The 52,104-nt window shown below is 67.3% G+C and carries 47 protein-coding genes and 1 tRNA gene; 22 read left to right on the top strand and 26 right to left on the bottom strand.

Annotated features, from left to right (window positions below):
- Positions 1 to 221: 221 nt before the first annotated feature.
- The 3 genes from ACFW3F_RS19155 to ACFW3F_RS19145 all read right to left on the bottom strand — a co-directional run bounded on the left by ACFW3F_RS19155 (position 222) and on the right by ACFW3F_RS19145 (position 2,110).
- Positions 222 to 941, bottom strand: coding sequence for a type 1 glutamine amidotransferase domain-containing protein (locus tag ACFW3F_RS19155; RefSeq protein WP_388060161.1), 720 nt, complete (start codon positions 939 to 941; stop codon positions 222 to 224).
- 87 nt (positions 942 to 1,028) lie between these two features.
- Positions 1,029 to 1,862, bottom strand: a complete 834-nt coding sequence (locus ACFW3F_RS19150) for an SDR family NAD(P)-dependent oxidoreductase (protein ID WP_388060159.1) — start codon at positions 1,860 to 1,862, stop codon at positions 1,029 to 1,031.
- Positions 1,862 to 2,110 (bottom strand): hypothetical protein, encoded by a 249-nt coding sequence (locus ACFW3F_RS19145; RefSeq protein WP_388060157.1) that lies wholly within the window; start codon positions 2,108 to 2,110, stop codon positions 1,862 to 1,864. Before ACFW3F_RS19145 ends, ACFW3F_RS19150 begins: the two co-directional genes overlap by 1 nt.
- A 77-nt stretch (positions 2,111 to 2,187) precedes the next feature.
- Between ACFW3F_RS19145 and ACFW3F_RS19140 the strand changes: the two genes are divergently transcribed.
- Positions 2,188 to 3,672 carry a DHA2 family efflux MFS transporter permease subunit gene (locus tag ACFW3F_RS19140; RefSeq protein ID WP_388060155.1) on the top strand — a complete coding sequence of 495 codons (1,485 nt, stop codon included), beginning with the start codon at positions 2,188 to 2,190 and terminating at the stop codon, positions 3,670 to 3,672.
- A gap of 33 nt (positions 3,673 to 3,705) precedes the next feature.
- Here ACFW3F_RS19140 and ACFW3F_RS19135 read toward each other — a convergent pair whose 3' ends face one another.
- From ACFW3F_RS19135 to ACFW3F_RS19120, 4 genes are read right to left on the bottom strand one after another with little or no spacing between them, the layout of a single operon-like run.
- On the bottom strand, positions 3,706 to 5,388 hold the full coding sequence (locus ACFW3F_RS19135; RefSeq protein ID WP_388060150.1) for a dipeptide ABC transporter ATP-binding protein: 1,683 nt from the start codon (positions 5,386 to 5,388) through the stop codon (positions 3,706 to 3,708).
- Positions 5,385 to 6,296, bottom strand: a complete 912-nt coding sequence (locus ACFW3F_RS19130) for an ABC transporter permease (RefSeq protein ID WP_388060149.1) — start codon at positions 6,294 to 6,296, stop codon at positions 5,385 to 5,387. Before ACFW3F_RS19130 ends, ACFW3F_RS19135 begins: the two co-directional genes overlap by 4 nt.
- Positions 6,293 to 7,288, bottom strand: a complete 996-nt coding sequence (locus tag ACFW3F_RS19125) for an ABC transporter permease (protein WP_388060147.1) — start codon at positions 7,286 to 7,288, stop codon at positions 6,293 to 6,295. Before ACFW3F_RS19125 ends, ACFW3F_RS19130 begins: the two co-directional genes overlap by 4 nt.
- Positions 7,285 to 8,967, bottom strand: coding sequence for an ABC transporter substrate-binding protein (locus ACFW3F_RS19120; RefSeq protein ID WP_388060145.1), 1,683 nt, complete (start codon positions 8,965 to 8,967; stop codon positions 7,285 to 7,287). The genes ACFW3F_RS19125 and ACFW3F_RS19120 overlap by 4 nt, the downstream gene beginning before the upstream one ends.
- Positions 8,968 to 9,190: 223 nt before the next feature.
- Here ACFW3F_RS19120 and ACFW3F_RS19115 point away from each other — a divergent pair, with 223 nt between their 5' ends.
- The gene (locus tag ACFW3F_RS19115) at positions 9,191 to 10,561 is read left to right on the top strand and encodes an LLM class flavin-dependent oxidoreductase (RefSeq protein WP_388060143.1); all 1,371 of its coding nucleotides are present in this window, start codon (positions 9,191 to 9,193) and stop codon (positions 10,559 to 10,561) included.
- Entirely contained in the window at positions 10,558 to 11,760 is a 1,203-nt protein-coding gene (locus tag ACFW3F_RS19110; protein WP_388060141.1) for an acyl-CoA dehydrogenase family protein, read from the top strand. Before ACFW3F_RS19115 ends, ACFW3F_RS19110 begins: the two co-directional genes overlap by 4 nt.
- 189 nt (positions 11,761 to 11,949) lie before the next feature.
- Here the strand turns inward: ACFW3F_RS19110 and ACFW3F_RS19105 are convergent, their stop codons facing one another.
- On the bottom strand, positions 11,950 to 12,384 hold the full coding sequence (locus ACFW3F_RS19105; protein WP_388060139.1) for a DUF4190 domain-containing protein: 435 nt from the start codon (positions 12,382 to 12,384) through the stop codon (positions 11,950 to 11,952).
- 713 nt (positions 12,385 to 13,097) lie between these two features.
- Complete coding sequence (locus ACFW3F_RS19100; protein ID WP_388060137.1) at positions 13,098 to 13,277, bottom strand: hypothetical protein; 180 nt, start codon at positions 13,275 to 13,277, stop codon at positions 13,098 to 13,100.
- Between the two features lie 111 nt (positions 13,278 to 13,388).
- On the opposite strand from ACFW3F_RS19100, the gene ACFW3F_RS19095 reads away from it, so the two are divergent.
- Positions 13,389 to 13,910: a peptidylprolyl isomerase gene (locus tag ACFW3F_RS19095; RefSeq protein ID WP_388060135.1), complete on the top strand. Its 522-nt coding sequence runs from the start codon at positions 13,389 to 13,391 to the stop codon at positions 13,908 to 13,910.
- Positions 13,911 to 14,119: 209 nt separating this feature from the next.
- Positions 14,120 to 14,833 carry a rhomboid family intramembrane serine protease gene (locus ACFW3F_RS19090; RefSeq protein ID WP_388060163.1) on the top strand — a complete coding sequence of 238 codons (714 nt, stop codon included), beginning with the start codon at positions 14,120 to 14,122 and terminating at the stop codon, positions 14,831 to 14,833.
- Between the two features lie 441 nt (positions 14,834 to 15,274).
- Here the strand turns inward: ACFW3F_RS19090 and ACFW3F_RS19085 are convergent, their stop codons facing one another.
- Together ACFW3F_RS19085 and crgA are read right to left on the bottom strand one after the other, a co-directional pair.
- Positions 15,275 to 15,775, bottom strand: coding sequence for a PH domain-containing protein (locus ACFW3F_RS19085; protein WP_388060133.1), 501 nt, complete (start codon positions 15,773 to 15,775; stop codon positions 15,275 to 15,277).
- A 115-nt stretch (positions 15,776 to 15,890) separates the two neighbouring features.
- Entirely contained in the window at positions 15,891 to 16,181 is a 291-nt protein-coding gene (crgA, locus tag ACFW3F_RS19080) for a cell division protein CrgA (RefSeq protein WP_004023313.1), read from the bottom strand.
- Positions 16,182 to 16,330: 149 nt separating this feature from the next.
- Here crgA and ACFW3F_RS19075 point away from each other — a divergent pair, with 149 nt between their 5' ends.
- Complete coding sequence (locus ACFW3F_RS19075; RefSeq protein WP_388060131.1) at positions 16,331 to 16,990, top strand: aminodeoxychorismate/anthranilate synthase component II; 660 nt, start codon at positions 16,331 to 16,333, stop codon at positions 16,988 to 16,990.
- A 24-nt stretch (positions 16,991 to 17,014) separates the two neighbouring features.
- Here the strand turns inward: ACFW3F_RS19075 and pknB are convergent, their stop codons facing one another.
- The 7 genes from pknB to ACFW3F_RS19040 form a co-directional block, all read right to left on the bottom strand.
- Positions 17,015 to 18,961: a Stk1 family PASTA domain-containing Ser/Thr kinase gene (gene pknB / locus ACFW3F_RS19070; protein WP_388060129.1), complete on the bottom strand. Its 1,947-nt coding sequence runs from the start codon at positions 18,959 to 18,961 to the stop codon at positions 17,015 to 17,017.
- A gap of 107 nt (positions 18,962 to 19,068) precedes the next feature.
- Complete coding sequence (locus tag ACFW3F_RS19065; RefSeq protein WP_388060127.1) at positions 19,069 to 20,439, bottom strand: protein kinase; 1,371 nt, start codon at positions 20,437 to 20,439, stop codon at positions 19,069 to 19,071.
- Positions 20,436 to 21,935 (bottom strand): peptidoglycan D,D-transpeptidase FtsI family protein, encoded by a 1,500-nt coding sequence (locus ACFW3F_RS19060; RefSeq protein ID WP_388060125.1) that lies wholly within the window; start codon positions 21,933 to 21,935, stop codon positions 20,436 to 20,438. The genes ACFW3F_RS19065 and ACFW3F_RS19060 overlap by 4 nt, the downstream gene beginning before the upstream one ends.
- The gene (locus ACFW3F_RS19055) at positions 21,932 to 23,365 is read right to left on the bottom strand and encodes an FtsW/RodA/SpoVE family cell cycle protein (protein ID WP_388060123.1); all 1,434 of its coding nucleotides are present in this window, start codon (positions 23,363 to 23,365) and stop codon (positions 21,932 to 21,934) included. Before ACFW3F_RS19055 ends, ACFW3F_RS19060 begins: the two co-directional genes overlap by 4 nt.
- Positions 23,362 to 24,879: a PP2C family protein-serine/threonine phosphatase gene (locus ACFW3F_RS19050; RefSeq protein ID WP_388060121.1), complete on the bottom strand. Its 1,518-nt coding sequence runs from the start codon at positions 24,877 to 24,879 to the stop codon at positions 23,362 to 23,364. The genes ACFW3F_RS19055 and ACFW3F_RS19050 overlap by 4 nt, the downstream gene beginning before the upstream one ends.
- Positions 24,876 to 25,340: an FHA domain-containing protein gene (locus tag ACFW3F_RS19045; protein WP_388060119.1), complete on the bottom strand. Its 465-nt coding sequence runs from the start codon at positions 25,338 to 25,340 to the stop codon at positions 24,876 to 24,878. The genes ACFW3F_RS19050 and ACFW3F_RS19045 overlap by 4 nt, the downstream gene beginning before the upstream one ends.
- Positions 25,341 to 25,563: 223 nt before the next feature.
- Positions 25,564 to 26,928 (bottom strand): FhaA domain-containing protein, encoded by a 1,365-nt coding sequence (locus ACFW3F_RS19040; RefSeq protein WP_388060117.1) that lies wholly within the window; start codon positions 26,926 to 26,928, stop codon positions 25,564 to 25,566.
- Between the two features lie 276 nt (positions 26,929 to 27,204).
- Between ACFW3F_RS19040 and ACFW3F_RS19035 the strand changes: the two genes are divergently transcribed.
- Together ACFW3F_RS19035 and ACFW3F_RS19030 are read left to right on the top strand one after the other, a co-directional pair.
- A tRNA-Leu gene (locus ACFW3F_RS19035) sits at positions 27,205 to 27,287 on the top strand.
- Between the two features lie 166 nt (positions 27,288 to 27,453).
- Positions 27,454 to 27,888 carry a DUF309 domain-containing protein gene (locus ACFW3F_RS19030; RefSeq protein WP_388060115.1) on the top strand — a complete coding sequence of 145 codons (435 nt, stop codon included), beginning with the start codon at positions 27,454 to 27,456 and terminating at the stop codon, positions 27,886 to 27,888.
- Positions 27,889 to 27,895: 7 nt separating this feature from the next.
- On the opposite strand, the gene ACFW3F_RS19025 is transcribed toward ACFW3F_RS19030, so the two are convergent.
- The 4 genes from ACFW3F_RS19025 to wrbA form a co-directional block, all read right to left on the bottom strand.
- Positions 27,896 to 28,444, bottom strand: coding sequence for a dihydrofolate reductase family protein (locus tag ACFW3F_RS19025; RefSeq protein WP_388060113.1), 549 nt, complete (start codon positions 28,442 to 28,444; stop codon positions 27,896 to 27,898).
- A 78-nt stretch (positions 28,445 to 28,522) separates the two neighbouring features.
- Positions 28,523 to 28,951, bottom strand: coding sequence for a nitroreductase family deazaflavin-dependent oxidoreductase (locus ACFW3F_RS19020; RefSeq protein ID WP_388060111.1), 429 nt, complete (start codon positions 28,949 to 28,951; stop codon positions 28,523 to 28,525).
- Positions 28,952 to 29,187: 236 nt separating this feature from the next.
- Positions 29,188 to 29,682 (bottom strand): FBP domain-containing protein, encoded by a 495-nt coding sequence (locus tag ACFW3F_RS19015; RefSeq protein WP_388060109.1) that lies wholly within the window; start codon positions 29,680 to 29,682, stop codon positions 29,188 to 29,190.
- A 284-nt stretch (positions 29,683 to 29,966) separates the two neighbouring features.
- Positions 29,967 to 30,566, bottom strand: coding sequence for an NAD(P)H:quinone oxidoreductase (gene wrbA / locus ACFW3F_RS19010; protein ID WP_388060107.1), 600 nt, complete (start codon positions 30,564 to 30,566; stop codon positions 29,967 to 29,969).
- Positions 30,567 to 30,700: 134 nt separating this feature from the next.
- Between wrbA and ACFW3F_RS19005 the strand changes: the two genes are divergently transcribed.
- The 4 genes from ACFW3F_RS19005 to ACFW3F_RS18990 all read left to right on the top strand — a co-directional run bounded on the left by ACFW3F_RS19005 (position 30,701) and on the right by ACFW3F_RS18990 (position 33,291).
- Positions 30,701 to 31,453, top strand: coding sequence for a DUF72 domain-containing protein (locus tag ACFW3F_RS19005; protein ID WP_388060105.1), 753 nt, complete (start codon positions 30,701 to 30,703; stop codon positions 31,451 to 31,453).
- Between the two features lie 129 nt (positions 31,454 to 31,582).
- Positions 31,583 to 31,837 (top strand): DUF2510 domain-containing protein, encoded by a 255-nt coding sequence (locus ACFW3F_RS19000; RefSeq protein ID WP_388060103.1) that lies wholly within the window; start codon positions 31,583 to 31,585, stop codon positions 31,835 to 31,837.
- Positions 31,838 to 31,880: 43 nt separating this feature from the next.
- The gene (locus tag ACFW3F_RS18995; RefSeq protein WP_388060101.1) at positions 31,881 to 32,315 is read left to right on the top strand and encodes a hypothetical protein; all 435 of its coding nucleotides are present in this window, start codon (positions 31,881 to 31,883) and stop codon (positions 32,313 to 32,315) included.
- A gap of 250 nt (positions 32,316 to 32,565) precedes the next feature.
- Positions 32,566 to 33,291, top strand: coding sequence for a FadR/GntR family transcriptional regulator (locus ACFW3F_RS18990; protein ID WP_388060099.1), 726 nt, complete (start codon positions 32,566 to 32,568; stop codon positions 33,289 to 33,291).
- A 6-nt stretch (positions 33,292 to 33,297) separates the two neighbouring features.
- On the opposite strand, the gene ACFW3F_RS18985 is transcribed toward ACFW3F_RS18990, so the two are convergent.
- From ACFW3F_RS18985 to ACFW3F_RS18975, 3 genes are all read right to left on the bottom strand, one after another.
- Complete coding sequence (locus tag ACFW3F_RS18985) at positions 33,298 to 34,509, bottom strand: amidase (protein ID WP_388060097.1); 1,212 nt, start codon at positions 34,507 to 34,509, stop codon at positions 33,298 to 33,300.
- A 128-nt stretch (positions 34,510 to 34,637) separates the two neighbouring features.
- Positions 34,638 to 36,458: a hydantoinase B/oxoprolinase family protein gene (locus ACFW3F_RS18980; protein WP_388060095.1), complete on the bottom strand. Its 1,821-nt coding sequence runs from the start codon at positions 36,456 to 36,458 to the stop codon at positions 34,638 to 34,640.
- Between the two features lies 1 nt (position 36,459).
- Complete coding sequence (locus ACFW3F_RS18975) at positions 36,460 to 38,538, bottom strand: hydantoinase/oxoprolinase family protein (RefSeq protein WP_388060093.1); 2,079 nt, start codon at positions 38,536 to 38,538, stop codon at positions 36,460 to 36,462.
- Between the two features lie 259 nt (positions 38,539 to 38,797).
- Here ACFW3F_RS18975 and ACFW3F_RS18970 point away from each other — a divergent pair, with 259 nt between their 5' ends.
- The 10 genes from ACFW3F_RS18970 (at position 38,798) to ACFW3F_RS18925 (ending at position 51,083) form a co-directional block, all read left to right on the top strand.
- Positions 38,798 to 39,355 (top strand): MaoC family dehydratase, encoded by a 558-nt coding sequence (locus ACFW3F_RS18970; RefSeq protein WP_388060091.1) that lies wholly within the window; start codon positions 38,798 to 38,800, stop codon positions 39,353 to 39,355.
- Positions 39,352 to 40,593, top strand: a complete 1,242-nt coding sequence (locus ACFW3F_RS18965; protein WP_388060089.1) for a CaiB/BaiF CoA transferase family protein — start codon at positions 39,352 to 39,354, stop codon at positions 40,591 to 40,593. Before ACFW3F_RS18970 ends, ACFW3F_RS18965 begins: the two co-directional genes overlap by 4 nt.
- Entirely contained in the window at positions 40,590 to 41,987 is a 1,398-nt protein-coding gene (locus ACFW3F_RS18960) for an MmgE/PrpD family protein (protein ID WP_388060087.1), read from the top strand. The genes ACFW3F_RS18965 and ACFW3F_RS18960 overlap by 4 nt, the downstream gene beginning before the upstream one ends.
- 80 nt (positions 41,988 to 42,067) lie before the next feature.
- Positions 42,068 to 43,231, top strand: coding sequence for an acyl-CoA dehydrogenase family protein (locus ACFW3F_RS18955; protein ID WP_388060085.1), 1,164 nt, complete (start codon positions 42,068 to 42,070; stop codon positions 43,229 to 43,231).
- A complete protein-coding gene (locus tag ACFW3F_RS18950) occupies positions 43,228 to 44,067 on the top strand; it encodes an HpcH/HpaI aldolase/citrate lyase family protein (protein ID WP_388060083.1) in 840 nt (279 codons plus the stop codon). Before ACFW3F_RS18955 ends, ACFW3F_RS18950 begins: the two co-directional genes overlap by 4 nt.
- 421 nt (positions 44,068 to 44,488) lie before the next feature.
- Positions 44,489 to 45,574: an MCE family protein gene (locus tag ACFW3F_RS18945; RefSeq protein ID WP_388060082.1), complete on the top strand. Its 1,086-nt coding sequence runs from the start codon at positions 44,489 to 44,491 to the stop codon at positions 45,572 to 45,574.
- 198 nt (positions 45,575 to 45,772) lie between these two features.
- Positions 45,773 to 47,344, top strand: a complete 1,572-nt coding sequence (locus tag ACFW3F_RS18940) for a hypothetical protein (RefSeq protein ID WP_388060080.1) — start codon at positions 45,773 to 45,775, stop codon at positions 47,342 to 47,344.
- On the top strand, positions 47,341 to 48,297 hold the full coding sequence (locus ACFW3F_RS18935) for an alpha/beta hydrolase family protein (protein ID WP_388060078.1): 957 nt from the start codon (positions 47,341 to 47,343) through the stop codon (positions 48,295 to 48,297). Before ACFW3F_RS18940 ends, ACFW3F_RS18935 begins: the two co-directional genes overlap by 4 nt.
- 236 nt (positions 48,298 to 48,533) lie before the next feature.
- On the top strand, positions 48,534 to 49,976 hold the full coding sequence (locus tag ACFW3F_RS18930) for a cytosine permease (protein ID WP_388060076.1): 1,443 nt from the start codon (positions 48,534 to 48,536) through the stop codon (positions 49,974 to 49,976).
- A 147-nt stretch (positions 49,977 to 50,123) separates the two neighbouring features.
- A complete protein-coding gene (locus ACFW3F_RS18925) occupies positions 50,124 to 51,083 on the top strand; it encodes a phosphotriesterase (RefSeq protein ID WP_388060074.1) in 960 nt (319 codons plus the stop codon).
- A 45-nt stretch (positions 51,084 to 51,128) separates the two neighbouring features.
- Here the strand turns inward: ACFW3F_RS18925 and ACFW3F_RS18920 are convergent, their stop codons facing one another.
- Positions 51,129 to 51,926 carry an SDR family oxidoreductase gene (locus tag ACFW3F_RS18920; protein ID WP_388060072.1) on the bottom strand — a complete coding sequence of 266 codons (798 nt, stop codon included), beginning with the start codon at positions 51,924 to 51,926 and terminating at the stop codon, positions 51,129 to 51,131.
- Positions 51,927 to 52,104: the final 178 nt, after the last annotated feature.

The following is a 52,104-nucleotide window of genomic DNA, read 5'->3' as shown; positions in this document are numbered from 1 at the left end:
CTCCCTCTGGTGCGCGCCACGCCACCCACGAAGGGCATGGTGAGGTGCCTCGCCAGCCCTTCGTGGCTCGACGCTTGCGCTCCTCGCACCTCAGGGAGCGGGAGGGGGCGTCGCTAACGCTCCTCGCACCTTTGGGAGCAGGGGTTATGCGGTTCTTTCGGATCAGGGAGCGGGAGGGAGCGTCGCTTGCGCTCCCCGTTCCTTTGGGAGCAGGAAGCTCGCTACTTGGAGCCCTGCGGAACGTTCTCGAGCCGATCGAGAAGTGTGCGAGCCAGCGATTCCGACGACGCGGGGTTCTGCCCGGTCAGCAGGTTGCCGTCGGTCTCGATGTGCACTGTCCACGGCTCGGCGAGGGTGACCTTGAACCCCGCCTGGGTGAGCCGGTCCTGCAGGAGCCAGGGTGCCTTGTCGGCGAGTCCGGCCTGCTCCTCCTCCGCATTGCTGAATCCGGTCACCGTGCGGCCGGCGAACGCGTTGACGCCGTCGGCATTGGTGGCGGCGAGCAGGATCGCCGGCCCATGACAGACGATCCCGACCGGCAGTTTCGCGTCGTCGGCAGCGATCAGGAGTGCGCCGGCGTCCGCGTCGACAGCCAGGTCTTCCATCGGTCCGTGTCCGCCCGGGACGAACACGGCGTCGTAGTCGGCGACGCTGACCTCCGTGAGCGGGATCGGCTTCTTCAGTTCGGGTGCGGTCTCGACGACGTGACGGATCTCGGCCGCACGCTCGGCGGTGCCGATGCTCTCGACCGCGAGACTGTTGTCGTCGACCGGAGGCTGTACGCCGTTCGGGGTGGCGACCGTCACCTTGTAACCGGCCGCGCGGAACACCTCAAGCGGCGCGACGGCCTCTTCGGCCCAGAACCCGGTGTTGTGACTCGAGCCGTCGTTCAGCGTCCAGCTGCCGGCGCCGGTCATGATGAAAAGGATGTTTCGTGTCATCTGAACCTCCTGTGCACAGGTAGACGGTGTTGATACCCGTCCGCCAACGTAGAGAACAACCGCGGCATCGGCCACGGCGCAGGTCAGTCAGGCCAGGCCGGTGAGCTCGGCGGATCGCTGCCACAGACCGTCGATCAATTTCTGGTCGTGGGCCTGACGGTTCTCCCGACCGTTGGCCTTGTGGCGATCGAAGTACACGCCGTTGACCGTCGGGTCGGCGCCGCGCTCGGCCAAGGCGATGAGCGGGGCGGCTCCCTGCTCGGGGGTGATGGTCACCAGGCGCGTCAGCGGGGACCGGTAGGCGAGCCCGACGAACCGCGAGTCGCGGCCGAAGCTCGTTGCCGCCGGGCCGGGATGCACTGCGGCGGAATAGATCTTGTCACCGGTCCAGCGCTGCGCGATCCCGCGCGTGAACAGGATGTTCATCAGTTTGGCCGTGCCGTACGGGCGCATCGCCAGTGTCCGGCGTTTCTCGAAGTCCAGGTCGTCGAGGTCGACCTTCCCGAACAGGTTGCCCACGCTGGATGTGTTCAGGACGAGCGATTGCGGGGCCGCGGCCAGGCGATCCCGCACCAGGTGCGTCAGCAGGAACGGCGCGAGGTGATTGATCTGGAAGTTGAGCTCGTGCCCGTCCGCGGTGCGTTGCGAGGAGTCGAACGTTCCGCCCGCGTTGTTCATCAAGACGTCGATCGTCCCCACCGCGGAGTTGATCTCGGCGGCCAGATCGCGCACCTCCGACAGCTTGGAGAAATCGGCGGTGAACTGGGTGGCACCCGTCTCCGCCGCGATCGGCGCGAGTTTCCGGGGCGAGCGCCCCACGAGGACGAGGTTGGTATCGGGTCCGGCCAGGGATCGTGCCGCGATCGCACCGATCCCGTCGCTGGCGCCGGTGAGGACGATCGTGCGGGTCTGCTCGGCCATCACTGTCCCTCCGCCGTGCCCTCGGAACCGCCCAGGGCGTGGCCCTGATCGGAGTGACCTGTGTGCGGAGCGGCGTCGTAGGCGGCCTTCTCCTCCTCGGTCCGCTTCGTCTGCCCGATCGGGGTGTCACCCGAACCCGGCAGGACCGAGTCGGGACCGTTCTGCTCGTCCGGATCGTCGCGCAGGTCAGGATCCGTCTTCACTTCGTCGTCGGTCGATGTCCAGGTGGGCTTGTCGTTGTCCGGCATCTCTCCACCTTGCCCGAAGACGCGCGTTTTCACACCGGCCTTGACTTCACCTTCACTTGAGGTTGTCTGCTCTCATCGTGACCTCACTCGACCCGGCAAGCCGGCGAATCGGCCTCATCCTCGTCGTCCCCACCCTGATGGTGATGCTCGACGTCACGGTGGTGACCGTCGCGCTCCCGCAACTGACAACCGAATTCGACGCCCCGCTGTCCAGCGTCCAATGGGTGGCCACGGCCTATGCGCTGGCCCTCGTCGCGGTGATGCCCCTGTCCGCCTACGCCAGTAATCGGTTCGGCGGTCGACGTGTCTACTGCGCGGCCCTCCTGGTCTTCGTCCTCGGCTCGCTGCTCACCGCAACATCGTGGAACATCGGCAGCCTCATCGCCTTCCGAGCGCTCCAGGGACTCGGCGGCGGGATGCTGCAACCGGTCGGCATGGCCATCGCGCTTCAGGCGGTGCCGGAAGCACTGCGCGGTCGGATGATGGCCATCCTCGGACTGCCCACCCTCGTCGGTCCCGTCCTCGGTCCGGTGCTGGGCGGGGTACTGGTGGACCACGGCAGCTGGCGGGTCATCTTCGCGGTCAACGTTCCCCTCGGACTCGTTGCGGCGGCGTTGGCCTGGCGGTTCTTCCCCCGAACCGGGGCTCGCCGGATGCCGCGTATCGACCTGCGTGCGGTTGCGGCCCTGTCCCCGGGCGGGGTGTTCCTGGTTCTCGGCCTGTCCCGCGCCGGGGACACCGGATCTGTCCTCACGGCGTCGATCCTGGTTCCGGTGGGCATCGGCCTGGTCCTGCTGGGCTACTTCATCCGCCGGTCGTTGCGTGGGAAGTATCCGGTGCTCGATCTCCGACTGTTGGCACATGCGCGTCTGCGCGGCGGCGTCGTGGTGATGATCTTCTTCGCCGGAGCCTACTTCGGGTCGATGACGATCCTGCCCATCTACGTCCAGGCCGTCCGGTCCGACTCGGCCACCACCGCCGGCATGCTCTTCGTCGTGCCCGCGTTGCTGAGTGGCATCACGCTCCAGATCGCCACGCGGATAGCCGATTCCGTGGACCCACGGAGAGTCGCGATCTGCGGGATCCTGATGTCGACCGCGGCGATGGTCCTGATGGCGTCGCTCCTCGACGACGCGACACCGTACCCGGTCATCATCGCGATCCTCGCACTCATGGGAATCGGTGTCGGAGCTACGATGCTGCCCACGATGACCGCCGCCACCCGTGACCTCGAAGGTCCGGACACCCCCGGTGGCACGACCATCCTCACGACCTCGAACCAGTTCGCCGTTGCGCTGGCATCGGCCGCGGTGACGTCGATGATTGCGGCACTGATGAACTCGCGTAGCACGATGGTCGACGGTCGGGGTGTGGAAGGCGCGATGTCGCTGAACCCGGCCCAACGTATCGACGCCATGCCGGCATTGGCCTCGGCGATCGCCGACACCTACTTCCTCACCGCCGGGCTTCTCCTGTGCGCCCTCCTCGCGGCGGTGTTCGTCATGCCGGCGCGGCGGACCCTTCGAGACGCTCGCAAGCTCGCTCCTCAGCGGGCCGGGTAGAGGGGTGGTCGCTGCAACCCGTGTCGGGGGTTATCAGGCCACCTCGATCCGCGGCACGGCAGCCAGCAGCTCGCGGGTGTAAGGGTGCTGCGGATCGTCGAAAACGGCGTCGGCCGAGCCATATTCGACGACCTCGCCGGCACGCATCACGGCGATGTCGTCGCTGACGTGGTGGATGACGCCCAGATCGTGGGAGATGAACACAAGCGCGACGCCGGTTTCGGCCTGCAGGCGGGCCAGTAGGTCGAGAATCCGTGCCTGGATGGATACGTCAAGGGCCGACACCGGCTCGTCGCACACGATGACGGCGGGTCGCGGTGCGAGCGCCCGCGCGATCGCGACGCGCTGGCGTTGTCCGCCCGACAGTCGTGACGGGTGCCGGTGCCGGTACTCCGCGGGCAACCCGACCTGGTCGAGGAGCTCGGTGATCCGATGGTCGAGGTCGGAACCGCGGACGCCGGTCAAGCGGAGGGCGTCGGCCAGGATGCGGTCGACGCTCCAGCGTAGGTCGAAGGAACTGAGTGGATCCTGGTAGATGACCGAGATCAGGTGGCGCGACTCGCGACGTTGCGCTTCGGTGAGTCCCGACCACGACCTCCCGTTCAGTTCGACCGTGCCGGAATCGGGCTCGGTGAGCCCCAGGATGATCCGCGCGGTCGTCGTCTTGCCCGACCCCGATTCACCGACGATGCCGAGGGTACGGCCGGCCGGCAGGTCGAAGCTCACCCCGGCCACGGCCGGTCTGGCGGTGATCGCTTTGCCGCGGAACGCCTTGTGTAGGTCGCGAACCCGCAGGGCGAGTGGCTGTTCCGATGTCAGTGGTGCCGGGGCGTCGAGCTGCTCGCCACTGACGAGCAGCGTGCCCTTGGACGCGCGGGACGGGATCGCATCGATGAGACCTCTGGTGTATTCGTGCTGCGGGTCGGACAGCACCTCGCGCGCGTTGCCGTACTCGACGATCTCACCGTCGCGCATCACGGCCACCCGGTCGGCCAGTCGCGACACCACGGCAAGGTCGTGCGAGATCAGGATGATGCCGTTGCCACGCGTCTTCGCCTCGGCGAGCACATCCAGGATCTGCGCCTGGACGGTGGCGTCGAGCGCCGTCGTCGGCTCGTCGGCGATGAGGAGCTTGGGATCCTGGGCGATGGCCGAAGCGATGAGGGCGCGCTGGCGGAGTCCGCCGGACAGTTCGTGTGGACGCTGGCGCGCGCGTACCCGGGGCTCGGGAACCCCGACGAGATCGAGCAGTTCGACGACACGTTCCTCGTGAAGGGCACGTCCGAGCCGCCTAGGGGTCCGCCGGCCGCCGGCGCGGTGCGCGGTCAGCGATTCGGCGATCTCGGTGCCCACGGTGCGCAGTTGATCGAGCGACACCAGGGCGTCCTGAAGGACGAAACCTATCTCGCGACCTCGGATCGTGCGCCACTCGCGATCGTCCAGTCCGCGCAGATCACGGCCATCGAAGGTGGTTGTGGTGGAGCTGATCTCGGCACCGGGCCCGGTGAGTCCGATGAGGGTGCGCGCGGTGACGGACTTGCCGGAACCGGATTCGCCGACGATCGCCAGGCACTGGCCGGCCTCGACCTTGAACGACACGCCCTTCACGACCTCGCGCCCGGCGAACGAGACGCGTAGGTCGCGCACCTCGGCCAACGGTGTGTCGGTCCGGTGTATCGGGGCGGAGGTCGCTGCCTCTCGGGTGACGACAGTCATCGACGGTCTCCTTCCAGGCGTGCGCCGAGGTATCGGCCCACGGTCGTGAATGCCAGTGCCACCGCCACGATCACGAGACCGGGGAAGATCTCGAGCCACCAGGCGACGGTGATGAACGTACGTCCCGCATCGAGAAGGGCACCCCACTCCGGCGCGGGCGGCGGCACCCCGAGTCCGAGGTAGGCCAGTCCCGAGGCCCAGATGATGGCCTGCCCGACACCGAGGGTGACGGTCACGATCATCGGGCGGAGGGCGTTGGGTGCAAGGTGCTGCAGAAGGATTCGACTGCGAGTGTGACCCAGGGCGGTCGCCGCCTCGATGTACGGCGCATTCCGGACGGCCAGCACCTGGCCGCGGACGATGCGGGCGTATCCGGGCGCGATCCCGATGCCGATCGCGAGGATGAGGGTCCATTGGCCCGGCCCGAACACCGACGTCAGAAGCAGGCCGAGAAGCACGGTGGGGAAGGCGAACATCACCTCGATCCACCGGTTGGCGAGTGCCTGGGCGATCCGGCCCGACAGACCTGCGGCGATGCCGAGCAACACCGCCAGGACCGACGCGAGTACGACGGCGCCGAGCCCGATGATCAGCGACTGCCGGGTGCCGGCGATGATCCGACTCAACAGATCTCGGCCCGACAGATCGGTTCCGAACGGATGTGCCCAACTGGGGGGTTGGAGTGTGGCGTCCAGGTCGACGGCCAGCGGATCATAGGGTGCCAGCAGGCCGGGTGCCACCGCAGCCAGGAGCAGCAGTGCGAGAACTACGAGCGCACCGATGACCGTCAGGGGCGGCCACGACCGACGTGCGTGGTCGTGGTGCTCGGGTGGAGTGCCGGTGGTGGACCTGCGCACCGCGGACAACGCGTTCGTCAGAGCGGGCCGCACCGGATTGGTGAGGGTCATGGGACCTCGATCCTGGGGTCGATGACGGTGTAGAGGAAGTCCACTGCGAGATTGGCGATCGTGTAGACGAAGGCGACGAACAGAACGATCCCGCTGACAAGCGGAACGTCACGTGAACTGGCCGCCGCGACCAATGTCTGCCCGATACCCGCGCGCGCGAAGACGGTTTCGGCGATCACCGCGCCGGACAGGAGCGCACCCATGGCCCAGCCGGAGACCGTGACGGCGGGAAGAACGGAGTGCCGCAGCACATGTCGATACCGGACCGACAGATCGCCGAGTCCGCGACTGCGTGCGGTGAGGACGAAGGGCTGGTCCAGCGCGCGGGCGAACTCGTCCCGGGCGATCTGACCGAGAAAACCGGACAACGGGATGGCCAGCGTGAGCACCGGCAGGACGAGTCCCCACAGGCCGGTTCCGCTCTCGACGGGGAACCAGCCGAGGTTGATCGCGAACACGACCAGCAGGATCGAACCCACCCAGTACTGCGGGAGGCCGGCACTGACCGTCTCGATCAGGGAGCCGGCTGCGCCCCAGGGTCCGCGGCGGCCCGCCGTGAGGGTGGTCAGCACGAGCACGAAGGACCACGCGACGACAAGCGCGGTGAGAGTGAGGACGAGGGTCGGCCCGATCTGGTCGGCGATGATCTCGGTCACCGGCTGCTGGAGCTGGTACGAGACGCCGAGGTCACCGTGCAGGAGGCCACCGAGGTAGTCCAGATACTGCGACCACACCGAATCGAGAAAGCCATACTCCTCGTTGACCGGAGCGAGTTCGTCCGGGGTACGTTCCCGGCTCTCACCCGACGAGAGGTTGAGCAACAGGGTCGCGCGGTCCCCGGGTGCGAGCACCTGGAGCAGGAAGGTAATGGAGGCCGCAGCCCACAGGACGAACACGGCGGAGCCGATCTTGCCCGCCCAGCGGGTCAGGCCACGCGGTGGTCGGACCTGCCGGCCGGCCGTGGTCACGGCCGGATCATCGACCAGGGTCATCGCACAAACCTCGCATCCGCGAACACCGGCTCGCCTTGGGACTTCTCCACCCACACCCCGTGCAGGCGTGGGGACACCGCCAGAGACGTTGTCTGTGTGTACAACCCGATCGACAGGGCCTTGTCGCCGATCAGGCGCTGGGCATCGCGGTAGAACACCTTGGCCTGCGACGGGTCCGATGCCGAGTTGCCCTGTTCGATGAGGCTCTGCAGATGCGGGTCGTTGTAGTACGCGGTGTTGTGCGGGTTCGGGCTGTCCGGAAGACGCTGCCGCCAGTTGATGTACAGCAGACCCGGGGTGGGACTGGTCCAATAGCCGACGTAGGCGTCGTAGGTGGGGGCCTTGGCGTACTGGCCGCCGAAGTACGCACTCTGCGTCGCCGGGACGAGCTCGATGTCGAAGCCCACATCGCGTGCCTGCCGGGCCACCGCCTGCAGGATCGCCGCACCCTCGGGCCCGACGATCGCGTCCGCGGCGTATACGACCCGAGCGGTCAGGCGTCGTCCGTCCTTGGTGCGGATGCCATCGTCGTCGCGTCCGGTCCATCCGGCCTCGTCGAGCAGGGCCGCCGCTGCCGCCGGATCATGCTGGTAGTTACCGGCTTCCGGGTCGTAGTCCGGGGTGCTTTGACTGAGCGCTCCGTTGGCGTTGTAGGGGACCACGCCGAGGAAGGCCGTCTCGACCGCTTTGCGGCGGTCAGCCGAGTAGGCGAACGCCTGGCGAACCCGGACGTCGTCGAACGGAGCGTGATCGACATTGAGGGTGATGGCGTTCGGCCGTCCCGGGGTCACGTATCGACTCACCTGGTAGCGGCTGGTCGCGTCCGCCCAGTTGATGGCCGGCACGTTGTAGATGACGTCGGAGGAGTCGCTGCGCAGCGAGCCGTAGCGCAGCACCGGATCCTTCAGGAACTTCCAGATCAGCTTGTCCACGTGGGCCGGACCCTGGTTCTTCGCGTTCGCCGGCGGCGACGTGTAGTTCGGGTTACGGACAAAGGTGATGCTGCGGTTGCGATCCCAGCGCTCGATGATGAACGGGCCGGAACCGACCGGGCTCGTGCAGTTGGCTTTCGGCCCGCGCGCGAGCGCGGTCGGTGACTGGATTCCGAAGTAGCCCTGCGTCAGCACGGTGAGCAGCGGGGTGTACGGCGACGTCAGGTTCATTCGGTACGTGAGCGGCCCGACGACCTCGTCGGACTCGAAGTACTTGCCGATGTAGGACACCACCGTGCCGTTGGGTTTGTCCGGGTTCAGGTACGACGCGAAAGTGGCGCGGACCGCCTCCGCGTCGAGCGGTGTGCCGTCACTGAACTCGACGCCGGGCTTGAGATGGAAGGTGTACGAGCGGCCGTCGGGTGAGACCTCCCAGCGGGTGGCCAGCCAGGGCACCACTTTGCCCGAGCCATCCAACGACACCAGGTTGTCGAGATATTGCCGTGCCAGATAGGCGTTCTGGACCCACCCGCCGTGGACGCACGGCGGTTCCTGCTCATGGCCGTAGGAGATGGTCCCGCCGGACACGTATTGACCCGGAGTGGCGGGAACCCCCGTCGACTCACCGTCACCGGTGCGCGGTTGGGCGCATCCCGCGAGCAACGCCGCACAGGTCAGAGCGATTCCGGCCGCGGGCAGCAGGCGGGATCGCCGCGGTCGTCGCAGGACAGGACTTCGTCGCAGCACAGAATTACTCCTCGGGCAGCACAGATCACGGCAGAATCTCCGGACGTCCGTCGACGTGGCCACGCGCCAGCGCGAGCCCACCGTCGGGACGCGAATCACCACAACCTAGGGGCACCGGATGGTCTCGGGCACCACTTGAGGCCACCCTGATCCGAAGTCGTCGCGTCCGCGTCCTCGTCCGTAACGTCGCGCTGAGTCCGACGCCTCGTGATCAGGAGCACCCATGTCCGCGCCCCCCTTGAACTTCGCCGCCTTCGTGATGAACACGACGTCGCACATCCTGCACGGAGCGTGGCGGGCACCGGAGGCGCGGCAGCACCACTTCAACGATCTGGACCATTGGATCGGACTGGCAAAACTGTTGGAGGAGTCGAGGTTCGATTTCATCTTCTTCGCGGACGTGGTCGGACTCTACGATGACTACCAGGGGGACTGGAAGAAGTTCGTCGACTCCGGGTTGCAGATCCCCAGTAATGACCCGCTCGTTCTGGCGTCCGCGATCGCATCGCACACAGAACATCTGGGCATTGCGATCACGAGCTCGATTCTGCAGGAGCACCCGTTCGACTTCGCCCGCAAGATCTCCACCCTCGATCATCTGAGCAAGGGCCGGATCGCGTGGAACATCGTCACGAGTCTGTCCGACAACGCCTGGCGCAACTTCGGATACGACGGGATCACCAAACACGACGACCGGTATGCCTGGGCCGACGAGTATGTCGACGTCGCCTACAAGTTGTGGGAGGGGTCGTGGGACGAGGGCGCGCTCATCCAGGACAAGGCGGGCGGTCTCCACGGGGACTACGACCGCGTTCACAAGATCAATCACATCGGCGAGCACTACCGCGTCGAGGGCCCACATCTCGTGTCGCCGTCACCCCAGCGAACCCCGGTGCTCTTCCAGGCCGGATCCTCGCCCGCCGGACGACGATTCGCCGCCCGCAATGCCGAGGCCCAGTTCATCCTCTCGCCGTCGCCCGACGCCGCGCGCACGCTGATCGCCGACACCCGGCGCCTCGCGGCCGAAGCCGGCCGGGACCCGCTCGATCTGCAGTTCTTCCAGGGCCTGTCGTTCGTGATCGGGAGCACCGAGGAGGAAGCGGCGCGCAAGTCCCGTGAACTCGACGAACTCATCGATCCGAGCACGATCATCGCCCACTCGGCGGGTGGCATCGGCGTCGACCTCGGACACTATGACCTCGACACCCCCATCGGAGCGATCCACACCGAGGGCTCGCAGAGCTTCCTGCTGTGGTTGCGTGAGGCCGTGCCGGACCGTGAGCCCACGGTTCGCGATCTCGCCCAGTTGCGCAGCCGGACCGGGAGGGTCGTCGGAACACCGGAGCAGATCGCCGACCGTCTCGACCAGTGGCGTGACGCCGGGGTCGGCGGGATCAACGTCATCAATGCGACCATCCCCGGTAGCTACGTCGAGTTCGCCGAGCACGTGCTGCCTGTTCTGCGTGAGCGCGGCCTGGCCAAGCGGGACTATTCCGCGGGAACCTCGCGCGCCAAACTCACCGGCCGGGAACGTCTTCCGGAGTCGCACCCCGCGGCACGCTACCGTGGCGCCTTCGCCGGGGTCCCCGCATGACCGCACCTGCGCGGGTCGTGCCGGACCGAGACGGGATCCTCGCCGAGATCGCCGCCGGCTCGGCAGAACGAGAGAGGCAGGGCCGGGACCCGCGGGAGGCAGTGGCACTGCTCAGACGATCGAGGTTGACCGCGCTGTCCCTCGACACCCAATCGGGGGGCGCCGGAGCCGGAAGCGTCGAGCTCTTCGAATTCATCATCGACCTCGCCCGCGCCGACCCGATCGCCGCGCACATCTTGCGCGCCCACTACTGGTTCGTCGAGCAGATCGAACGCCTACCGGTTGGTCCGGTTCGTCGCCGTTGGAGCGAGCGAATCGCCGCGGGGGCCATCGTCGGCAACGCGTCGAGCGAACGCGGTGTCGCCGCCGGGTCACGCCAGTACGCGACACAACTCGTCGCCGACGGTGCCGGCTGGCGCCTCCGGGGAGAGAAGTTCTACAGCACCGGAACGGCTTTCGCGGATTACGTCACGGTGCTCGCGATCGCCCCGGACGCATTGCGATCACGCCTGGTGAAAGTGGTGGTCCCGGTCGACCGCGATGGTGTGCGTGTCGTCGACGACTGGGACGGGATCGGGCAGCACCGGACGGGCACCGGTTCCACGCTGTTCGACGACGTCCGAGTGACCTCGGACGACGTCCTGGAGTTCGTCGAACTCGACGACTCCACGCCACCTGCCGCCAACGACGGCCCGTTCCTGCAGCTGTTCCTTCAGGCACTGATCGCTGGGATCCTGCTGTCGGCGTCCGATGATGCCGTGGCACTGCTGAATTCGCGGTCGCGGACCTTCGAGCACGCGCCCTCGCCGGAGCCGAGTCAGGATCCTTTACTGCTGGAACGGATCGGCGAGATCGATGCCGCCGCCCACGTGGCACGTGACGCCGTCCTGAGCGCGGCACGACAGGTCGAGACCGCGAACGCACTGGCACGACGCGGGGTCATCGACGTCGAACAGTTCGCTCAGGCGTCGCTCGCCGCGGCGCGGGTCAAGGTGCACGTCGATCGCATCGCACTCCCGGCGGCGGCGGCGGTCTTCGACGTCGGCGGTGCGTCGTCGGCCAGTCGCAGCCGCAACCTGGATCGGCACTGGCGCAACATCCGGACCATCACCCTGCACAACCCGACGTCGTACAAGGCCGTTGCCATCGGAGATCTACGGGTGAACGACACCCCGTTGCCGGCAAACGGGTACTTCTGATCGCAGAGAACCGCAAACCCTGCATCCTGTGTGCGCCGGCGAGGTAGGTCACGAGCCCTTCGTGGCTCGTCGCTTGCGCTCCTCGCACCTCAGGGAGCAGGGGTTATGCGGTTCTTTCGGATTAGGGGGCAGCGGGGTTGCTCGCTCGCACCTCAGGGAGCAGCGGGGTTGCTTCGTTCGCAGCCCGCGTCAGGCGATGAACAGAATCCATCCGTAGACGAGCAACCCGAAGACGAAGACGCCCAGGTACGCCCAGCCGACCCAGATCGCGGCCGTGGCGAACGGGAGACCCACTTCACGGCGTTGCCGGATCTGCGTGCGTGCGCGGTATCCGAGGACGAGTCCCACGATGAAGGTGATGCCGAGGATGGACAACGCCAACGCCCACAACGCCATCCGATTGACACGCGGACCGGCACCGGACTGGGGAGCCACGCTGTCCTCCGAACTTCTGGTGGGTTCGACTGCTGAATAGGCCTGGGTGGCGGGGGAGACGGGTCCCGCGGCGTCGGTGTCCGAGAGGTCGGTCGCACGGGGGGTGCTCCCCGCGCCGGGACTGTCCACCACACGGGTGTCGGAGGCCGGATCACCGGACTGTCCGACGAGCAGTCCACCCGCGCCCACCACCTGCGTCGAGCGGTCGTCCCGGTCCGAGTCCGAACCGGGAACATCGGGCCGTTCTCCCGGCGCTGCGCCGGGACGAGGCCCCGGGAACGGAGGGCGCGACGCCTCAGGGGGTCGATTGCCTTGTGGCGGAACGCTCTTGCCCAGCGGCGGGCCACCCGGACCAGGACGCTGACCGGGTGGGGGTCGGCGCCCGGGGCGACCCGGAGGCATGGGCGGTCGCGGCCCCGGTCCACCGGGGACCGGATTGCCACCCGGTCGCTGCGTCGTCGACGGGGTGAACCCGCTGCCCGCTCGCTGGGGTCCCGGCGCGGGCGGGCGTGGCCCGGAAGGACTTGCCGTCGGCCCGAGCGTGTCGCTGCGTGGCGGGGCCGGTCGTGGGCCCGGTGGCGGGCCGGGTCTGGTCTGGGGTCGGCCGCTCGGCGGTGGTCGCAGTCCGCCGCGCGGTGCAGTGGGGCCGGCGTCGGGACGGTCGGGAGCACTCGCCCCTCGCGGCGGTGTCGGCGCGCTGACCGGCCCTCCGGGAGTCCGTTCCCAGGGCGCCGGAGTACTCGTCGGCGCGGAGCTCTCGGGCGTCGACCAGGACTCCCGGGTCCGGTCGTCAGCGCGGCCGGACCCCGGCGGCGGGTTCGGGGAGCGCTCGTCGTCTGAGGTCACGAATCCAAATTACCCGTGTGCGGCCCGGGGCCCGGTGCCGAGGCGGAGGCGGCGGGTCACGAAGCCTGCGTCTCGGTGCTCTCGGCGAGGGCCTCGCGAACCTCTTCGATCCGCGGGACGGTCGGGGACACCGGGGCCACCACCCGTCGTGCACGACGCAGGGAGCCGACGGCGATGGCAGCGGTGACGGACGCGGCGACCACACCCAGAGCGGCGAAGAGGTAATTCTTGGACATGGCCTCAAGACTGCCAGTCGGTGTCCGGTGCTGCCACCTCGCCCGGGGCATCTGTGCACCTCGGAGCCATCTACCGACCATCCAACCCGCCACAAGTGGTTGGATGGAGGAGTGACTACACAGAAAACCTCCGCAGTCATCCACACCAATCGCGGTGACATCAAGGTCGACCTGTTTCCGAACCACGCACCGAAGACGGTCGAGAACTTCGTCGGGCTGGCCGACGGCAGCAAGGAATACAGCAAGCCCAACGCCTCCGGCGGCAACTCCGGCCCGTTCTTCGACGGCTCCGTCTTCCACCGGGTCATCTCCGGATTCATGATCCAGGGCGGCGACCCCACCGGAACCGGCATGGGCGGCCCCGGCTACCAGTTTGGTGACGAATTCCACCCGGAACTGCAGTTCGACCGTCCGTACCTGCTCGCGATGGCCAACGCCGGACCGGGCACCAACGGCTCGCAGTTCTTCATCACCGTCGGCCCGACCCCGCACCTAAACCGTCGCCACACCATCTTCGGTGAGGTCACCGACCCGGCATCGCAGCAGGTCGTCGACGCGATCGCCACCACCTCGGTCGATCGCAGCGACCGCCCGCTCGACGAGGTCGTCATCGAGAAGATCGAGGCCAACTGACTTCTCCGGAGCACACCGCCCCACAGCGGGCGGTGTGTTACCGGCATCCCGACCGTCCCACCGGCCTCTCGTGCAGCCGGTGCGGGCGTCCGGCATGTCCCGAGTGCCTGCGGCCGGCGTCGGTCGGCCAGCACTGCCTGGACTGTCTTCGCAACGACGGAGTGCAGCGGTCGCCGTCCCTCGGCGGCCCACGCCGCGGCGTCGGCGCGATGGCGCCCACTCGTACCGCTGCCACGCAGCCGTACGCCACCTACGCCCTCATCGCCCTCAACCTGCTGATCTTCGCGCTGTGTGCGCTCCAGGCCGGAGTCGGCGACCCCGGCGGGGCGTCGATCTTCAGTGCCGGCGACCTCCTGAAGAGCGACGTCGCATCCGGTGAGTACTGGCGACTCCTCACCGCGGGCTTCCTGCACTTCAGCGTCATGCACGTGGCCGTCAACATGCTCTCGCTCTACATCCTCGGTCGCGACCTCGAACTCGCTCTCGGCATCGGCCGATACCTGGCCGTGTACGGAATCGCTCTCCTCGGCGGCAGCGCTGCGGTCATGCTCTTCGAGAACGACCGCGCCCTGACCGCCGGCGCCTCCGGCGCAATCTATGGACTCATGGGCGCGATGCTCGTGATCATCCTCAAAGCCCGGGTGTCCCCGGTCCCGGTGCTGCTCATCATCGGGTTCAACGTGGTGCTGTCGTTCTCGCTCCCCGGAATCTCGGTGTTGGGGCACCTGGGCGGCCTCGCCTTCGGAGCCGCTGCGACCGCGGCCATCGTGTACCTCCCCGACGCGGTTCTGCCCGCGGGGCGTCGAAACCCTCAGGCCGCGAGCCGCGTCGGCTGGATCGCGCTCGCCGCGTTGTTCGTCCTCGCCCTGGGTCTGGGTATCGGCGCAGGCGTCGCCTATGACGGGCTCATCTACATCCGCTGAGGCGCTGCTCCGGCAAGCGACGCGGGCCTTCTGCTGCTCCCTGAGGTGTGAGCGACGCGTCTTTTCCCGCTCCCTGAGGTGTGAGCGACGCGTCTTTTCCCGCTCCCTGAGGTGTGAGCGACGCGAGCCACGAAGGGTGTAGCAACGTGTCTCGCCGAGCCCTTCGAGGCTCGTCGCTTGCGCTCCTCGCACCTCAGGGAGCAGGGGTTATGCGGTTCTCTCGGATTAGGGACCAGGGGTTATGCGGTTCTTTCGGATAAGGGACCAGGGGTTATGCGGTTCTTTCGGATTAGGGAGCAGGACGGTGGCCGCTGTCGTTCCCTCGCATCTCAGAGAGCAGTGACCCAGCAGCCCTCGCGGGCTCGGGAGCAGGGGTTTTGTGGTTCCTTCGGATCAGGGATGAGTAGTTGTGCAGCTCGCCGGAAGGGGGGGAGCCGACGCTCACCCCTCGTCGACGACGAACCCCGCGTCGCGCAACGCGTCGATGACCGTGGGCAGGTCGGTGCCGAGGTCCCAGCGGCTGAGCACGACGAGCCGCGTGTCGTCGCGCGGTCCGGAGGCGCGGTCATCCGTCGAAGTGGCCGCGTCGTCGTTGAGGACGTCGATCTCCAGTTGACCGACGCGGCGACCGACACGGCGGATCGACAGCACGCGAATCCGCTCGATGCGTTCCCGGGGATACGCCTGTGCTCCGCGCAGGCTTCGGATGACCAGAGACGGCTCCGGCCCGGCCGAGATGGCCAAGCGAGGACGCACCAGCAGGGTGTACGCGCCGAGAGCGACGAGGAGAATTCCGGCGACGCCCATCAGGACCGATCCGGCGGGATCGCCGGCGACGACAACTGCCGCCCCGATGAGCACGACGCCACCGAGGCACCCCGCGAGGCCGGCGCCAACGGGGGTCGCCCAGGCCTGTGTGTAGGAGTCGTCAGAGTTATCCACAGCGGTTACTCACAGTGGGGATGACTTACACACATGTGATTTCCACAGTGTGGATAACTTACACGCGTGTGTTTCGGCAGTTCAGCGCCTTCGACACGCGAACGACCGTCGGCGATTACCGCCAACGCATCGTCATCAACAGGCCCGCGACCATCAGAGAGAAGCCGATCAGGAAGTTCCAGGAGTTCAGTTCGGCCATCCAGTGCAGAACCTGGCCCTCGCCGCCGTACGCGGTGGGAGTGGCGGCCAGGTAGTAGACGACGAGCCAGGCGAGGCCGAGCACCATCAGGCCGAGCATGACGCTTACGTAGATGGTGCTCGAAGGGCCGGCCTTGACCTTGACCGGCGTCCGGCTGGCCGGGTTGATCGTGTAATCGGTCTTCTTCCGGACTTTTGACTTCGGCATGACTTCCTCTGTTGTGCGGCACCGCCGGAGCGGTCGTACGCGAGCGGGAGGCGACAACACTCGTCCCCGCCACTGGCAAACACTCGAGATCTACGGTATCTCACCAGGTCGCCGACGCCGACCACCCGCTTCGGCGGTAGCCTTTTTGCGTGAGTCGCATCCTGGTAGTCGACAACTACGACAGCTTCGTCTACAACCTGGTCCAGTACCTGGGCCAGCTCGGTGTCGAGGCCGTCGTGTGGCGCAACGACGACCCGCAACTCTCCCCGGCCGATCCCGACCAGCTGCGTGAGGCCGTCGCAGGATTCGACGGCGTGCTCCTCAGTCCCGGACCCGGCACCCCCCAGCGCGCCGGCGCGACGATGCCGATGGTCAGCGTCGCCGCTGCCGAGGAGCTGCCGCTGCTGGGAGTGTGCCTGGGCCATCAGGCGATCGGCGCAGCCTTCGGTGGCACCGTCGACCGGGCACCCGAACTCCTACACGGCAAGACCTCATTGGTCTTCCACGACGATGCCGGCGTCCTCGAGGGGCTTCCCGATCCGTTCACGGCCACCCGCTACCACTCGCTGACTGTGCTGCCCGAGACCATCCCTGACGAACTCGTCGTCACCGGACGTACCGAGTCGGGCATCGTGATGGCGATGGCCCACCGCGAGCTGCCCATCCACGGTGTGCAGTTCCACCCGGAGAGCGTCCTGACCCAGGGCGGCCACCGGATGCTCGCCAACTGGCTCAAGACCTGCGGGATCGAGATCGACGAGACCCGGGTGGCTGCGCTCGAAGCGGAGATGGCGACCGCCATCGGCTGACACCGCCGGGGCGGTCACCGAGGCTCAGTTGGGCAGCAGGCTCGCCTGACCGACGATGATCGTGATCGAGCCGCTCTTGCGGGCCTGCGACCCGGGATTCGGTTCCTGTCCGACGACCCGGCCGTCGTCGGGACTGCCGAGCGGCACGTTGCGGGTCTGGCGCGTCAGGGTCGACCGTTCCCAGCCGGCCCGGGCGAGATCGGCCTGTGCCTCGGCGGGAGTCTTGCCTCGCAGGTTCGGGACGGTGAAGAGATTGCCGCGCGAGACACTGATCTGCACGGTGCTGCCCTGTTCGGCGGTGGAGCCGGGCCCCGGCGAGGTGCTGATGACCTCTCCGGACGGACGGTCGGAATCGGCGGCGACGACGACGACCATCATGCCGAGCTCCTCGAGCACCGACCGCGCCCGGTCCTCGGACATGCCGACGACATCGCGCACGGTGACCTCACGCGGACCGTTGCCCACGTTGACGACGACCGCACCGTTGACCGGGACCTCGGTGCCGACCGCAGGGGCGGTCGAGACCACCTTGTCCTTCATCTCGGCCGACGAGTCGACCCGGTCGGTTCGCACGTTGGTGAACCCCAGCACCTTGAGCTGGTCCAGGGCCTCGGCCGGTGATTTGCCGACGAGATCGGACGGCAGCCGCAGCCGCTGCGGACCAGTCGACACGTACAACGCGATCTCGGAACCCTCGGCCGCCATCACTCCCTCGCCCGGAGTCGACCGGGTGGCGAGACCCGCCGCGACGTCGAGGCTCGGTTCCTCGAGCACGCGGACGTCGAAGCCGGCTCGCTCCAGCGAGGCCTGCGCGTCGTCGGAGCTGAGACCCGAGACGGCCGGGACCGATACCTCGGGGGCGGACCCCGAACTCCACGGCGACCACAGGAACAGGGTGCCGACCATCAGGACGACGATGGCGATGGCTCCGGCCATGAGTACCCGGGACCGGCGTCGTGGTGTGGGCTCTTCGTCGTCGTCGCGCCGATGGTTGCCGCCGTTGCCGTTCGTCGTGCGGGCGGGAATCGCCCGACGCGGACCGGTCGTGTCCGGTCGTGTCGGACGGCGGGGTCCGGTGTCGATGAACTCGGTGCGTTCCTCGTCCGACAGCAGCATCGGAGCCGACGGCTTGCCGCCGGCGAGCACCCGGATCAGGTCTGCGCGCAGGTCGGCGGCCGACTGATAGCGGTTGTCCTTGTTCTTGCTCATCGCCTTGAGGACGACGGAGTCGAGTTCGCGGGGGATCTCGGGGCGCACGTGCGAGGGCCACGGGGGATCCTCGTGCACGTGCTGGTGTGCGACCGCGACCGGAGAGTCACCGGTGAACGGCGGCTCGCCGGTGAGGAGCTCGAAGAGCACGCAACCCATCGAGTAGATGTCGCTGCGCGGGTCGACCTTGATGCCGCGGGCCTGTTCGGGTGACAGGTACTGCGCGGTACCCATCACCGCGGACGTCTGGGTCATCGTCGACGTCGCATCACTCATCGCGCGCGCGATGCCGAAGTCCATGACCTTGACCGCACCCGACTTGTCGATCATCACGTTCGCCGGCTTCATGTCGCGGTGGACGATCCCGTTGCGATGGGAGAAGTCCATCGCGGCCGCGACGTCGGCCATCCATGTCATCGCCTGCCGCGGTGAGATGGGGCCGTTGGCGCGCAACACATCTCGCAGCGTGTCGCCGTCGACGTACTCCATCACGATGAACGGCAGCGGGCCGTCCTCCGTCTCGGCCTCGCCGGTGTCGAAGACCTGGACGATCGTGGGATGGTTCAGCTTCGCGGCGTTCTGCGCCTCACGACGGAACCGGAGGTAGAACGACGGGTCACGAGCGAGGTCGGCACGCAGCACCTTGACCGCGACGTCGCGGTGCAGCAACAGGTCGCGCGCGTAGTGCACCTCGGACATGCCACCGAAACCCAGCGTTTCGCCGAGTTCGTAGCGGTCGGAGAGGTGGTGTGGTGTCGACATCGGCCTCGGTGGTTCGCCCCTCTGGATCTGTCGGAAACTATTGGTCGGAAAGCTATCGATTCACGGACAAGTGGTCTGTCAGCACGCAATTCATCAGCACGGGTCCATCAGCACAGCGGCGAGAAGGGAACGCCGGGGAAACACGGGGTGCCGGTGGCGGCACCGGGGTCCGGCGGCGGTTCGGAGGTGTCGGTCTGACGCGGAGTGGTCGTCTCCGAGGTCGACTCGTCGCTGGTCGTGGACTCCTCGCTCGTCGTGGTGCGTGTCGTACGTCGGGTCGTGGTCGGCTCGTCGGGTTCCTCGGTCGGTTCCACGGTGGTGGTGGTCTCGGTGACCGTCGATGACGACGGCGGCGGTGTCGCCGCCCCACCGTTTCCACTGTTCACCAGGTAGAACCCGATGAGTCCGATGGCGCCGACGAGCAAGGCCGCGGCGATGCCGGCCAGCACCTTCTGACCGGTCGTCCAGCTGTTGTCCGGCGGCGGTGGTGCCACCGGGGTGCGCGACGTCGGTCGGGGTGTCACCGGTCGAGAGGCTGCGCCGGTCGGTGGGGTGGCGCCCCGTGCCACCGCGGCGCCGAGCGCAGCGGCTCCGGCGGCTCCTGCCGCGGCACCGGCGATCGCGCCCGGACGAGGTGGGCGGCGCCCCGCGCGGACGGCGGCCACCGCATCGGCGAACTCGCCGCCGTTGGCGTAACGCTGGCGCGGATCCTTGGCCATCGTGATCTCGATGAGCTCGCGGACGCCCGACGGCAGGTTCGACGGCAGTGGTGGTGGCGACTCCCGGATGTGCTTCATCGCCACGGTGATCGCGCCGTCGCCGAGGAACGGCCGCCGGCCGGTGAGGGCCTCGTAGCCGACGACGCCGAGCGAGTAGACGTCCGATGCCGCGGTCGCCTCGTCGCCGGTGGCCTGCTCCGGGGAGATGTACTGCGCCGTCCCCATGACCATCCCGGTCTTTGTGACCGGGGCCGAGTCGACGGCCTTGGCGATACCGAAGTCGGTGATCTTCACCTGGCCGACAGGGGTGATCAGGATGTTGCCGGGCTTGACGTCGCGGTGCACGAGACCCTGGTTGTGCGCGGCCTGCAGCGCGCGGCCGGTCTGCTCCAACATGTCGAGGGTGTTGGTCAGCGACAACCGGCCGAGCCGGGAGATCACCGAGTTCAGCGGCTCCCCGTCGACGAGTTCCATCACCAGATAGGCCAGCGGGTCGCCGCCGTTGTAATCCGGGGTCTCGCCGTAGTCGAAGACGTTCGCGATTCCGGGGTTGTTCAGCTTGGCGGTGGTCTGCGCCTCGGCCCGGAACCGGGCGATGAACTCCGGGTCGCTGGTGTACTCGGCCTTGAGGACCTTCACCGCGACCCGACGATTGAGGCGCGTGTCGAGCGCCTCCCACACCTGTCCCATACCGCCCGTGGCGATCAGGCGGATGAGCCGATACCGATCGCCGATGGTGGTGCCGTTCTGCAGGGTCATCGACTGCCACCTCCCACCAGTGAGTTGATCACTTCTCGTCCGATCGGCGCCGCGACGGTCCCGCCGACCGAGTCCGCGCCGAATTGTCCATTCTCCACCACGACGGCGACCGCGATCTGTGCGTTCGACGACGGCCCGAAGGCGATGTACCACGAGAACGGGGTGTCCGTACTCGATCCGCTCTCCGCCGTACCGGTCTTCGACGCGATCGACACCGGACCGCCGGCGCCTGCCGTCGACCGCTCCGACTCGATCATCATCGACGTCAGTTCGGCTGCCTGCTCGGGCGTGATCGGCTTGTTGGCGGTGGTCGGCGGCGTGGTCTGCAGGGTCCGCAGGTCCGCGGCCTGCAGCTTGTCCACCAGGTACGGCTGCATGCGCACACCTCCGTTCGCCACGGTCGCGGCGATCATCGCGTTCTGGAGCGGGGTGAGCCGGACGTCACGCTGACCGATCGAGGCCTGCGCGAGAACGTCGAGGGACGGGATCGGACCCACCGTCGAGTCGACGACGGGCATCGGGATGTCCGGACCCGGCTGGTCGAGACCGAAGAGGCTCGCGGTCTCGGTGAACTTCGGGATCGCGTCGGACATCTTCTCGGTCACGAGTTCGGCGAAGGCGGTGTTGCACGAGTACTTGAACGCCGTTTCCAGCGACACGGTTCCACCCGACGATCCGGGGCAGGTCTCCCCGCCGTAGTTGGGCAGCGAGACGTCGGTGCCCGGCAACGGGAAGGTCGGCGCGGCGGTGAGACGGATGCCCGGGGTGATGTTGTCGCGCAGGGCCGCGGCCGAGGTGACGACCTTGAAGGTCGAACCGGGCGGGTAGAGCTGACTGATCGCACGGTTCAGCATCGGCTGCGCGGTGTCGCCGGGACGGTTCCACGCCTCCCAACTGCCCTCGCGGACCTCCTGGTCGTGGCTCGCGAGCCGGTTGGGGTCGTAGCTCGGGGTCGAGACCATCGCGAGGATCTTGCCGGTGTTCGGCTGCAGGGCGACGACGGCGCCGCGGCACGGACCGTCGCACGGCCCGTTGAGCATCGCCCGGTAGGCGGCCTGCTGCACCTTCGGGTTGATCGTTGTCACGACATTGCCGCCACGCGGGTCGCGACCGGAGAACATGTCCATGAACCGCTGGCCGAAGAGCCGGTCGTCGGATCCGTTGAGGATGCCGTTCTCGTAGTGCTCGATCTGACTCGCGAGGTACTGGAACGAGTAGTAACCGGTGACCGGGGCGAAGGCCTCGGCGCCCTCCCTGGGGTACTGGCGGAGGAACTTCAGGCGGCTCTCGATCGGCACCGACAGCGCGATCACGGTGCCGTCGGCTGTGGTGATCAGCCCGCGCTGGCGGGAGTACTCGTCGAGCAGCACCCGGTTGTTGCGGGTGTCGGTCTTGAGCGCGTCGGCCTTGAACACCTGCACGTAGGTGGCGTTGGCGAGCAGCGCGATGATCATCACGATCACCGCCATCGACACATTGCGGATCGGCTTGTTCATCGACGCTTCACCACCTGAGTCGGCAGTGCCTCGACGGGTTTGGCCGCGGGACGCTTCTTTCCGGGGTCGGGTTCGCGCGCGGCGTTGGAGATCCGGATCAGCAGCGCGACCAGGATGTAATTGGCCAGCAACGACGATCCACCGTAGGACAGGAACGGCGTCGTGAGACCGGTCAGCGGGATGAGTTTGGTGACGCCGCCGACGACGACGAAGATCTGCATCGCGATGGTGAACGCGAGGCCGGTCGCGAGGAGTTTGCCGAAGCTGTCGCGGACGGCGATGCCGGTCCGCAGCCCGCGGTGGATGAAGATCATGTACAGCAGCAGGATCGCGGTGAGGCCGGCCAGGCCGAGCTCCTCGCCGATGGTCGAGATGATGAAGTCGGTGTTGGCGAACGGGACGATGTTGGGTCGGCCCGAACCGAGGCCGGTGCCGAACAGTCCGCCCGTGGCCAGGCCGAACAGGCTCTGCCCGATCTGGTAGCCCGAGCCGTCGAAGTCCTCGAAGGGGTTCAGCCAGACCGAGACTCGCGTCTGCAGATGCGAGAAGACCGACCACGCGAACACCGCGCCGATCGCGAACAACCCGATGCCGAGCACCAGCCACTCGACGCGTGAGGTGGCCACGTAGAGCATCGTCAGGATGGTCGCGAAGATCAGCAGCGACGTACCGAGGTCCTTCTGGACCACCATCACCGCGATGGCGATGGCCCAGGCGGCCAACAGCGGACCGAGGTCACGGGCTCGCGGGAGGTCGACGCCGAGCACGTGCGGTCCGGCGGTGATGAACAGGTCGCGCTTGGACACCAGCACCGCCGCGGCGAAGATGATGATCAGGATCTTGGAGAACTCGCTGGGCTGGATCGAGAAGAACGGCGTGATGATCCAGTTCTTCGAGCCGTTGATCTCCGAGAACGCACTGGGCAGAATCGCCGGGATGATCAGGAACACCAGTCCGCCCAGGCCGAGCGTGTAGGCGTAGCGCGACAACGTGCGGTGGTCGCGGATGAAGATCAGCACTGCCGAGAACGCCAGGATGCCCAGCACCGCCCACAGCAGCTGCTGGTCGGCGTTGTTGGTGGCCTCGGTGGCGTCGATCGACTCACCGGTGTTGCCCGACCCGAGGTCGAGGCGATGGATCAGCACCAGGCCCAGACCATTGAGCACCGCCACCACCGGCAACATGATCGGGTCGGCGTGTGGCGCGTAGCGCCGGACCACCAGGTGTGCGACGCCGAACAGCGCGGTGTACGCGGCGACGTATTTCAGGATGTCCCAGGTCAGGTTCTGGCCCTGGGCGGCCTGCACGACGAGGAGCGCCACCGTCACCAGACCGATGCCGAACACCAGGAGCAGCAGTTCGGTGTTGCGGCCGGTGCTTGTGGCGGGTTGGCGTGGCGGGGCGTGCGTGGCGGGCGCGGCTTGTGTCATCTCACCTGCTGTCGGCAGCTGGTGCCGACGTCCTCACCAGGTGCGGTAGTGGCCGGCGGGGCCGCGGTACCGGGCGCCGGATCGACCGACTCGGTCGCGCCCTGCTGCGGGATGCCGGGCGACGGGGCGCCGGTGGCACGTGGCGCGGACGACGGGGCGGCGCCCGGGGTCGACGCGGGCGGCGGGGCGGGAGTGGAGGAGGCGGGCGGCGGCGGGGGAGTCGACGACGGAGCGTTCGCGCACTCGAAGGTGAGTTCCCGGGTCACCACCCCTTCGATCTCCTCTTCGCTCTTGTTCCGGATCATCACGTTCTTGACCGACTGGGCCGGTCCGGAGACGAGATCCTCCACGTTGAGCGGCAGCTCGCAGGTGCCGTCGGAGGAGATGAACGTGTAGGTGGGCTTCTCCTGGTCGAGGTCCTCGACACAGACGCGTTGGACCGGGTTGCTCATCGACAGGAAGAACACCTTCTCCGGCGAGCCCTGGTAGATGAGCACGTCGCCGCTGTCGTCGGCGGCCACGTAGTAGTTGCTGCGCACGATGGCCCGGACGACGAAGATCCCGACGACGAGCGCGGCGATCACGGCCAGCGCGACTCCGGCAACGATCCAGCGTCGCCACTTGCTCTTCTGCTTGGCCGCGGGCTCGGCCTCGGTCAGCACCGTCGGGCGCTGCGGTTCGGCAGGCGGCGGACGCAGTGCCGCGGCACGTCCCGCGGCGGTCGCCGGGTCGGGCGTGTAGGTCTCTTCGTTGCCGCCCGCGGCGCCACCGACGATCGGGCGCGAGTCGCCGTACTCGGTGTCGACGACGTCGGCGAGGACGACGGTCACGTTGTCGGGTCCGCCGCCGCGCAGTGCGAGCTCGATCAGGCGGTCGGCGCACTCCTTGGGATCGGCGATCGACCCCAGGGTCTCGGCGAGCGTCTCCTCGGTCACGACGTCGGACAGGCCGTCGCTGCAGAGCATGTAGCGGTCACCGGCGCGCGCCTCGCGCATGGTCAGGGTCGGTTCGACCTCGGTGCCGGTCAGCGCGCGCATGATCAGCGAACGCTGCGGGTGGGTGTGCGCCTGTTCGGCGGTGATGCGACCTTCTTCGACGAGGGTCTGGACGAAGGTGTCGTCGCGGGTGATCTGGGTCAGCGCACCGTCGCGATACATGTACCCGCGGGAATCGCCGATGTGACACAAGCCGATTCGGCTGCCGGCGAAGAGGATCGCGGTCAGCGTGGTGCCCATGCCGTCGAGTTCGGGTGACTCCTGCACCTGCGCGGCGATGGCCTCGTTGCCCGCGCGGGTGGCTTTGTCGAGCAGGGTGAGGAGGTCGCCGCCCGGTTCGTCGTCGTCGAGCGAGCTGATCGCGCGGATGACGAGCTGACTGGCGACTTCGCCGGCCGCGTGACCGCCCATCCCGTCGGCGAGGGCGAGCAGGCGAGGACCCGCGTAGAACGAGTCCTCGTTGTTGGACCGGACGAGACCGCGGTCGCTGCGCGCGATGTAGCGCAACACAAGTGTCACGGGCGCAACTCGATCACGGTCTTGCCGATACGGATCGGGGTGTTGAGCGGGACCTTGACCGCGGTCGTCACCTTGGACCGATCGAGGTAGGTGCCGTTGGTGGAGCCGAGGTCTTCGACGTACCAGTCGTCGCCGCGCCGGGAGAGGCGGGCATGCCGTTCAGAGGCGTAGTCGTCGGTCAGCACGAGCGTCGAGTCGTCGGCCCGCCCGAGGAGGACCGGCTGCTGACCGAGGCTGATCCGCGTATTGGCCAGCGCGCCGTGGGTGACGACGAGGTAGCGGGCCGCGCCGCGGACGCCGCCACTGCGGCGTCGCTTCTCCGAACCGCCCGAGTACCGCGGAATGCGCAGGCCGCCGGCCGTCGCGATGTCGGCGCGCAAGGTGCGAATCACGGCGAAGACGAACAACCAGAGCAACAACAGGAACCCGATGCGGGTCAGTTGCAGCACCAAGCCCTGCATGTCGTGTTCACCTCCAGCGCGTTCCGTCTCGGTCGGGTCCTACCCGCGGCAGCGATCGTCGGACCGCCGATCGAAACGAGCGGACCCGACTGCATCTTATGGGCAGATCTGTCGAACCCGGTCATTCGGATATGACAGTTCAGTATCAACCGGCCGGAACGGTCTCGGGCCAGTATCGACCGCCGCCCGCGTTCGGTGGGCGTGTTGCGCGGCGTATGCGGATCTACTGGAACCGAACGGTGATGTCGGAGTGTCCGACGCGGATGCGGTCGCCGTCGGCGAGTTCCCAGGTGTTCACCTGCAGGTCATTGACGGTGGTGCCGTTGGTCGAGTTGAGATCGGTGAGCATCGCGGTGGCCCCGTCCCAGCGGATCTCCACGTGGCGACGCGAGACGCCGGTATCAGGCAGGCGGAACTGGGCGTCCTGTCCGCGGCCGATCACATTGGATCCCTCGTGCAGCTGGAAGGTGCGGTTGCTGCCGTCCTCGAGGAGGAGGGTGATCGACGACGGGGCGTACCCGGCCGCCGGCCGGCCCGCGCCGTAGCCCTGGTCGTAGCCGCCCTGGTAGTCGTACCCGGCGGGCTGCTGGCCGTACGCCTGTTGCTGTCCGTAGCCCTGGTCGTAACCGGGCTGCTGGCCGTATGCCTGCTGGTCGTACCCCTGCTGCCCGTACCCGGGCTGCTGGCTGTAGCCCTGCTGCTCGTACCCGGGCTGTCCGTAGCCCTGGTCGTAGCCGGGCTGCTGGCCGTAGCCCTGTTGCTCGTAACCCTGCTGGTCGTACCCCTGCTGTCCGTACCCGGGCTGCTGGTTGTAGCCCTGCTGCTCGTACCCGGGCTGCTGGCTGTAGCCCTGCTGGCCGTACCCGGGCTGCTGGCTGTACCCCTGCTGGTCATAACCCTGCTCGTCGTAACCTTGCTGGCCGTACCCCTGTTGGTCGTACGCCTGCTGGTCATAACCGGGCTGCTGACCGTACTGGTCGTAGCCCTGTTGGCCGTAGCCCTGGTCTCCCTGCTGTCCCGACCCCTGGCCGTACTGGTCGTACGCGGGATCGGCGCCCCTGCGCTGGTCGTATCCGGGGTTCTGAGTCATCTTGGGGGCTCCTTGGTCGGGGGCGTTGGGAAGTGGGGGAACGGGGGCCGGGCGACCGGCCGGCGGGCCGGGGAGCGGTGCACCGTGCGGCTGCTCCGAACGCGCCGCCACCGGGCGGGGCCGCGCGTCCGGGTTGACCGTGCCGCGTGCGCGGAAGATCCCCGTGTGCAAAGAAGGCAATTGCTCGAACTCTACGACGACCTTGCCGTAGGTCTGCCACCCGTTGTCCTTGATGAAATTTTCCAAATGCTTCGAGAAAGTCTTGCGGTTCAGCTCGTATTCCGCAGCGATGTGCTGATGATCGGTCGGGCTGAACAGCAGCGTGTAGCTGTTGGCCGCAAGGACGGTACCGTCACCGAGGTTCTCGAGCGACTCCTCGGCCTCGCGCTGCAGCCCGTTCTCGATCTCCTGCGGGGCCACCTGACCACCGAAGACGCGTGCAAAACCGTCGTCGACTGCACCTTCGAGCTTGCGTTCTAGTCGTTGCAGGATCCCCACCGAGACCTCCTTTCGCGGCAATAGAGCGTGTCGCCGTGCATCTGGCCTTGTTTGATGATAGCGACATCAACGGTCAACTGTGCCACCAAGGCAACTGGTGCACCGTCTGCAACACCCGCCTCATTGGTGTGTATTCGGCATCTGACGTAACCCGACGTACTGCACAAATGCAACGTACGAGATCGAGTTTTGTTTCGGTGGCGGCGTGCTGCTATCGTCGTCCAGTCGCCGGACGCACCAGTTCGACGACACGCCCACCGGAACATCGGTGGCCACGGGCGAGTGGCGGAATGGCAGACGCGCTGGCTTCAGGTGCCAGTGTCCTTCGGGACGTGGGGGTTCAAGTCCCCCTTCGCCCACCGAGAGCGGTTCAAGAGGTCAGGTTGCGCACAGCGACCTGACCTTTTTCGTTTCCGGACCCGAGAGATGGGTACCGTGCTGCTGTCTACTCGTAGCGCTTCGGTCTCGCAGCTCGCGTGCTGTCTGGCCGGGCCCCGTGCGACTGGTTGTCAGGGAGGTGCGCCGGTGTCCGACGATCGCGATCGCGACCCCGACGGTCGCGCCCGCCAAGCCCGGCCGCGTGATGAACTGGGCCGTCCGCTGCCGTACGGCGCGCAGGGCGTCGAGCCCGTGTCCGAGGAGCCCCTCCCGCCCGAGGAGACAATCGCCCTCGCGCAGCAACTGCTCTCGGAGGGGCGCCCGTTCTCCGCGCACGAGGTGTACGAGACGCGGTGGAAGTCGTGTCCGCCGGACGAACGGCCGCTGTGGCAGGGACTCGCCCAGCTCTGCGTCGGTCTGACCCATCATCGCCGGGGAAATCACGTCGGTGCCCGGCGCCTGTACGACCGTGCTGCCGCGCGTCTCGTCGGCTACGAGGAGTCCGGCGGATGGACATACGGGATGGATCTGCAGTCGATCCGCGACCGTGCCCTCGCCGAGATCGAATCCGATTCGACCTGACTCCGGATCACACCGTCCGGTAGCGAAGCAGCGAGACACCCAGTTCGAAGCTCTTGGAGTCCACCAGTTGCAGCGTCGGGATCTCCAGTCCGTCCGGGAACAGGCGGCGGCCCGAACCCTGGACGGTCGGGTAGACGAAGAGTCGATACTCGTCGATCAGTCCGGCGCCGATCAGCGCGTGGCACAGGCTGATGCTGCCGGTCACGACGATGTCCTTGCCGTCGGCGTTCTTCAACGCCGACACCGCGTCGACGACGTCGCCGGACAGCACCGTTGAGTTCTGCCACCCCGGATCGGTCATCGTGCTCGACACCACGTACTTGTCGACGGTGTTGAGGTAGTCGGTGATGCCGGTGGCGTCGTCGGTCTGGTGCGGCCAGAAGCTTCGGAAGTCCTCGAAGGTCTGCCGGCCGACGAGCAGCGCGTCGGCTTCGGCGTCCTGCCGGTGTGATTCCGCCATGAGGTCCGGCGCCTCGACGGTCGGGTCGAACCAGTCGGTCAGCATCTCGATCGAGCCGTCGAGCGTCATGTTCTGAGTGATCGCCAGCGTTCGCATGCTTCTCCTCGGGTCGTCGGTGTCTTCACAGGTACCGACCGGAGAGCCGCGCGATTGTCATCGGAGCGGTGCGAGCCCCTACCGCGGCGTCAGCTCGACGATGGCCAGCGGGCGCGTCGTCTTCTTCTGGTAGCCGGCGTACCGGCCCTTGTTCACCTCGTCGACGAGGACGAAGCGTCGGGCGTAGTCCGGGTCGTCGGGATACGTCGCCCGCGCGATGACCTGGACCCGACGACGACCCACCTGGACCTCGACGTTGGGATGGGCCTTGAGGTTGGCGAGCCAGCCCGGAGGCCGCGGCGATCCACCGTTCGACGCGACCACCAGGTAGGCCCCACCGTCGCGCGCATAGGTGAGCGCGTTGCACCTCGCCTCACCGGTGCGGCGGCCGATCGTGCGCAGCAGCAGGGTGGGATTGCCCATGAGGAGTCGGTGACCGACGAGACCGCCCGAATGCTCGTACAGCCACTGGTGGGTCTGAAGTGCCCGGATGAACAGCGACGTCATGGGTCCACTATTGCCGCTCTGTCCGTCGACCGAAAGCTCAGCGAAACCCCTGCTCCCTGAGGTGCGAGCGGAGCGAGCCTCGAAGGGCATGGTGACCTACCTCGCCAAGCCCTTCGAGGCTCGTCGCTTGCGCTCCTCGCACCTCAGGGAGCAAGAAGGGTCGCTTGCGCTCCTTACACCTCAGGAAGCAAGACGGGGTCGCTCCGCTCACACCTCAGGGAGCAGAGCGGCGAGCGTCAGCTGTCGCCACTCGCGACGCGCTGGGCGAAGCCCGCGAGGTGGGTCCGCAACGCCTGGATCCGCTGTTGTCGGACGGCCTCGATGTCATCGGTGGAGAAGATGGCCGACGGCTTGGCGCGAACGTTCGCCGAACATTCGAAGTTCGAGCAGATCAACGTCCCGACGGTGTTGCCCTTGCGTCCCGCGGCACCGGCGAACTTCGCGCTGTAGAAGACGACCTCGTTGGGTAGGTGGACGTCCTCGCAGAACGAGCACAATGGACGGGTGCGGGGCTGGCGGCCGCCGAGTCGCAGCATGATCCCGATGACATCATCGTCGGTCGGGATGACCACGTACCCGACCATCGGGAGTTTCGGATCCCGCCAGCCGGCGAAATCGAGCCGCTCCCAATCGAAGTCGGCGAAGTCGGGCGGGAGGGTCACGCTCTTGCGTTCGCGCAGCGAGGCGTTGACGAACGACGAGCGGATCTGGGCTTCGGTCAATGAATGCATGGGTGTGTACACCTCAGGTTTCGGAGGAGGGAGACAAGAGCACGATTCGACCGGCGCGGTCCTCGACTGGACGGACGCGCGCCGATCGGGGCGGGATGCTCAACCGTCGGCGCGCACGACGCCGACGACCTCCTCACGCCCGGAGGGCGACACACTGACAGACACGAGGACCGATGGTGGCCCCCGCCGCCCTCGCTGTCAACCGCATTCCCACCCGCGCTCACAAGATCCGTTCCCGCTCACCGGAATAGCGTGAGCGGGAACGGAGTTCGTGAGCGACGACGTCAGGCGGCGAGTCGCCCCGCGATCGTGACCACCCGTTGCGCCAAATGTGCGAGTGCGGCCTTCGTCGCGTCGTCGAGCGGGTTCTTGTTCTCCGGACCGGTGACATGGGAGACGCCGTAGGGGTTGCCGTCGGCGAATTTCAGCCCGTCCGTGTAACCCGGCGGGACGAGGATGCCGCCGAAGTGCATGAGCGATGTGTAGAGCCCGACGAGTGTGGTCTCCTGCCCGCCGTGGGCGGTGTTGCTGGAGGTGTAGGCGGCGTAGACCTTGTCGGCCAGCTTGCCGTCGGCCCACAGGCCGCCGAGCGAATCGATGAAGGTCTGGAACGGCGCCGCCGTGCTGCCGAATCGTGTCGGGCTGCCGAAGATCACAGCATCGGCCCAGACGATGTCGTCACCGGTCGCGGCCGGTAGGTCCTTGGTGGCCTCGTAATTGGCCGACCAGGCCGGATTCTCGGCGAACGATTGGGGGCCCCGGGTCTCGGCGATGTGGCGGACCCGAACCTCGGCACCCGCGGATTCGCCGGCATCCGACAGCGCCTGCGCCATGGTCGTGCCGTGTCCGGTGGCCGAGTAGTAGATGATCGCCAGGTTCGTCATATGTCACTCCCGTTTCGGTGATTGGCATGTGCCACCGACGGGTACCCGGAGGCTGTGAGTCGACACCCACGCGTATGCCGAGCACTCGTCGTGAACGGGATTCGTAGCCCGGGCCCGACCGGATAGTCGGGGCCATGTTGTTCATCGGCACCTCGGGCTGGCAGTACCGGGACTGGCGTGGCGCGTTCTACCCGGAGAAACTCCCGCAACGATCGTGGCTGGAGTACTACGCCCATCGATTCCCGACCGCCGAGGTGAACAACACCTTCTACCGGCTACCGGAGAAGAAGGCGTTCGAGAACTGGGCCGAGACCGTCCCCGCCGACTTCCGGATGGCCGCGAAGATGAGCCGGTATCTGACGCACGTCAAACGCCTGAACGAGCCGGCCGAACCCGTCCAGCGCTTCCTCGATCGATCGGCGGGGCTCGACGGTCGGCTGGGACCGGTCCTCCTCCAGTTACCTCCCAATCTCCGCGCATCACCGGAGGCCCTGGACGAGACACTCACGTTGTTCCCGAAGACGGTCCAGGTCGCCGTCGAACCCCGGCACGAGTCATGGTGGACCGGCGAGATCAGGTCGGTCCTCGAGCAGCACAACGCAGCGTTGTGCTGGGCCGACCGGAAGAACCGCATCCTCAATCCACTTTGGCGCACAGCCGATTTCGGATACCTGCGACTTCATGACGGTACGTCGCGCCGACCGATGAGCTACGGGGCCCGCGCCATCGACAGCTGGCTGCGCCGTCTCACCGAGGCGTACGACGACTCGTGCGACGTCTACGTCTACTTCAACAACGACCCGGGATGCGCCGCGATCGACAACGCGGTCACCATGATTCGCCGCGCCCAGCGGATGGGCATACCGGTGAAGACCGTCGGAGAATGACCTCGCCACCGATCCGACGACGCTTGCCGTCTGACAATCCGGTACCGGCGGGTCCGTCGTTCGACGGAACCCGAGCCGAGTCGGCGCGGACGCCGTGGCCTCACCCGCCGCGCTCGGTACCGTGCATACATGTCGATCATCCTGGCGCTCGTCGTCCTGCTGGTGCTGCTGGCCGTTCTCGGTGCCGGTATCGCCGGAATCGTCGTGCTCGTGTCGCGCAGATCGAAGAGATCGGCCGGTGACGGCGCCGTCGGAACCGCGGGTGGGTGGTACCCGGACCCGCAGAACCCGAATGCGGACCGCTACCACGACGGTCAGACCTGGACCGCTCACACCCGGCCCGCGGCACCGCCGCCGAGTAGTCGCCCGGACGCACACGCGTGACCGCCGTTCCCTGTTCTGATCGGTATCTGCGAACCGGCGCTCGATGAGCACGGCGGGCGCTGTCGTCACCGCGCTGACCTTTCTCTGGCTCGGCATGGTGTTCGCGATCTCGTTCATCGAGGCACCGCTGAAGTTCCGGGCGCCCGGGGTGACCCTCCCCATCGGTCTGGGCATCGGCCGGTTGGTGTTCCGGGCGCTGAACGCGGCCGAGATCCTCTGGGCTGTGGGCATTCTGATCACCGTCGTGCTGGGGTCGTGGGCGGGTCTCGCCGAACCGATCGCGGCCGGCGTGGCGATCGCCGTGCTCGTCGTTCAGCTGGTGGCTGTGCGACCGGCGCTGACCAAACGATCCGACGCGGTTCTCGCAGGACACGAAGGACCTCGCAGTCACGCCCACTTCGTCTACGTCGGCTTCGAAGTCGTGAAGGTGGTCGCGCTCGTCTGGCTCGGGGCCGCGGTCCTGGTGGGCGCGACCTGACCCCTATCGAGATGCGCCCCTGAAACCCGCCCACCAGCACGGCGCCGAGGACGATATGTCGTCGGTGAGCCGCTGGCGGGTCGAAATCAGGGGCGCATTTCGATCATCCGGTGCAGCGACGAGGTCTGCAAGTGCGCGGACGCCGGCGGTCCACCGGCGGCGAGGGCATCCGAAAACCCTTGCCGCAGCGGCGTCCCCGCATCGTCGATCTGGTAAGTTGGGTCACACCCATACACGATCGGAACATGTTGTGACGGAAGCGAATAAGTCTCCCCGGCGCCCGGCGTACCAGGTCGTGGCCGACGCGCTCCGGGTGCGGATCCTGGCGGGTGAACTCACACCAGGTACGCGGTTGCCACCCGATACGGACCTGCGGGCCGAGTTCGGGGTGGGGCAGAGCACCGTTCGGGAGGCCATCCGATCGCTTGCCAGTGAGAACCTGGTCCACACCACGCGGGGGGTCACGGGCGGGACCTTCGTCGCCACCCCCGACATCAGCCAGCTGAGTGCCCACCTCGAAGCCGGGGTCACCTTGCTCGCCGCGGCCGAGGGGGTGACCGTCGACCAGCTGATGGAGGTCCGGCAACTCACCGAGGTGCCCGCCGCCGGGGTGGCCGCGTATCGCCACACCGACACACACCTGGAAGAGTTGCGCGCCACCATCTTCGATCCGACCGGCGAGATCGGTCCCGAGGTCTACGCCAACAACCAGGAATTCCATCGCGTGCTGCTCCGGGCCGCGGACAACCCGCTGCTCGACCTGATCACCGTGCCGGTCTTCCGCGTGATCGGGAGCCGGTTCAGCCGCGACACCGCACCCGAGGACTTCTGGAAATGCGTCGACGAGGACCACCGCGCCATCCTCGAGGCGGTCGAGAAGCGGGATTCCATGACCGCGATGACGCTCATGCGTCGCCACCTCGACCACCTCGGGGACGTCTACAAACAGATGGACCTGCTCAGACGGCAGGGTTGAGCAGACTCAGCTCGCACCGACCCGCACCGGCGGAAGTCGTCGATGCCAGTCGGTGTGCTTCTGGAACTGTTCGGCGAGAACGAAGAGCGTGCCCTCGCCACCCCTCACCGCGGTCATCTGTGCGCCTGTGGGCATACCGGACGGATGAACACCCACCGGGAGGGCGAGCGTCGGTCCGTCGTGCAACGACCACGGATAGGTCAGCTGTCCCATTCGACGCGCCTGCGCGACAACGGCATCACCGCCTCCGAGGTGTGGGACGTCCACCGGCATCGCCGGGGTGAGCACCACGTCGACCTCCTCGAAGAGCGCTGTCGTGGCCGCTCGGAACACGTCTCGTTGTCGCTTCGCATGGGCTACCTGATCGTCGGAGATGCTCAGGCCCAGTCGAATCCGTTCGCGTGTTGCCGACTGGAACAGGCCGGGTTCGTCCAGTAGACGCTCAGCGTGGATCTTCGCCAGATCCGAGTAGATGAGCGTGTACACGACGTCCTGAGCCGACTCGCTCTGCGGCACCGGCACGTTCACGACGCTGTGGCCCAGTTCGCGAAGCAGGTCCGCGACGGTCACCACCGCATCGCGTATTGCCGGGTCGACCTCGTCGGTGACGAACGGCCACGGCAGCGCGATGCGGAGCGGCCCGGTCCGCACGGGTTCCGGGTCGGCGCCGGCGAGTACCGCGAACGTCTCGCGCACCTGTGCCGCCGAACGTGCCAGAGGTCCGACAGTGTCGAAATCCGCGCTGACCGGGAAGATCCCGGTCATGTCGAGCATGCCGACCGATGGCCGCAGGCCGGTCACACCACAGCACGCGGCGGGCAACCTGATGGACCCGCCGGTGTCCGTACCCAGCGCCACGTCGACGATCCCGGCCGCCACCGCGACGCCCGACCCGCCGCTCGAGCCGCCCGGCACCCGGGACGCATCCCAAGGGTTCACCGACCCGCCCGACGCCGAGTTCTGACTCGTCACCCCGACGGCGAACTCGGCGAGGTTCAGCGTCGACGTGATCGCCGCGCCCGCACGCTTCAGCGCGCGGACGCAGGCGGCGTCGGATTCGGCCACCCGATCGGCGAAGTACTCCGACCCGCAGGTGGACAGCACCCCGCCGACCTCGATGTTGTCCTTCACCCCGATCCGCACGCCGGACAGCGGGCCGGACGCAACCCCGGGGTCGATGCCGACCTGCTCGGGCACCCACGAGATGACCGTGTTCAATTGCTCAGCGACCGAGACGATTTCGGCAGAGGGGCTTCCGCCCGCGCCGGGAGCGGAGCGAGCGGGCGGAATGTCACCGACGCCGGAAGGGCCGGCGACAGAGTCACCGGCCCCTCCGAAGTCACTGCTCAGGACGCCACCCGCGACGAGCGCAGCAGATCGGTGGCCGCTGCGTCGACGGTCCAGTCGTCGGTGTTCACGACGACACCGTAGTCCTGGCGCGCCTCCTCCGCCGACAGGTACTCGTCCCACACGTCGGAGAGCACCGCGAACGGATCGCGCAGGAACGGGTCGCCGAAGCCGCCGCCCGACGGCATCCGGATCTCGAGGCGTTCGCCCTCGCGGATGACCTCCTGGGTCACCTTGGAGAACAGCACTTCTTCCTCGGGGGTGCCGGGGTTACGGATGAAGGAACCCGATGCACCGTCGCCGCCGCCGAGAGCGCCGGCGGGCGGGTCGGTGCGGTTGTCGGCCTCGGAACCGAGGAACGTGTCGGTCTGCATGTACCAGGTCCGCACGCTGCCGATGCCGCCCCGCCACCGCCCGGGTGCCGGTGACTCGTCGCGGAGCTCGTAGCGTTCGGCACGCATCGCGTGGTTGAGCTCGAGCTCCTCGATCGGGTTGTTGCGGGTGTTGGCCATCAGGGCGTCGACGGCGTCCATGCCGTCCTTGCCGTTGCGGGCACCGTAGGAACCCTCGTTGATCTCGATGTACACCCAGTACGACTCGCCGTCCTCGGCCAGCCCGGAGTAGGCGATGGCACACAGCGCCGCCGACGACCCGGCGATCGCTCGCTCGGGCAGCACCGGCGCGAGCGCCAGGTTGATCGAGTCGAAGATGCGGTTGACCTGCGAGAACCGAGCGAAGCACGACGCCGGGAAGTCGGGGTTGAAGATCGATCCCTCGGGTGCGTATGCCCGGACCGGACGGAAACAGCCGTCGTTCTGTGGGACGAACTCCTCGGTCAGGTGCTCGTCGAGCAGGATCGTGCGGATCGCGCTCACCGCGACGGGCAGCACCGAACCCTCGAAGGGCACGTTGAACGCCGTCGGCACCTGGTCGTTGGAACCGGTGAGGTCGATGAGGACGTCCTCGTCCTCGATCTGCACGCGCACCGCGACCTTCAGCGGCACACCGCGGTTCTTGCCGTCGTCGTCGAGGTAGCCGATCGGTGCTTCGTAGCTGCCGTTGGGAATCTGCCGGATCCGGCTGCGCAGCATCTCTTCCGAGTAGTCCATCCAGCGGTCGGCGGCGCTCATGACGACGTCGAGCCCGTGCTTCTCGAGCAGTTCGACGAACCGCTTCTCGCCGATCCGCGAACACGCGATCAGGGCCTCGAGGTCGCCGCGGTTCTGTTCCGGGGTCCGCACGTTGTCCAGGATGTGCTGGATCAGCATGTCGTTGCGGACACCGCCGTCGTAGATCTTCATCGAGTCCATCAGCTTGCCCTCGGCCCAGACGTCGACGACGTCCATGCACAGGCCGGGGAAGTTGCCACCGATGTCGGAGACGTGTCCGGTGCAACCGGCGAAACCGATGTGCTCACCCTCCCAGAAGATCGGGATGATCACGCCGTAGTCGGGGGAGTGGGCTGCGCCGTGATACGGGTGGTTGTGCAGGATCACGTCACCCGGCTTGTACGTGCCGGCGAGCTTGCGGTTGACGCCGCGGATGTAGGCGGGGATCGACCCGCAGTGCATCGGCGTCGAATCCGACTCGCACAGTTCACGTCCGTTGACGTCGAAGATCCCGGCGCCGAGGTCCTCGGACTCGCGGATCAGGCTGGAGTACGCCATCCGGTAGAGGACCTGGGCCATCTCCTTGGCCATCGAGTTGAGTGCACCACCGATGACTCGCAGGGTGATCGGATCGACCTCGACGGTGTTCCAGGTCCGGTTGGCCTCGGCGGCAAGCGAAACGCCGTCCGTGGGCATCAGAGCTTTCGCCATGTCAGGCGCTCCTCTCGATGATGATGTGACCGACGGCGTCGACCGTGGCCTTCTGTCCGATGCCGACGATGGTCGTCGAGTCGAACTGCTGGACGATCGCGGGACCGTCGAAGGTGTTGCCCGCCTTGAAGAGTGCGCGGTCGTAGATGGGGGTGTCGACCCATTCGGGATCGGCCGAGTCGTTCTTCCAGAACAGTGCCCGGGTGGTGGCCTTGATGGCCCCGGACGCGTCGGCGTCGCTCTTCTCGATCTCGGCGATGCGGATGTGCTCGACCGCCCCGACGCCGGTCACGCGGATGTTGACCAGTTGGACCGGCTTGTCGTCGAACCGCTGCGAGTAGGTGCGGCCGTGGACCTCGTGGAAGGTGGCCGCGGTCTGCTCGACCCATTCGGCCGTGATCCCACCGGCGGGAGCCGGTACCCGCAGCTCGTAACCCTGTCCGACATAACGACAGTCGACGCTGCGCTCGAGGGTGATCGCGTCGTCGGCGATGCCGTCGGCGCGTAGCTGGGCGACCGCCTGCTCGGAGAGGCGGTCCATCTCACGCCGCAGCAGATCGAGATCGGGCTCGGCCGAGGAGGTCCACACGGTGGTCGGGACCTCGTAGCGTACGTCGGTGGTCAGCAGTCCGACCGCGGAGGTGATGCCGGGATGGCCCGGGACGATGACGCGGGGGATGCCGAGGTGCTCGGCGATCTGCCATGCGTACAGGGGGCCGGCGCCGCCCTCGGCGACCAGCGAGAACTCACGCGGGTCATAGCCTTTGCGTACCGAGTGCAGCGAGATGGCCTCGGTCATCGAGTGCGCGAGGATCTGGAAGATACCCATCGCGGCGTGTTCGATGTCGGCGCCGAGTTTGTCGGCGATGTGGGTCTGGACGGCCTCGGTGGCGAGTTCGGTCTTGACCTCCATGGTTCCCGACAGGAAGCTGTCCTCGCGGAGCCAGCCCATGACGACCATCGCGTCGGTCGAGGTGGGCTCGGTGCCGCCGCGGTTGTAACAGGCCGGTCCGGGCATGGCCCCCGCGCTGCGCGGTCCGACGCGGAACATGCCGCCCTCGTCGATGCTGGCGATCGAGCCACCGCCGGCACCGATGGTGTCGACCTCGGCCATCGGGACCATCGCGTGGTAGTCGCCGATGCGGGTGTCGAGCAGGTGCTTCATACGGAGCTTGCCGTCGGGTGCGACGCCGATGTCGGCCGACGTACCGCCGACGTCGAGCGTGATGACACTGGGATATCCCGACGCCTTGCCGATGAAGCAGCCGCCGAGCAGACCGGCGACGACGCCGCTGGTCAGCAGCGAGACGGGCACCTCGCTCGCGCTGCGCGACGTGACGAGACCGCCGGCGGACGTCATGAGATGGACGTCCTCGCCGACCTGAGCGTCCTTCGCCTTGCCGGCGAGGTTCTCGATGTAGCGGGAGGTCTTGGGACCGACGAAGGCGTTGAGGGCCGTGGTGGAGAAGCGCTCGTATTCGCGGTACTGCGACGCGACGTCGCTGGAGAGCGAGACGAAGACACCGGGGTACTCCTCGGCGATGATCTCGCGCACGCGCTGCTCGTGCGTGGGATTGCGGTATGCGTGCAGGAAGGCGACCGCGATGGCCTCGACCCCGCGTTCACGGAGCAGGGTGACCTCGCGGCGGACGGCGTCCTCGTCGAGCGGGGTCAGCACGTTGCCGGCCGCATCCATCCGCTCGGCGACCGTGCGCCGGTTGCGGCGCGGCACGAGCTGCCATTTCTGCCAGGGCAGATCCTGGTAGTTCGAGTAGTTCAGGGGGCGCTTCTTACGCGCGATGTGCAGGATGTCCCGGAAGCCGTCGGTGGTGATCATGCCGACGTCGCTGCCGTTGTGCTCCAGCACGATGTTGGTGGCCACGGTGGTGCCGTGGAAGAACATCTCGATGTCGGCGACGTCGATGCCCGCGCGTTCGGCGAGCACCCCGATCCCGTCCATCGTGCCGATCGAGGGATCGTGGTTGGTCGACGGCGTCTTGTGCACCGTGACCGTCCCGTCGTCGTCCCACAGGACCAGGTCGGTGAACGTGCCGCCCACATCCACGCCGATTCGCTTCATCGAAACTCGCTTCCTCTGTCCATGCCGTCACCCCGACGTCTTCAGCAGTGTTCGCACCCGATGACGGGAGTGATCTGAGCCATAGCTGCGCTCCGGAGCATCATGCAATACATCGGATGGTTTCGGCAACACCTGGATGTAAATTCGAGGTATCGCCAGGTTGATCCGGACCTTGACGTCGTAAAGATCAGATGTTTATGGTGGTCCGCGTCACGGCTCGTTGTCTGCTCTCCACGACGCCGCACCCTGAGGAGGACCATTGACCACCCATCCCGCCACGCTCGGACGCTTCTTCGAGGACTACGTCGTGGGCGACGTCTACCAACACCCGATGGGTCGCACCATCACCGATACCGACAACGCGTGGATCACATGCCTGTCGATGAACACCAACCAGAACCACTTCAACGAGCACCTCGCCCGGCAGAATCCCATCACCGACGGCAAGGTCATCGTGAACTCGGGGCTGACCATCGCCCTGGTGCTCGGGCTCTCGGTGATCGACATGAGCCAGAACGCGGTGGCCAACCTGCAGTTCACCGACGTCAAGCTGGCGCACCCGGTGTACGTCGGCGACACCATCTACGCCGAGAGCATCTGCACCGACCTGCGTCTGTCCCAGTCCCGTCCCTACGCGGGGATCGTGTCGATGGTGACCCGCGGCATCAACCAGGACGGCGAGGTCGTCATCTCCTGGAAGCGTTCGGTGATGGTCGCGACCCGCGAGAGCGGGATCGGTCAGAACTACTTCCCCGAGGTCAAGGCGCCGTCGCTCACCGAGCTGACCGCCGAGAACTCGGCGGAGATCGCCCGATGAGGCCGCTCGAGGACGTCCGCATCATCGCCATCGAGCAGTACGGCGCGGGCCCGTTCGGCAGCGTCCATCTCGCCGACCTCGGCGCCGACGTGCTGAAGATCGAGGAGCCGAAGTCCGGCGGCGACGTCGGCCGGTACGTCCCCCCGTACAACGCCGGCGAGGACTCGCTCTTCTTCGAGACCTTCAACCGCAACAAGCGCAGCCTGTCCCTCGACCTCGGGACACCGGGTGGGCGTCGGGTTTTCGAAGATCTCGTGCGCACCAGCGACGCCGTCTACTCGAACCTGCGCGGGGACGTCCCGGCGAAGATGAAGATCACCTACGACGACCTGAAGCACCTCAACCCGGCGATCGTGTGTTGCAGTCTCACCGGTTTCGGGATGACCGGCCCGCGGGCGAAACAGCCCGGGTACGACTACATCCTGCAAGGTCTCGCGGGCTGGATGGATCTCACCGGCGATCCTGATGGCCCACCCACCAAATCCGGTCTGTCCCTAGTGGATTTCTCCGGTGGATTCGTCGCCGCGCTGAGTCTGCTGGCCGGCCTGCACGCAGCCCGGCGCGACGGCATCGGTGGCGACTGCGACGTGTCTCTCTACGACACCGCGGTCTCGATGCTCACCTACCCGGCGGCCTGGCACCTCAACGCCGGCTACCAGCCCGGACGGACCAAGAACTCCGCACATCCCTCCCTCGTCCCGTTCCAGGCCTTCGAGGCCGCCGACGGCTGGTTTGTCGTCGGCTGTGCCAAGGAGAAGTTCTGGGTGCGTCTCGCCGAGGCGATCGGACTGGCCGAGCTGCTCGACGATCCGCGATTCACCGACTTCGCCGCCCGCGGGCAGCACAAGGACGAGCTGCTCCCGTTGTTGGAGAAGCGGTTTGCCGAAGCCTCGGTCGATCACTGGGTATCGCTGCTGACCGCGGCCGGTGTGCCCACCGGGCCGATCAACGACGTCGAGCAGGCACTCACCGAGGAGCACACGCTGGCGCGTGGACTCATCGCGACGACCGAACACGAGGTGTGGGGCGAGGTGCGCCAGGTGACCTCACCGGTGCGCTTCGGCGCCGAGCAGCCCGAGTATCGTCGGGCACCACATCGCAACGAGAACTTCGACGAGGTGATGAGTCTGCTGGGATACAGCGCCGAGGACATCAGTGGTCTCGTCGACGGCGGTGCGTTCGGCGCGATCGCCCAGGCCTCCGCCGGCCACAGCGCTTCTGGTCAGGCCTCGTCGTGACCGCTCGCCGGCTCGCGAGTTGGGCCACCGGCCTGAGCATCGACGCCATTCCCGAGGACACCCGTCGCGCCGCACTCCGGCACCTGCTGGACGGAATCGGAAACGGCATCGGCGCCCGCCGGCGCGACCAGGGAGGCCCGGGCCTGTCGGTCGCTCGCGGGCTCGGCGGTCCGGCGCAAGCCCATCCCCTCGGTGACTCCGAGGCCATCTCCGCCCCGGCGGCGGCGTTCGCCAATGGTGTTCTGATGCACGCGCTCGACTTCGACGACACGCACGCCGGCGCGCTGGTGCACCCGACCACGGTGGTGGCCCCGGCGGTGCTGGCGGTCGCCGAGGAGGTCGGCGCCACCGGGGCGCAGGCGGTGACCGCGCTGGTGGCCGGCCTCGAAGTGGCCTGTCGTCTCGGCGCGGCCGCGCCTCATGGTTTCCATTCCCGCGGGTTGCACGCCACCGCGGTCGTCGGTCCGCTCGCCGGTGCCGTCGCCGCCGGACTGCTCTACGGTGCCGACACCGATGCGCTCACCGACGCGATCGGCATCGCCGCGTCGTCGTCGGGCGGACTGCTCGAGTTCCTCGACACCGGCGCGAACACCAAGACCCTGCACCCGGGCAACGCCGGATTCAGTGGTGTCCTGGCCGCTCGGTTGGCCATGGCCGGCGCCAGCGGCCCGGAGTCGGTACTCGAGGGCAGGCGCGGACTCTATCGCGCTCTCGCCGACCGCGACATCGACCCGGATGTGATCGTCGCGGACCTCGGAACACGCTGGGAGAGTGCGCGTATCGGCATCAAGCCGTACCCGAGCTGCCAGCTCATGCACGCCGCGCTCGACGCCGTCGGTGCTGTGCTCGACGCAGCACGTGAGCAGGGAGTCGACATCTCGCCGACGCGGATCACCGCGATCACCGTCGACGTCCACCCCGACAGCCTGGAGATCGTGTGCGGACCCGGGACGGGTACCCGGGCCCCGCGCAGCGTCTACGACGCGAAGTTCGATCTGCCGTGGAGCGTCGCGGCGCTCGTCCACTATGGCGCCGTCACCGTGGACACCTACTCCGGGAAGTCGATCGGCCGACCGGAGGTCGCCGCGACCGCCGGTCTGGTCGAGGTCGTGTCCGTACCCGATGATCGCCCGGCCGCCGACGCCGCCGGCCGGGCGGTCATCACCTTCGACGACGGCAACCGGATCATCGGCGAGGTGCCGTGCAGCCGCGGGACATCGGGACAGCCCATGGATGACGACGCGGTCGCCGACAAGTTCCGGGGCAACAGTGTCGGGAACAGCAGCGCCGGAGGAGATGACGCGGAGGCTCTGGTCGACGCGGTCTTCGGTCTGTGCGACGCACCGTCTGTCCGGCCGATTCTGGCCCTCGCGGCCGCCGTCGTCGCCGGCTGATAACCGGCCGGCCACCTGCGCCGAGACCCAGAACCCGCCGCGGTCCTCTTCAGCCAATCTCTCAGATCAAGGATCACCCAATGGATTTCAGCTTCAACTCCGAACAGCGCGACTTCCGCGCCGCCCTGCGCCAGCTCGTCGACAAGGAGATCATGCCGGTCGCGAACGAATGGGAGCGAACCGGACGGTATCCCACCGAGATCGTCGACCGACTGCGTGAGATGGGGTTGTTCGGCATCACCACACCGGAGGAGTTCGGCGGACTCGAACTCGACATGGTGTCGTTCACCCTCGTCTACGAGGAGCTCGCCCGCGGCTGGATGGGTATCGCCGGAATCCTCGGCAGCCACAATCTGGCCTGCTGGATGATCGCCCGGCACGGCACCGCGGACCAGAAGCAACAGTGGCTGCCCCGGCTGGCGACCGGCGAATGCCGCACCGGCATCGGCCTCACCGAACCGGGGGCGGGCACCGACCTGCAGGGCATCTCGACGACCGCCACCAAGGACGGCGACGACTACGTCATCCGCGGGACCAAGACCTGGATCACCAATGCACGTCACGCGAATGTGCTTCCGGTGCTGGTGAAAACGGACCCGTCGACGTCGCCTGCCCACAAGGGCATGAGCATTCTGCTGGTGGACACCACCACCCCCGGGTTCGAGGTCCAGCGCGATCTGGGCAAGCTCGGCTACAAGGGCACCGAGTCCTGCGAGATCTTCCTCGACGAGGTGCGCGTCCCGCAGTCGACATTGCTCGGCGGCGTCGAGGGCCGTGGTATGCAGCAGGCGCTCTCGGGCCTGGAGATCGGTCGCCTCAACATCGCCGGACGCAGTGTCGGCATCGCGCAGGCGTCGTACGACGCGGCGCTGAACTACTCGCGAGAGCGGACCGCCTTCGGCAAGCCGATCTCGGACTTCCAGGCCATCCAGCTCAAGCTCGCCGACATCGCCACCCAGCTGCAGGCCGCTCGCCTGATGACGTACTGGGCTGCGGCCAAGGCAGATTCGGGGGCCCGCGTCGACGGTGAGGCCGGGATGGCCAAGTACTTCGCGTCGGAGACGGCGATCACCGCGAGCCTCGAGGCGATGCGCATCCACGGCGGTTACGGCTACTCGACCGAGTTCAACGTCGAGCGCTACTACCGGGACGCACCGCTGATGTCGATCGGTGAGGGCACCAACGACATCATGCGGACCGTCATCGCCAAGGCCCTGGTCAACGGCACCGTCACGGTCGGATGAACCCGGCGCTGATCTTCCTGTACGTCCCGGGGGACCGGCCGGAGCGCTTCGACAAGGCGGCGGGCTCGGGCGCCGACGCGATTGTGCTCGACCTCGAGGACGCGGTTCCGTTGTCGGCGAAGGAGACCGCGCGGATCGCGGTGGGCGAGTGGCTCGCGAACCGGGACCGCGCAGGTGTGGCCGCCTGGGTCCGGGTGAACCCGGGACCCGAGTTGCTCGACGACCTGACGATGGCGGTCCGGGCCGGCGCCGACGGCGTCTGGTTGCCGAAGGTCGAGGACGCGACGACCCTCGACCGCGTGCACGGCTTGTTGACCGAACTGGAGTCCGAGTTCGGGTGCCCGCGGACGCCGGTGTCGCCGCTCATCGAGACCGGTGCCGGTCTGTGCAACGCGGTGTCGATCGCGGCCGGCCCGCGGGTGGTGTTCGTCCAGATCGGCGAGGTCGACCTCGCCGCGGACCTCGGGGTGTCGCCTGTGGTCGGCAACGAATTGCTCTGGTCACGTTCGCAAGTGGTGGCGGCATCGGCAGCCGCCGGGATCGGTCCACCCCTGGCCGCGGCGTCGCCGGCGATCGGGGACGACGAGGCTTTCGAGGTGGAGACCCGGCAGCTCACCGGCCTCGGCTTCTTCGGACGAGCCTGCATCCATCCACGCCAGATCGCTCCCGCGCGAGCGGGCATGGCTCCGTCGGAGTCCGAGGTCGCGACGGCCCGTGATGTCCTGTCCGCTTTCGACGCGGCGGGTGGCGCTGCGGCCACCGACAGTTCCGGGCGCCTCATCGACGAGGCGGTTGCGCGGATCGCCCGCAGAACCCTGGCCCGACAGGCGACGTAGGATCGGGAGCGCCGGGTCGGGGTGACTCCACGGTTTCCTGCTCGGGATATCGGACCCGACCCCTCGCGCGAACACCGAAACGGAGACGAACATGGTGGACAACATCTTGTGGCAAGCGATTCAGGACAACGAGTTGGCGCTGGCGGTACTTCAGTACGTGTTCTCCGGCGTCAAGTAGGAGCCCGGACGGGGACCACCGAGGCCGATAGGTTTCTCGGCTGACGGACCTCTCCGAAAGCAAGAGTCGAATCAGCCGCCGGCCGCTCTCACGAGTGGCCGGCGGCTGTGTCGTTGGGTGACAAAGCGCGAGGCCCGGAGGTGCACACACCGGCGGAACTCCGCCGGTGCTGTGATCATTGACACTCGTCCCGACTATCTGGCACAGTCCGGTACCAGTACATGTGGTACAGACTTGTGCCCGATGGGGGTGTCGATGGCGCTGCGGAAACTCTTGCGATCGGTCGCGTCGGACCGGCTTGTCCCCGAGAGGACCCAGCATCGTCGACTGGTCGGCCTGTCCGTCTTCGTCGTCCTCTCGCTGACCGCCACGTATGTCGTGTGGTCCACCCTGCAACGCACCGTGCCGGGATCGACCACCGCCTACACGGCATTCTTCGACGACGCTTCGGGCCTGTTCGGCGGCGATGACGTACGGATCGCCGGAGTCCGAGTGGGGCGAGTCGAAGACGTCTCACGCGACGGTGACCGGGCCCGGGTGCGCATCGCCGTCGGCAACGAGCAGACGGTGACGAGGGCGACGAAGGCGGCGATCCGCTACCAGAACCTGATCGGACAGCGATATGTGTCGCTGACGCCGGCCTCCGGAGTACGTCCCGTACCACTGGCGCCCGGGGCGGAGCTGGTCCAGCCGTCCGAGGACTCCTTCGATGTCACCACGTTGCTCGCGGGCTTTCAGCCGGTCTTCGACACCCTCGACGCCGATCAGGTCAATGCGCTGTCCGAGGGACTGCTGCAGGCATTCCAGGGCGACGGGGTGTCGTTGAGCCGCACGGTCTCCGAGGTCGGGAGACTCGCCGAGGACATGGCAAACCGGGATGTCGTCATCGGTGCGGTCATCGCGAATCTGAGCGCGGTCATGCGAGACCTGGCCCGGCAGGGCGATGACGTCGGTGTCGTCGTCGACAGCCTCGGCCGCCTGATCGAGAACCTGAACACGAACTCCGCGGCATTCGGTCGAGCGACGACAGACCTCGGCCGGACCGCCGAGGGGTTCGCCGACGTGCTCGGGCGGAGCCGGCAATCGTTGTCCGACAGTGCGGTCGATGCGAGTGTCGCGACACGCACGCTGATCGACAACGGTGCCCGGCTGGATCGGATGGCGCAGGTGATGCCGATCTTCCTCGGCTCCATCGCCAAAGTCGTCGGCGAGGGCAGTTACGTGAAGTTCTATGCGTGCGATCTCGACATCTCACTCGGCGACGTGTTGATTCCTCCGGGGATCATCACGCAGATCGGCGGCACAAAGCACTCGGTGGTCTGTCGCTGATCCCGGTGATTCGTGTTGTTCGACAACCCCGCCCGGTTTCAGGCCGGTCTCGAACTGCATCGTCGGTATGTGCGCGCCCGCCGTTTCGACGCATTCCCGAAAGGGTGGAACGACGATTTCGAGACGTGTTCTCGATATGTATCCGGTGAATTCATCGGCTCCACTGGGCATGTCTGAAATGTCCGCTAGTGTTTAGCGATGCTCAGAGGCTCACGCGGTGCACGGTTGTCGATTCGTCTTGCGGTGTCGGCGCTGGTGCTGGCGGTGGCCGCGGGCCTGTCGATCGTCGCGACCGGCCCCTCCGAGGCTGCGCCCGTGGTGAATCCCAAAGCCGGGAAGCTCGTCGCCCAGGCGGATTTCCAGGTCAAGCGAGACGGCTTCTCGTTCGAGAACTGGGGGCCGAACGACGCCCTGCACACGCGCGGTTTGAGCATCGAGGGTATGCGTGCGGTCTTCGGTGACGAGGTGTGCGCTCGCATCGTCTTCGGCGTGTGCTCGCCGACGACGGTCGCCGAAGTCGTGCAGCAGGAGTTCAACGAGTCGATGGCGGGTGGGCACTGTTTCGGGATGGCCGCGCTGGCCGGACTGTATGCCACCAAACGGTTGAACCCGTTCCCGCTCGCGATGCCGTGGCAGTCCGTCTACAGCATCGGCCCGTCGGCGCCGCTGGACGAGCTCATCGCGCGAATGTTCATCACGCAGGGTTTCCCGCCCACCGACCTCCTCGAGTCGGAGGTCACGGTCACCCAGGCACTGTCTCGACTGCGCTCGGCGTGGGCGCGCAACGACAATTACGTGCTGGCGATCTACACCGACGAGGAGCAGAGCGCCGGACACGCCATCAACCCGATCGCCATCCGCGACCTCGGGCAGGGCAAGCGCGGCATCGTGGTCTACGACAACAACTTCCCCGGTGTCGAGAAGATGGTCGTCGTCGACCCGGCAGCCAACAGCTGGTACTACTCGACGGCCACCAACCCGTCGGAACCGACACTGCTGTTCCAGGGCTCGCCGGCCAACAAGATGATGCTCGTGCCGCTGGCGCCGATCCTGGCCCGTCATCAGGATCCGGAGCTGCGCAACGACGAGACCGTGGTCATGGTGTCGGACAACAACGGTGGCGCGCGCGGTGTCGGTGACGTCGACTGGGACGTGCGGGTCACCGACCCCGCCGGTCGTGCGATCCCGGGCGTCGACAAGAAGATCCTCTTCAACAACGACAACACCGGCACCTTCACGGTCCCGGCGAACCGCAAGTTCCGGATCATCGTGGACGGGGTGGAAGCGGGTCGGACCGCGGACATCGACGCCACGGTACTCAGCGCCGGTGGTGTGGTGGCGATGGGCGATCTCGAGGTTCCCGCGGGCGCGGTCGCGGTCGTCGACGCCGACCCGGCGCGCCATGGGATGCGGGTCACCTCGTCGGCGCCGTCGACCGCGGAGTTCGCGGTCGCGACGGAGAACTCACTGCGCTCGCTGTCGACCGAGACCACGCAGCTGGCGATCGGCCCGGGTTCGGCGGTCTCGGTGGGCGCCACCTCCCCGACCGGAGTGACTGTCCGATCCGAGGGGCGCGCGCAGCGGTTGCGACTGGAGGTCGAACGCAGTGACACCTTCACCGATCGGATCGCGGTCAGCCCGACGTCGATCTCGCTGCCCGCCGGTGCGACGGTCACGGTGCCGGTGAATCTGTGGCCCGGATTCGGACCTCTCCCGGCGACCCTGCGCAGCGGCGCGTCGATCACGCCTGTGCCCCTGAGCGCGCGGTGACGGCCTCGTCGCGTCGCGGTCGCATCGCCTGGGGCGTCATCGTCGCCGGCGTGCTGGGGCTGTCCGCGTGTTCCAGCGGAACGACGGCGGCCCCGACCACCAGCAGCAGTGCCGCCGCTGCGCCGGTCGAGTACCTCGATGAGGTGACCGTCCACCGCTTCGAGTACCCCACACCGGATGACGGTGACACCGAACAGAATTGGGCGGAGCTGTATCTGCCCGCGGGTGAGCAGCGGGTCGACACGATCCCGCTCGTCGTCCTCGTTCACGGTGGCGCGTGGCAGAGTGCGCTGGGCGCCGACATCTTCGAGCCGCTGGCCCGAGATCTCGCCGGCCGGGGTATGGCCGTCTACAACGTCGAGTACCGCCGCGTCGGCTCGGGCGGTGGATGGCCGACGACGTTCCGCGACGTCGCGAGCGCACTGGATCACGTCGTGGTCGTCGATCGGCGGCACCCGCAGATCGACACCGACGACGAGTTGATCGTCGGACACAGTGCCGGTGCGCAACTCGCGGTGTGGGGTGGTACCAGGCACAAACTCGAGGACGACGAGGTCGGTGCCCGGCCACTGTTCCGACCGACGCGCGTCGTCTCGCTCGCCGGCCCACTCGACATGACCTACGCGGCAACGCACGGCGACGACCGGATCGTGACGGCACTGGGCGGCACCCCGTCCCAGGTTCCGCAGCGGTACATGATGGTCGATCCCATCCAGAACATCGATCCCGACACCCCCGTGGTCGCAGTCCACGGAACCGCCGACCGCATGGTCTCGCCGGCGAACTCCCAGCGCTATGTCGACGCCGTCGTCAAACAGGGCGGCGATGCCGAAGCCGTCCTGATCCGAGGCGGCAGCCATGGGTCGGTGGTCACCTCGGATGCTCCCGAATACCCGCGAGTCCTCGACATCATCACCGGCGCGTCGGCCGCCGACGTGCAGGATGTGGCCTGATCCCGGTGCGATTCATCCCGGTTGTCGGGGCAAAGCGCACGTGATCTGGAGTGATCGTCCCGAGCGGAGGTGACGGCCCGACAGACTGTCTGTGTCCGCACGATCGACTACGGACGTTCTGTAGGTGTCGCGGGATCGGCGGCCGGACCAGTATGGATGCACTGCGCATCGCCGCGCGCCCTGCCCCGCTGTGACCGCACCCGACCCATCGGGCCGACATCCTCTGGACGGACTCCATGACCGCACTCGACGCCGCGTCCCCGTCGGCACCCGGACCGAACCACTCGGTCCCGCAGGCCGAGGCCGAACTCGAACTCATCCCCGAATCCGCCAAGACCCACGATGTCCGCGGGCAGTTCTGGATCTGGGCCGGCGCGAACATCGCGCCGATCAACTGGGTGCTGGGCGCGCTCGGCGTCACCATGGGCCTCGGGCTGTGGGAGACGGTGGCGGTCCTCGTCGTCGGCAACGCCATCGGCATGACGATCTTCGGTATCTTCGTCGTCATCGGTCAACGCACCGGAGTCACCGGAATGGTGCTCTCGCGAGCCGTTTTCGGGCGTCGCGGCGCCTACGTTCCCGCCGCCGTCCAGGCCCTGGTCTGCATGGGGTGGTGCGCGGTCAACACCTGGATCGTCCTCGATCTGGTGATGGCGCTGCTCGGTGAGATGGGGCTTGTCGACCCGGATCTGGACAACAACGCCGCACGCATCGTCGTCGCGGCCATCATCATGGTGATGCAGGTGACGATCGCCTGGTTCGGGTATCGGGTCATCTCCGCCTTCGAACGATGGACCGTGCCACCGACCGTCGCGATCCTGCTCGTCATGACCGTGGTCGCGTGGGTCGGTCTCGACGTCGACTGGGGGCGGGCGACCGCTCCGGAACTGACCGGGTCGGCACACGTCGGTGCGATCACGGCGGTGATGACCGCGATCGGCATCGGCTGGGGCCTGACGTGGCTCGGTTACGCCGGCGACTACTCGCGCTTCGTGTCTCGAGACGTGCCGTCGCGCAAGCTGTTTCTCGCCAGCGCACTCGGACAGTTCATCCCGGTCGTCTGGCTCGGTGTGCTGGGCGCATCCCTGGCCACCCTGAGCGACTCCGCCGATCCGGGCGAGATCATCGTCGACGCCTATGGCGTTCTCGCACTACCGGTTCTGTTGCTCGTCGTCCACGGGCCGTTGGCGACCAACATTCTCAACATCTACACGTGCACGGTGTCGACGCAGGCACTCGACATCCGCGTCGACCGACGTGTACTGAACGTGGTGATCGGCGTCGTGGCGATGGCGATCGTCGTCTACTTCGTGCTCAACAGTGACTTCGCCACCACCATCGACTTCTGGTTGGTGTCGATCGTCGGATGGTTGAGCCCTTGGGGCACTGTCGTTCTCGTGCACTGGTTTGCGATCGCCCGGCAACAGATCGACGCCGAGAGTCTGTTCGCCGCACCGGCCGACAGCGTCCTGCCGATGGTGCGGCCGACCGCTCTCGTCGCGCTGGCGCTCGGCGTCACGGCGACCTGGATGTTCATGTACGGGATGCTGCCGGCGCTGCAGGGTCCGGTTGCGGTCGCCCTGGGCGGGATCGACCTGTCCTGGCTTGCCGGGGCGGTCGTCGCCGGCACGTCCTACTGGGCCATGGAGACGCTCACAGCGCCGCGCGTCGCCCGATGACCCTGGGGCGAGTCGCGCGGTCGTCTCGATGAGAACGACGATCGAGAGCCCCCGCCGAACGACGATCGAAAGCACCCCGTCGCGTCGGGGCGTCGACTAGGGTTCGGCGCAGTGGGAGGCAACGCAGCCTCCTGCGTAGGAGGTTCCATGGCCACCGTCCACACCGTGACCGGCTCGATCGATTCCGGCGACCTCGGGAACGTGTTGGTGCACGAGCACGTGTTCATCGTCGGCGAGGAATTCCGCCAGAACTACCAGGACGATTGGGACGAGGACGACAAGGTCGCCGAAGCGGTTCGCGATCTGACGGAACTGAAGGAGCTCGGGATCGACACGATCCTCGACCCGACGGTTCTCGGTCTCGGCCGGTACATCCCGCGCATCCAACGGATCGCCGAACAGATCGACCTCAACATCGTGGTCGCAACAGGCCTGTACACCTACAACGACATCCCGTTCCAATTCCACTATGCCGGACCGGGAATGCTGTTCGACGTCCCCGAGCCACTGGTCACCCTGTTCACCAGAGACCTCACCGAGGGCATCGCGGACACCGGTGTGCGAGCGGCTTTCCTGAAGTGCGCCATCGAAGCCCAGGGACTGACGCCGGGTGTCGAGCGCGTCATGCGCGCGGTCGGACAGACCAGTGCGCAGACCGGCGCGCCCATCACCATCCACACCGACCCGCACAGTCAGTCCGGTCTGGTCGCCCAGAAGGTGCTGGCCGAGGAGGGGGCCGACCTGACGAAGGTGGTCATCGGCCACTCCGGCGACAGCGTCGACCTCGACTACCTGATGAAGCTCGCCGACGCGGGTTCGATCCTCGGCATGGACCGCTTCGGGCTCGACCTCCTCCTGCCGTTCGAGGACCGGGTGAACACTGTCGCCGAATTGTGCAAGCGCGGATACGCCGACCGGATGGCGCTCGCGCACGATGCCGCCTGCTTCATCGACTGGTTCGATCACGAAGCGAAGAAGCAGGCTCTTCCGAAATGGAACTACCGGCACATCAGCGAAGAGGTGCTGCCTGCGCTGCGGGAGCGTGGTGTCAGCGAGGCCGACATCACGACGATGCTGGTCGACGTGCCGCGACGCTACTTCGAGTAGCGGCGCGACACGGCGTCGGCGTCGGGTTCGGCGCAAGCCGGGGAGTCAGCGCAGGCTGGTCTGGTATCGCCGCATGCCGCGGAGCCACCGGTCGTAGTCGGCGCCCTTCTGGCGGTACATGTCGAGGACCTCCGGGTGAGGCAGGATGAGGAAGCGTTCGTCGGCGACGGCCTCCAGCACGATCGCGGCCACGGCCCCGGGGGTGAGTACCGCCCCTGCGCTCTCCACGGCGCGCTGCATCAGCCGCTGCTCCTCGGTGGCCGAATCACCGTCCGGGCGGAGCAGTTTGGTGTCGACGCCCATCGGGCACAGGCAACTGACCCGGATCCCGTCGTCGCCGTGGGTGATGTTGAGCCACTCCGCGAAACCGACCGCAGCATGCTTGGTCACCGAATAGGGCGCATTGCCGATCTGGGTGAGCAGACCCGCCGCCGACGCCGTGGAGACGAAGTAACCGCTGCCGCGCTCCACCCATCCCGGGACCAGACGCCGCGCGGCACGGATGTGGGCACGGAGATTGATGTCGAGGGTGAGGTCCCAGACGCTCTCCTCGGTGTCGACACCACCGCCGACGCCCACGCCGGCGTTGGCGAAGTACAGATCGACGGGCCCGAAAGTGCTCTCTGCCAATCGAACCGCGGCGTCGATGTGTTCGTCGGACGAGGCGTCGCCACCGATCGCGGTCGCCGCATCCCCCAACGACTCGGCGACGGCACCGGCACCCGACTCGTCGAGATCGGTGACGACGACCCGCCCGCCCGCATCGACGAGTGCGTGCGCGATCGCCGCGCCGATACCCCCACCGCCACCCGTGACGATGGCCACCTTGCCTGCGACGTCCATGGATCTCCTTCGATCGCCGATGTGTGGGTCCAGAGTTACCAGACGGGGGGCTTCGACAGGCTCAGCCGACGGGAAAGGGAGCTCAGCCTGTTGCGGCCTGATCCAAAAGAAGTGACGGCCCCCTTGCTCCCTAATCCGAAAGAACCGCATAACCCCTGGTCCCTGAGGTGCGACGAGC

The organism is Gordonia sp. NPDC058843 (assembly GCF_042743165.1).
In the GTDB taxonomy this organism is placed as follows: Bacteria; Actinomycetota; Actinomycetes; order Mycobacteriales; family Mycobacteriaceae; genus Gordonia.
Note: the sequence above shows the minus strand (reverse complement) of the source record. Positions and strands in the feature narration are given on the sequence as shown.

Bases quoted from the DNA above. Each gene is read 5' to 3' on its own strand.
- ACFW3F_RS18930 (WP_388060076.1), top strand. From the start codon at position 48,534: ATGACCGCACTCGACGCCGCGTCCCCGTCGGCACCCGGACCGAACCAC.
- ACFW3F_RS19090 (WP_388060163.1), top strand. From the start codon at position 14,120: ATGGCGCCCACTCGTACCGCTGCCACGCAGCCGTACGCCACCTACGCC.
- ACFW3F_RS19115 (WP_388060143.1), top strand. From the start codon at position 9,191: ATGTCCGCGCCCCCCTTGAACTTCGCCGCCTTCGTGATGAACACGACG.
- ACFW3F_RS19065 (WP_388060127.1), bottom strand. From the start codon at position 20,439: ATGACCCTGCAGAACGGCACCACCATCGGCGATCGGTATCGGCTCATC.
- ACFW3F_RS19110 (WP_388060141.1), top strand. From the start codon at position 10,558: ATGACCGCACCTGCGCGGGTCGTGCCGGACCGAGACGGGATCCTCGCC.
- wrbA (WP_388060107.1), bottom strand. From the start codon at position 30,566: ATGACGAACCTGGCGATCATCTACTACTCGGCCACCGGACACGGCACG.
- ACFW3F_RS19145 (WP_388060157.1), bottom strand. From the start codon at position 2,110: ATGCCGGACAACGACAAGCCCACCTGGACATCGACCGACGACGAAGTG.
- ACFW3F_RS19025 (WP_388060113.1), bottom strand. From the start codon at position 28,444: ATGCGAACGCTGGCGATCACTCAGAACATGACGCTCGACGGCTCGATC.
- pknB (WP_388060129.1), bottom strand. From the start codon at position 18,961: ATGTCGACACCACACCACCTCTCCGACCGCTACGAACTCGGCGAAACG.
- ACFW3F_RS18925 (WP_388060074.1), top strand. From the start codon at position 50,124: ATGGCCACCGTCCACACCGTGACCGGCTCGATCGATTCCGGCGACCTC.
- ACFW3F_RS18980 (WP_388060095.1), bottom strand. From the start codon at position 36,458: ATGGCGAAAGCTCTGATGCCCACGGACGGCGTTTCGCTTGCCGCCGAG.
- crgA (WP_004023313.1), bottom strand. From the start codon at position 16,181: ATGCCGAAGTCAAAAGTCCGGAAGAAGACCGATTACACGATCAACCCG.
- ACFW3F_RS19125 (WP_388060147.1), bottom strand. From the start codon at position 7,288: ATGACCCTGGTCGATGATCCGGCCGTGACCACGGCCGGCCGGCAGGTC.
- ACFW3F_RS18995 (WP_388060101.1), top strand. From the start codon at position 31,881: ATGAGCACGGCGGGCGCTGTCGTCACCGCGCTGACCTTTCTCTGGCTC.
- ACFW3F_RS19100 (WP_388060137.1), bottom strand. From the start codon at position 13,277: ATGTCCAAGAATTACCTCTTCGCCGCTCTGGGTGTGGTCGCCGCGTCC.
- ACFW3F_RS18940 (WP_388060080.1), top strand. From the start codon at position 45,773: ATGCTCAGAGGCTCACGCGGTGCACGGTTGTCGATTCGTCTTGCGGTG.
- ACFW3F_RS19060 (WP_388060125.1), bottom strand. From the start codon at position 21,935: ATGAACAAGCCGATCCGCAATGTGTCGATGGCGGTGATCGTGATGATC.
- ACFW3F_RS19150 (WP_388060159.1), bottom strand. From the start codon at position 1,862: ATGGCCGAGCAGACCCGCACGATCGTCCTCACCGGCGCCAGCGACGGG.
- ACFW3F_RS19055 (WP_388060123.1), bottom strand. From the start codon at position 23,365: ATGACACAAGCCGCGCCCGCCACGCACGCCCCGCCACGCCAACCCGCC.
- ACFW3F_RS19045 (WP_388060119.1), bottom strand. From the start codon at position 25,340: ATGCAGGGCTTGGTGCTGCAACTGACCCGCATCGGGTTCCTGTTGTTG.
- ACFW3F_RS18965 (WP_388060089.1), top strand. From the start codon at position 39,352: ATGAGGCCGCTCGAGGACGTCCGCATCATCGCCATCGAGCAGTACGGC.
- ACFW3F_RS18955 (WP_388060085.1), top strand. From the start codon at position 42,068: ATGGATTTCAGCTTCAACTCCGAACAGCGCGACTTCCGCGCCGCCCTG.
- ACFW3F_RS19155 (WP_388060161.1), bottom strand. From the start codon at position 941: ATGACACGAAACATCCTTTTCATCATGACCGGCGCCGGCAGCTGGACG.
- ACFW3F_RS19130 (WP_388060149.1), bottom strand. From the start codon at position 6,296: ATGACCCTCACCAATCCGGTGCGGCCCGCTCTGACGAACGCGTTGTCC.
- ACFW3F_RS18975 (WP_388060093.1), bottom strand. From the start codon at position 38,538: ATGAAGCGAATCGGCGTGGATGTGGGCGGCACGTTCACCGACCTGGTC.
- ACFW3F_RS19000 (WP_388060103.1), top strand. From the start codon at position 31,583: ATGTCGATCATCCTGGCGCTCGTCGTCCTGCTGGTGCTGCTGGCCGTT.
- ACFW3F_RS18920 (WP_388060072.1), bottom strand. From the start codon at position 51,926: ATGGACGTCGCAGGCAAGGTGGCCATCGTCACGGGTGGCGGTGGGGGT.
- ACFW3F_RS18950 (WP_388060083.1), top strand. From the start codon at position 43,228: ATGAACCCGGCGCTGATCTTCCTGTACGTCCCGGGGGACCGGCCGGAG.
- ACFW3F_RS18945 (WP_388060082.1), top strand. From the start codon at position 44,489: ATGGGGGTGTCGATGGCGCTGCGGAAACTCTTGCGATCGGTCGCGTCG.
- ACFW3F_RS19020 (WP_388060111.1), bottom strand. From the start codon at position 28,951: ATGACGTCGCTGTTCATCCGGGCACTTCAGACCCACCAGTGGCTGTAC.
- ACFW3F_RS19015 (WP_388060109.1), bottom strand. From the start codon at position 29,682: ATGCATTCATTGACCGAAGCCCAGATCCGCTCGTCGTTCGTCAACGCC.
- ACFW3F_RS19005 (WP_388060105.1), top strand. From the start codon at position 30,701: ATGTTGTTCATCGGCACCTCGGGCTGGCAGTACCGGGACTGGCGTGGC.
- ACFW3F_RS19135 (WP_388060150.1), bottom strand. From the start codon at position 5,388: ATGACTGTCGTCACCCGAGAGGCAGCGACCTCCGCCCCGATACACCGG.